42 protein-coding genes are annotated in these 54,007 nt (G+C 39.8%); 36 read left to right on the top strand and 6 right to left on the bottom strand.

The genetic code is table 11. The features are described 5' to 3' along the window. Positions 1-281: 281 nt before the first annotated feature. A complete protein-coding gene (locus GNE10_RS02350) occupies positions 282-632 on the bottom strand; it encodes a histidine triad nucleotide-binding protein (RefSeq protein ID WP_099069523.1) in 351 nt (116 codons plus the stop codon). Positions 633-932: 300 nt separating this feature from the next. Here GNE10_RS02350 and GNE10_RS02355 point away from each other — a divergent pair, with 300 nt between their 5' ends. From GNE10_RS02355 to GNE10_RS02365, 3 genes are all read left to right on the top strand, one after another. Further along, positions 933-2,483 (top strand): glycosyltransferase family 39 protein, encoded by a 1,551-nt coding sequence (locus GNE10_RS02355; RefSeq protein ID WP_185563483.1) that lies wholly within the window; start codon positions 933-935, stop codon positions 2,481-2,483. A 17-nt stretch (positions 2,484-2,500) separates the two neighbouring features. Next, on the top strand, positions 2,501-3,538 hold the full coding sequence (locus GNE10_RS02360; protein ID WP_185563484.1) for a glycerophosphodiester phosphodiesterase: 1,038 nt from the start codon (positions 2,501-2,503) through the stop codon (positions 3,536-3,538). A gap of 65 nt (positions 3,539-3,603) precedes the next feature. Then, entirely contained in the window at positions 3,604-3,963 is a 360-nt protein-coding gene (locus tag GNE10_RS02365; RefSeq protein WP_185563485.1) for a Rieske (2Fe-2S) protein, read from the top strand. Between the two features lie 250 nt (positions 3,964-4,213). On the opposite strand, the gene GNE10_RS02370 is transcribed toward GNE10_RS02365, so the two are convergent. Next, positions 4,214-4,612: a DUF6335 family protein gene (locus GNE10_RS02370; RefSeq protein WP_099069527.1), complete on the bottom strand. Its 399-nt coding sequence runs from the start codon at positions 4,610-4,612 to the stop codon at positions 4,214-4,216. A gap of 451 nt (positions 4,613-5,063) precedes the next feature. Here GNE10_RS02370 and GNE10_RS02375 point away from each other — a divergent pair, with 451 nt between their 5' ends. The 4 genes from GNE10_RS02375 to GNE10_RS02390 all read left to right on the top strand — a co-directional run bounded on the left by GNE10_RS02375 (position 5,064) and on the right by GNE10_RS02390 (position 7,810). Then, a complete protein-coding gene (locus tag GNE10_RS02375) occupies positions 5,064-5,453 on the top strand; it encodes a DUF2267 domain-containing protein (RefSeq protein ID WP_185563486.1) in 390 nt (129 codons plus the stop codon). Positions 5,454-5,576: 123 nt separating this feature from the next. Next, positions 5,577-6,674: a DJ-1/PfpI/YhbO family deglycase/protease gene (locus GNE10_RS02380; RefSeq protein ID WP_185563487.1), complete on the top strand. Its 1,098-nt coding sequence runs from the start codon at positions 5,577-5,579 to the stop codon at positions 6,672-6,674. A 211-nt stretch (positions 6,675-6,885) separates the two neighbouring features. Beyond that, positions 6,886-7,284, top strand: coding sequence for a hypothetical protein (locus GNE10_RS02385; RefSeq protein ID WP_185563488.1), 399 nt, complete (start codon positions 6,886-6,888; stop codon positions 7,282-7,284). Between the two features lie 184 nt (positions 7,285-7,468). Then, the gene (locus GNE10_RS02390; protein WP_185563489.1) at positions 7,469-7,810 is read left to right on the top strand and encodes a cupin domain-containing protein; all 342 of its coding nucleotides are present in this window, start codon (positions 7,469-7,471) and stop codon (positions 7,808-7,810) included. A gap of 227 nt (positions 7,811-8,037) precedes the next feature. Here the strand turns inward: GNE10_RS02390 and GNE10_RS02395 are convergent, their stop codons facing one another. Beyond that, positions 8,038-10,185 carry a polysaccharide biosynthesis tyrosine autokinase gene (locus GNE10_RS02395; protein WP_185563490.1) on the bottom strand — a complete coding sequence of 716 codons (2,148 nt, stop codon included), beginning with the start codon at positions 10,183-10,185 and terminating at the stop codon, positions 8,038-8,040. Between the two features lie 1,377 nt (positions 10,186-11,562). Between GNE10_RS02395 and GNE10_RS02400 the strand changes: the two genes are divergently transcribed. The 26 genes from GNE10_RS02400 (at position 11,563) to GNE10_RS02525 (ending at position 42,858) form a co-directional block, all read left to right on the top strand. After that, complete coding sequence (locus GNE10_RS02400) at positions 11,563-12,915, top strand: glycosyltransferase family 4 protein (RefSeq protein WP_099069533.1); 1,353 nt, start codon at positions 11,563-11,565, stop codon at positions 12,913-12,915. Between the two features lie 1,076 nt (positions 12,916-13,991). Beyond that, complete coding sequence (locus GNE10_RS02405) at positions 13,992-14,420, top strand: hypothetical protein (protein WP_185563491.1); 429 nt, start codon at positions 13,992-13,994, stop codon at positions 14,418-14,420. 34 nt (positions 14,421-14,454) lie between these two features. After that, the gene (locus GNE10_RS02410; RefSeq protein ID WP_185563492.1) at positions 14,455-15,300 is read left to right on the top strand and encodes an ABC transporter permease; all 846 of its coding nucleotides are present in this window, start codon (positions 14,455-14,457) and stop codon (positions 15,298-15,300) included. 16 nt (positions 15,301-15,316) lie between these two features. Beyond that, on the top strand, positions 15,317-16,597 hold the full coding sequence (locus GNE10_RS02415) for a polysaccharide ABC transporter ATP-binding protein (RefSeq protein WP_260446724.1): 1,281 nt from the start codon (positions 15,317-15,319) through the stop codon (positions 16,595-16,597). A 19-nt stretch (positions 16,598-16,616) separates the two neighbouring features. Beyond that, on the top strand, positions 16,617-17,123 hold the full coding sequence (locus GNE10_RS02420) for an acyltransferase (RefSeq protein WP_185563493.1): 507 nt from the start codon (positions 16,617-16,619) through the stop codon (positions 17,121-17,123). A gap of 162 nt (positions 17,124-17,285) precedes the next feature. Continuing rightward, positions 17,286-18,314: a Gfo/Idh/MocA family protein gene (locus GNE10_RS02425; RefSeq protein ID WP_185563494.1), complete on the top strand. Its 1,029-nt coding sequence runs from the start codon at positions 17,286-17,288 to the stop codon at positions 18,312-18,314. Next, the gene (locus GNE10_RS02430) at positions 18,311-19,414 is read left to right on the top strand and encodes a DegT/DnrJ/EryC1/StrS aminotransferase family protein (RefSeq protein WP_185563495.1); all 1,104 of its coding nucleotides are present in this window, start codon (positions 18,311-18,313) and stop codon (positions 19,412-19,414) included. Before GNE10_RS02425 ends, GNE10_RS02430 begins: the two co-directional genes overlap by 4 nt. 133 nt (positions 19,415-19,547) lie before the next feature. Then, entirely contained in the window at positions 19,548-20,948 is a 1,401-nt protein-coding gene (locus GNE10_RS02435) for a flavin reductase (protein WP_185563496.1), read from the top strand. 293 nt (positions 20,949-21,241) lie between these two features. Then, on the top strand, positions 21,242-21,946 hold the full coding sequence (locus tag GNE10_RS02440; protein WP_185563497.1) for a DapH/DapD/GlmU-related protein: 705 nt from the start codon (positions 21,242-21,244) through the stop codon (positions 21,944-21,946). A 5-nt stretch (positions 21,947-21,951) separates the two neighbouring features. After that, positions 21,952-22,971 (top strand): GDP-mannose 4,6-dehydratase, encoded by a 1,020-nt coding sequence (locus tag GNE10_RS02445; protein WP_099069542.1) that lies wholly within the window; start codon positions 21,952-21,954, stop codon positions 22,969-22,971. 34 nt (positions 22,972-23,005) lie between these two features. Beyond that, positions 23,006-24,166 carry a DegT/DnrJ/EryC1/StrS aminotransferase family protein gene (locus GNE10_RS02450; protein WP_185563519.1) on the top strand — a complete coding sequence of 387 codons (1,161 nt, stop codon included), beginning with the start codon at positions 23,006-23,008 and terminating at the stop codon, positions 24,164-24,166. A gap of 163 nt (positions 24,167-24,329) precedes the next feature. Next, a complete protein-coding gene (locus GNE10_RS02455) occupies positions 24,330-27,353 on the top strand; it encodes a N,N-dimethylformamidase beta subunit family domain-containing protein (RefSeq protein WP_185563498.1) in 3,024 nt (1,007 codons plus the stop codon). Between the two features lie 23 nt (positions 27,354-27,376). After that, a complete protein-coding gene (locus GNE10_RS02460) occupies positions 27,377-28,339 on the top strand; it encodes a hypothetical protein (RefSeq protein ID WP_185563499.1) in 963 nt (320 codons plus the stop codon). Between the two features lie 478 nt (positions 28,340-28,817). Continuing rightward, on the top strand, positions 28,818-31,115 hold the full coding sequence (locus tag GNE10_RS02465) for a glycosyltransferase (RefSeq protein ID WP_185563500.1): 2,298 nt from the start codon (positions 28,818-28,820) through the stop codon (positions 31,113-31,115). 109 nt (positions 31,116-31,224) lie between these two features. Next, a complete protein-coding gene (locus tag GNE10_RS02470; protein WP_099069546.1) occupies positions 31,225-31,923 on the top strand; it encodes a class I SAM-dependent methyltransferase in 699 nt (232 codons plus the stop codon). A gap of 22 nt (positions 31,924-31,945) precedes the next feature. After that, a complete protein-coding gene (locus GNE10_RS02475) occupies positions 31,946-32,863 on the top strand; it encodes a glycosyltransferase (protein WP_185563501.1) in 918 nt (305 codons plus the stop codon). A 79-nt stretch (positions 32,864-32,942) separates the two neighbouring features. Beyond that, the gene (locus GNE10_RS02480) at positions 32,943-33,947 is read left to right on the top strand and encodes a hypothetical protein (protein WP_185563502.1); all 1,005 of its coding nucleotides are present in this window, start codon (positions 32,943-32,945) and stop codon (positions 33,945-33,947) included. A 40-nt stretch (positions 33,948-33,987) separates the two neighbouring features. Beyond that, positions 33,988-34,839: a glycosyltransferase family 2 protein gene (locus GNE10_RS02485; protein ID WP_185563503.1), complete on the top strand. Its 852-nt coding sequence runs from the start codon at positions 33,988-33,990 to the stop codon at positions 34,837-34,839. A 5-nt stretch (positions 34,840-34,844) separates the two neighbouring features. Next, positions 34,845-35,813, top strand: coding sequence for a hypothetical protein (locus GNE10_RS02490; protein WP_185563504.1), 969 nt, complete (start codon positions 34,845-34,847; stop codon positions 35,811-35,813). Positions 35,814-35,815: 2 nt separating this feature from the next. Then, positions 35,816-36,943, top strand: a complete 1,128-nt coding sequence (locus GNE10_RS02495; RefSeq protein WP_185563505.1) for a glycosyltransferase family 1 protein — start codon at positions 35,816-35,818, stop codon at positions 36,941-36,943. A gap of 13 nt (positions 36,944-36,956) precedes the next feature. After that, complete coding sequence (locus tag GNE10_RS02500; protein WP_185563506.1) at positions 36,957-38,072, top strand: glycosyltransferase family 4 protein; 1,116 nt, start codon at positions 36,957-36,959, stop codon at positions 38,070-38,072. A 10-nt stretch (positions 38,073-38,082) separates the two neighbouring features. Continuing rightward, positions 38,083-39,423: an O-antigen ligase gene (locus tag GNE10_RS02505; RefSeq protein ID WP_185563507.1), complete on the top strand. Its 1,341-nt coding sequence runs from the start codon at positions 38,083-38,085 to the stop codon at positions 39,421-39,423. A 59-nt stretch (positions 39,424-39,482) separates the two neighbouring features. After that, complete coding sequence (locus GNE10_RS02510; RefSeq protein WP_185563508.1) at positions 39,483-40,676, top strand: glycosyltransferase; 1,194 nt, start codon at positions 39,483-39,485, stop codon at positions 40,674-40,676. An 82-nt stretch (positions 40,677-40,758) separates the two neighbouring features. Then, positions 40,759-41,532, top strand: coding sequence for a glycosyltransferase family 2 protein (locus tag GNE10_RS02515; RefSeq protein ID WP_185563509.1), 774 nt, complete (start codon positions 40,759-40,761; stop codon positions 41,530-41,532). Positions 41,533-41,693: 161 nt separating this feature from the next. After that, entirely contained in the window at positions 41,694-42,293 is a 600-nt protein-coding gene (locus GNE10_RS02520) for a YdcF family protein (RefSeq protein WP_185563510.1), read from the top strand. A 1-nt stretch (position 42,294) separates the two neighbouring features. Further along, positions 42,295-42,858 carry a WcaF family extracellular polysaccharide biosynthesis acetyltransferase gene (locus GNE10_RS02525; protein ID WP_185563511.1) on the top strand — a complete coding sequence of 188 codons (564 nt, stop codon included), beginning with the start codon at positions 42,295-42,297 and terminating at the stop codon, positions 42,856-42,858. A 132-nt stretch (positions 42,859-42,990) separates the two neighbouring features. On the opposite strand, the gene GNE10_RS02530 is transcribed toward GNE10_RS02525, so the two are convergent. Further along, positions 42,991-44,634, bottom strand: a complete 1,644-nt coding sequence (locus tag GNE10_RS02530; protein ID WP_185563512.1) for a hypothetical protein — start codon at positions 44,632-44,634, stop codon at positions 42,991-42,993. Between the two features lie 1,416 nt (positions 44,635-46,050). Here GNE10_RS02530 and GNE10_RS02535 point away from each other — a divergent pair. The 3 genes from GNE10_RS02535 (at position 46,051) to GNE10_RS02545 (ending at position 51,088) form a co-directional block, all read left to right on the top strand. Further along, positions 46,051-48,642: a PAS domain S-box protein gene (locus GNE10_RS02535; protein WP_185563513.1), complete on the top strand. Its 2,592-nt coding sequence runs from the start codon at positions 46,051-46,053 to the stop codon at positions 48,640-48,642. 75 nt (positions 48,643-48,717) lie between these two features. Next, entirely contained in the window at positions 48,718-50,595 is a 1,878-nt protein-coding gene (locus tag GNE10_RS02540; protein WP_185563514.1) for an ATP-binding protein, read from the top strand. A 37-nt stretch (positions 50,596-50,632) separates the two neighbouring features. Next, positions 50,633-51,088, top strand: coding sequence for a DUF2141 domain-containing protein (locus GNE10_RS02545; protein WP_185563515.1), 456 nt, complete (start codon positions 50,633-50,635; stop codon positions 51,086-51,088). A gap of 295 nt (positions 51,089-51,383) precedes the next feature. Here the strand turns inward: GNE10_RS02545 and GNE10_RS02550 are convergent, their stop codons facing one another. Next, a complete protein-coding gene (locus tag GNE10_RS02550; RefSeq protein WP_185563516.1) occupies positions 51,384-52,526 on the bottom strand; it encodes a peptidoglycan-binding protein in 1,143 nt (380 codons plus the stop codon). A 210-nt stretch (positions 52,527-52,736) separates the two neighbouring features. Then, complete coding sequence (locus tag GNE10_RS02555) at positions 52,737-53,774, bottom strand: DMT family transporter (RefSeq protein ID WP_185563517.1); 1,038 nt, start codon at positions 53,772-53,774, stop codon at positions 52,737-52,739. Positions 53,775-54,007 lie beyond the last annotated feature (233 nt).

Raw genomic sequence — 54,007 nt, forward strand, 5'->3', positions numbered from 1 at the left:
GCCGAACCAACCTATGTATAAGCGGTTGTTGGTGCTGGTTATCCAGTTGGCGAAGCGACCCCATACGTTGGCGCTTTCGCGACGTTGAATGGTTGCTGTCATTGTTTTATGATTGCGGTTAATGGTTTTATGATTTCAGTAAGCAAACTTACTTACCTATGTTTACTACAGTAAGCTGAAAATTAAGATTTGTAAAGAACGTTTAAATAAGTATTAATTATAAAACTGATTTGTTTAGAAGATGAATTGCACTTGCAAGTGCAATTCATCTAATAGTTATGTCAACCAGGAGGCCAATCTAACTGCCGTCCTCCCAAGATATGTAAATGTAGGTGGTAAACCGTTTGCCCGCCATCATCACCAGTATTGATGACAACTCGATAACCATTTTTCAGTCCAGCCTGTTCCGCAACGCGTTTGGCAGTTAATAAAAGATGCCCCAACAGTGCATGATCCTGAGATTCAGTATCGGCTAACGTGGCAATGGGTTTTTTGGGAATCACGAGGATGTGAGTAGGCGCTTGGGGATGAATGTCTTTAAATGCCAACGCCAAATTATCCTCGTAAACAATATCAGCGGGAATTTCTCGACTAATGATTTTACTGAAAATTGTTTCTGTATTTTCACTCATGGCAATATACCTAGTTATCTGCTAAAGATTTTAAAGGTTTAGGGCCATCTAAGAAATGCTTACAATAGTCTAAATTAAAGCAATTTTGAGTTTCATTTGATGATCGGTAATTTTATTTCACAAAAGAATTAACACAGAATTAACACAAAAAAGTACTCCTTAGTGTGATAAGGTTTTCCATAGTTCAAATAACTCTTTTCCAAATTAGAGATATTTGTTTTAATGTCTTAGGCAAGTCTAGATGGAATTTTGATAGTTGTAAAATTAGATTTTGGGTATATTAATGTTTTGGAGATAAACATGAAACAGTACAAATATTATTTAATATTTTTTACGGTTATTACAATTAGTATTTTTAGCCGTTTCTTTTTATTACAGAATCAAAGTCTTTGGTTTGATGAAGGTTGGAGTTTAGCGTTATCTGATGCCACAAGCTTACAAGAAAATTTTTATAAAATCCAAAATCGAGAAGCTGGTGATAAATACCAAACTCTTTACTACTTACTATTGTTTCTTTGGCGTTCACTATTTGGTGAAAGTGAATTTGCCATTAGATCCCTATCAGCTTTATTTGGAGTAGGTTCAGTAATTATTGTATACTTTACTTGCCTAAATATTTATGGCAAAAAACATGCATTTTGGTCTTCTTTAATTTTAGCTGTGAGTTCTTTCAGCGTATTTTATAGCCAAGATGCTAGACCATATTCATTGTTAATATTTATTGCTGCTTTTCAGATATATTTTTTTAGTAAATCTCTCAACACTGAGACAAATAACAAGATTATTTTCCAAGTGCTTTTCGGGATTTTTTCTGCCATAGCAACCTTTGGCAGTGTCTTAACATTAATGTTCACATCAGCACTTTATATAGCTCATGCTATCGTTTATAGAAATTTCAAAGAATGGTTGAGATGGTTGATCCCTTCAGTGATTTTTTCCTCACCAATGCTTTGGTTTTATTTATTTTCCCCTGCTGCATCAGATCCAACAGCTACAGCAGTAACTCGTACTGGATTACCAATAATTCAGAATATTATGTTTGTGATCTACGGTACGTTAGTTGGGACATCCTATGCAGCGCCACTGGAAGAATTACGCGGTGATAATAAAATAGAAATTTTACTTGGTTACTGGCCGCATTTACTAATCTTTTTTATTGTGATTACTGTAATTTTTACAGCTTTAGTCAAAAGTTTATTGAGTCAGTTAAAAACTAGAAAACATCAACGTGCTGATTATTTATTTGCATGGATTTTAGTCATATCATTTTTACTGAATTTAGTATTTGCTCTAGTAACTAAAATTAACTGGCTACCACGTCATTCTTTTTACCTATGTCTTCCACTTTTTATTTTGATACCGTCAGCATTTTTACATAACTACCAAGCAGATACTCAAGGTCAAAGTCAACTTGATGTGTTATCGAAATTTGCCAAAATAGCTACTGTTTTTTTGGTAGTTATGAATATTTATTCTAATTTTAATTACTATTTCAATCCTATATATGGAAAAGATGACTATCGCGGGGCAGTTGAGTATTTAGTAAAAAACCGAGATGCATCTGCAAAATCTGTATTACTTTTGGGGCAGATTAGATTATTCAAATATTATGGAGATTCATCGACTTTATATATACCGCAATATATTCTCGAAACAGTTAAAGGAAAAAATTTAGGAGAGAAAATTCAGACTGCTACCAATAATGCCAAGACAGTATTTTTAATAGTGAATCGCGAATTTTATTGGAAATTGAAGGATGAATTTAAAAAGGAAATGAGCGAATTGTATACTTTAGAAGATGAAAAAAATTGGCGATATGTGAAAATTTATCGATTTGTTAGTAAAAAATAAATTTTGCGTTTCCAGATGTGACTAAAAAATTCACAGGTAAAACCCCGATTATTATTGCACACCGAGGTGCTAGTGGCTATCGTCCAGAACATACTTTAGCTGCTTATGAATTAGCGATCGCACTGGGCGCTGACTATATTGAACCAGATTTAGTTTCGACAAAAGACGGTGTTTTAATTGCTCGTCACGAAAATGAAATTTCTCAAACTACTGATGTTGCTAGACACAGAGAATTTGCAGGCCGTCAAACCAGCAAAATAATAGATGGAGAATTAAAAACAGGTTGGTTTACCGAAGACTTTACCCTTGCAGAACTGAAAACTCTACGGGCTAAAGAACGAATTCCCCAACTTCGTCCACAAAATATTCTTTATGATGGATTGTTTGAAATTCCCACCTTCCAAGAAATCATTGATTTAGCTAAAAATAAAAGCTGTGAAATTAATCGTCACATTGGAATTTATCCGGAAACTAAGCACCCGACATATTTTAAATCCATTGGGTTACCCTTAGAAAAATCCTTATTAGCAACGTTAACAGCAAATGGTTATCAAGGAGCTAATGCCCCTGTTTTCATTCAATCTTTTGAAGTAAGTAATTTACAAAATTTATCTACAAAAACTGATTTACCTTTGGTGCAATTGCTGAATAATACTGGTAAACCCTATGATTTTGTAATTAGTGGCAATAATAGTACCTATATAGATTTAGTCACGACTTCAGGTTTAGAAGAAATTGCTAAATATGCACAGGCCATCGGAATTCATAAAAATCTCTTAGTTTCTAGAGATAGCACTGGTAAATTGCTCTCACCAACATCTTTAAACATTGATGCTCATGCATGTGGTTTACTAGTTCATGCCTGGACTTTCCGTAACGAAGACTACTTTTTGCCATTGGATTTTCTAGGAAATCCCCAAGGAGAATATGAGCTATTTTTAAAATTAGGTATTGATGGCGTATTTAGCGATTATCCAGATACAGCTTATGCTGTGAATGAAAACCTTGGGTTTAAGTTTTGTTCTGACTCTCCACTCCTGCCTCCTCAACCCTAAAAAGCGATCGCACTGGTCACAATTGCGAGAAACTAAAAGCAGATCTGTTAGGAAAGGAGAACCTAATGAGTTGGACTAAAGTACTTGCTGTGGAAGAACTATCGCCAGGTGCGCGACAAGTGGTAAAAGTTGGTAACCGAAAAATCCTACTTTTAAATCACGAAAATCAACTTTATGCTGTAGAAAACACCTGCCCTCACTTAAAATTGCCTTTGAAAAATGCAAAAATCACTGAAGATAAAGCGATCGTTTGCTCTTTCCATCGCAGTAGTTTTGACCTAAATACCGGTGAAGTGAAAAATTGGTGTCCCTGGCCACCTGGCGTAGGTAAAGTACTATCGTTGGTTTCCCAAGAAAAACCACTGCCAATTTTCCCAATTCGTGTGGAAGAAGGTAGTATCTGGATTGATGTGCAACAAGAATAAGCCAAACAGGCCCTTAGAAACCGCGTCTACACAGGCAAAACCCGCCTGCGCGGGTTAAATTCTCTTAGCCTACGTCCGCGTAGCGTTCCGTAGGAAAGGTGCGCTTTGTTTGTGTAGCTGCGATTTTATTCACCAAGGCTTAAGTTGACACCTATGGGGACAGGGGGACAAAGGGAAAGAATTGTTAGAATTTCTCTCCTTGTCTCCCTTGTCTACGCCAGTCACCAGTCAACACTCAACACTCAACAACCTATTCCCGCCGTTGTTGATAATCTTCCGAAGACATGGGATCTAACTCCCAACGACGGTCGTCACGTTCCTCTAAAATGTCGTTGGTACGCAGAAAAGCGAAATCGTCCATTTCCAAACCCACTGCTGCTTCTATATCTTCAGTGACATTTTGATCGGGAGTGGCAACAGTACCGCCAACAGCTTCATCTCCCACTGCATCTGCATCTTCCCAATAAGCGTCAACATCGCCACCTGTGAGTTCGGGGCTAGTTTCTGTGTACTGGCGTCTTTCATCTCGCAGCGATCGCCCACCAATATTGTATCCTGGCAAGTCCTTCACACCAGTACCGTAAGATTCAGTAATTTCTTGCGGTAAATCATCAGTTTTGATTTCGTCATTGTGATTTTTTTCTGCCATATTTAGTAGCTATTTTCTGCATTCTTACAGTAACGTTTTCTGCTGACAAACTTCTCTTACTAAAGATGTATGGCTTTAGTCATAAAATAATCTATCCCCTTGGTACGAAGCTAAACTAGCGATCGCAGCGTAAATTAGAAGTATCAATTCATGGTCAAGCAACTTGTAGTTGAAGTTATTAGTTATGAGTTAGGAGTTATCAAACCGAAATTATTCGATAGTCAACTTCTCGCTCGTAACTATTTTTTATTAGCCAAAAATAGAATTTTATTTACTCATTTTAATGTTGTTAAGTAGCTCAACTTAATTAAACGTGAAATGTCACTAGAAATGAAACGCAGTGAAGCTTAGTAATTGCTAAGCCTATATTTTACGTCTTTCTATGTTGACCTACTTGACTTCCTGAATGTTAAATAATGCATTCAATGATTTTGCACAGCGGAGGTAGAAGGTGGAGTACAACGAGTTTATTACACACGTGCAAACCCTGGCTCAATCAGATTCTCGCGAAGAAGCAGAACGCGCTACCCGTGCCACATTAGAAACTATTAAAGAACGGATAGCTAGTGATGAAGCGGAAAAGTTAGCAGCAAACTTACCTCAACAATTAGGCGATTATTTGCGGGGACAGAAAGCAAATGGCGATCGTTCTTTTAATTTGCAAGAATTTATTGTTCGTGCGAGTCAAAAAGAAAATATAGAACCAACTACCACTGCAATTCATGTCCGTGCTGTATTTGCAGTGTTGCAAAATACAATTGAACCAGAAACATTTGCTGCTTTTCATGCCCATTTGTCTCACGATTATGAAGAATTGTTTGCTACTTCACCAACAGGGTAAGTCCCTGCATAACAGACAATTTCAAGCAATTTTTGATGAGAAAAAAACCTAATTTTTTAATTGTTCTTCTCAATGAAAACACTAGCTAGTTAAATGCTAGAAATAAACAGTTAATACCATACTATGACTCAAAATAACAATCATTTTGGTAATAAAAAAGTTGCTATCCTCATTGAACAAGGAGTAGAGGATGTAGAATTTTCGGTTCCTTATAATGGACTAAAACAAGCCGGAATGGATGTAGTAGTCCTTGGTTCCCGGATGAATGAAAAATACAAAGGTAAACGCGGTAAACTCAGCGTCCAAGCTGATGGTACAACAACAGAGGCGATCGCAGGCGAATTCGATGCAGTAGTGATTCCCGGCGGTATGGCTCCTGATAGAATGCGACGCAACCCGAATACAGTACGCTTTGTACAAGAAGCTGTACAACAAGGAAAATTAGTTGCTGCGGTTTGCCACGGGCCACAAGTTTTGATTGAAGGCGACTTAATAAAAGGTAAACAAATTACTGGTTTTACTGCTATTAGCAAAGACATCGCTAATGCAGGGGCAAATTATTCAGATGAACCTTTAATAGTCGATGGAAATTTAATTACATCTCGCGAACCTGGAGACTTGGCAATTTTCACCACAGCTATTTTGAGTCGCTTGGGTTATGGTGGCAAAGATGTGGCATTGCCAGAGGAAAAAGATACAACTGCCCAATGGTGGAAACTAGCTGATGCTTGGGGCGGCTCCACAAAAGGTGAAATTGGTAGAGGTTTAAATACTGCCCTTGCAGGAGAACGTTATTCCTTAGAAGCATTAGAAAAATATACAGAAAAAGAATCTGATGCTGAAATAAAACTAGTTTTTCAAGATATTATTGGCAACAAACAACGCCATATTCAAAAACTAGAAACATATCTTCAAGCATTAGGTGAAAAAACTTCTTTAGGAGCAAATGTCGCCAATCAGTATGCAAAAGTCAAAAGTGCCCTCACAGGCAGTGACGACATCTATCAATTACGTTCTGCTTTGGGAGATGTGCAAACAGGTATTGGCGATATTGGCAATTTGTGTGCAATGTTCACCGACCCAGTAGCAACTGCTATTTTTAAAGAAATTTACCAAGATTTATTGAAATACGAACAGCGACTAATAGAGTTGTATCGGGTGCGGACAGCCTCTCAAATTCAGCCTCCGAAACCAACTACGGGTGCTGCTGTATCGATGTAAATAATTTTTAGTAGAGAAGCATCTCTGTGCTTTTCTAGTAAAACAGATGTTCTGGAAATTATCGTTCTCGGAATAATCTGCAAATACAGAAATAGAGGTTCGACCTCTTTAAAGCAAGCTAACTCAATGCAAGTTGCTGCCAAATATTGAATGGGAAATAAGCATTCAATTTTGTGAATTTACTCCAACATCAATGTAATTGAGGATTATTATGAATAGACTGATTTCTGTGGTCAAAAATTTTCGTATCCGTCAGATAATTGTGGTTTTTCTGGTAGGATTTATGTTTTTATTTGGCCAAGCTTTTAGTTACGATAATGCAGCCCGCGCTGATGTGGTAACCCCAGAGGGCACTTATTATAAAGGCATACCAGACAATCGAGGTGAACTTAGAAACGATACCCAAATCAGAAATGCCCAAAACAATTTAAAAGGTGCTGTTGATAATGTCCGTCAAAAGTTAAACTTGGATGAACAAACTCCTAGAGCTACAAGAGAGTTTTTTGATGGCACAAAAAATAGAGCCGCAGACAAAACTAACCGATTAGAGAGAGATACAGAAGGTTATTATCAATATCCTCCTAACACGCCAGTCAGAAACAGAGATTAGAATTTTAGCAAGTTTGGATTCTAATTTTTGATTCTCATATCAATCTGATTTGATTGTGCCAACAAATTATCTATACCTCAGGTAACAGGCAAAATAGGCAATAGGCAATAAAAAATTGTCTATTGCCTAATTAATAAATTCACAAATCAAATAGAAAAACCATACATTATTGAAAGGAGAAAACATGCCTGATAAAACAGTTACAAAAATAGATTCTGCTTATTCTCCTAAAGGTCAACTTGGTCAAAAATATCTAGCATCTGGTAAAAATATTTCCATGCGTTTGTGGGAAAATGAACAACCCAATGAACCTAAAGAACCAACAGCACGCGAATATGAAACTGTTGGTTATGTAATCAATGGACGTGCAGAATTGCACATTGAAGGGCAAAATATCTTACTAGAGCCGGGGAATTCTTGGGTAGTACCAAAAGGAGCTACCCACACATACAAAATTCTAGAACCATTCACTGCTGTTGAGGCAACAAGCCCTCCTGCTCAAGTTCACGGACGGGATGAAAATTAGAAATTAAAAATTCAGCTTAGAATAAACACAGATGAGAAATCCTCTGTGTTTATTTATATGTATCTATAGTTGTAAATTTGCTGAAATTAAGTCACATTTTTATCAAACTACAGACTGATGAACATTAAAGATTTACTTAGTTTTCTATAGCAATCCCAAATAATTTTTGAAATATTTATTATGTGTTAACTGTTAACGGTTGACAGTCAACAGTCAACAGTCAACAATTAACACCGATTATTGCTCTTGTTACCGTTACTAACCATACCTAAAACATTCATCCGGTAAGTCTTGAGATGCTCTAAAGTTCGCTGGAGCATTGATGAGTCGGTTTTATCAATTCTCACCACTAATAATATGCCATCAGTATGGGGTGCAAGTAAGCTAACATCTGCTAGTTCTAACACAGGGGGAGCGTCATAAATTACCAAGTCAAAGGTATGATGGAAATTCATCATTAATCGCTTCATCTGTTCAGATGAAAGTAGTTTTGTCGGATCTGGCGGTATCGAACCAGCAGTGATTACAGATAGTTCATTCATAGAAGGTAACTGTCGAATCGCCTCGTTCATGGCGACGTTTGTCAAGATTAAATTGCTTAATCCCCGTGAGTTATTCAGATTTGATAAGTTGTGAATGTTGGGTTGGCGTAAATTAGCATCTACAAGTAGTACTCGTTGCCCCATTTCTGTAGCTACTTTAGCTAGATGGAAGGCGATAGTGGATTTCCCATCGCCTTCCATAGCTGAGGTAATAGTTAGAGAAGTAATGGAGCGATCACCACTAACCAATTGCACATTTGTATACAGCACCCGCAAAGCTTCTAAAAATTTTGCCGAATAACTGCTATCTTCCTGGTCTTTTTTTCTAAATATATTCAAGCCAGAAACACTTTTAAGAATGGGAACTTTCCATGTGGGTGGATAGTTTTGAGTGCTTTCGACTTGTTTTTCAAATGGAATATTTCCTAACAACGGTAGTTTAACTTCTTCCTTTAGTGTCTGAGAGCTATGGTATGTCTTATCCAGCTTTTCCAACAATATGGCGACACCAACTCCTAAAGCTATGCTCCCAACTATTCCTGGTATTAAATAACGTTTCAAACTCGAATCAGAGATTGGAAACTTTGGCTTACTTGGTGCTTCTAGTAACTGCCAACCAAGTTCTGTCTGAGATATCTGAATTTGCAGGTTTTCGCGAGTAGATAAAAAACGATTCAAACTCTCAGTTGCCACTTCTAAGTTTCGCTGTAGTTCGGTGTATTGTCGTGCCAAAATTGGCCATTGCTTGCGTTGTCGTTCGAGTTTCTGCTCTGCTTTAGCTAGCTCTTGGCTTTGCACTTCTAGAGTTTTGAGTTGAGTTGTTAACTCTGACACTTTTGTACTTAGAAAGCGTCGTGCTTCCTGATTGAGCAAAGGTACCAACCTTGATCGTTGCTGCTTCAATGTTTGGATGGTTGGGTTAGTATCTTGCAAACGAGTTGATTCGGTAGCAATTTTAACGTCTAATTCCTGTAATTGAGCTAGTAACTGTTGATACAACGCAGCATCCTTGAGGGTTGCCACCTGACCATCTTTTTTCTGTAGAACAGATAAATTGGCACGGGCTTGTGCCAATTGCTGATTCACCACTTGTCTTTCCTCAGACAAGCTACTGATGCGATTAACAACTTGTTCTGACTGAATTTGTGGGTCAAAAAAATCGTACTTTTGCCGGAAAGTTTGCAGTTCTTTCTGAAGCTCATCAACTCGATTTTGGATCGATGGTAGTTGTTTTTCAACAAACTGAATTCCTTGGCGTAGCTTGGTTTGCCGCCTTTCACGGCTGTATTCTATATAATCTTCAGCAATTTGGTCGAGTACAGTTTTAACTTGGTTTGCATTGTGACTTCGATAACGAACTTCAATGATCTTGGTTTGAGCTAACCGAGAAATCGTGAAATTTGCCATCAGGGAATTATAGTTGATATCTTGATAGATAGTTTTGAGGTTCTTGAGAATTTCTCCCATTAATTCAGGGCTTTTGAGAACCTCAATTTGACTGTCATAATCTAAACCAGATTTGGTTACATTGGGGTCTTTGACAATATCCACTACTTTAGAGTCATCATTTACAGGTTCCACTAACAAGCGAAAATTGCCTTCATATATCGGTAACTCGCGGTTTAGTATCAAGTTGATAACTACAACTGTCATCAGAGTAATACTTACTCCTGCAATTACCAGCGCTCGTCTCTGTAAAATACTGAGGAATTGTCCGGAACTCGAATCATTTCCTTGCTCTTGTGACCACGGCAAAGGTTGAGACTGAAGAAATGGTGGTAGAGAGTTCCGATTCTCGTCAGAATTTGACGATTGGGAAGAATGATTCTCCATCTATTTAAAAATACTTATTAATTACGCTACAAAAAATGTCTGTAATAACTTCAGTATTTACCGGTTAAGTAAATAACCATACAAAGGTTTATTACTAGCCACCAGATTAGCAAAGTTATTTAGTATGATGCATCAAGGGCGGCAAAAATCGAGATTTCGATGGTTTCTAAGTATTAATGTATCCTTTGAGTTAGCTTTTAACTTGTATGATGATAACTCTTACTTAGTGTGAACTGTTATGATTCTAGTCTGTTTACTCTCTGAAATTTTACCAGAGTCACTAAGGATGATAAAGTCTTTGTTTTTAAGTATACATTTTTTTATTCGATATCAATACTGAAAATCATAATCAATCTCTGATGACCTGAGACTTTTGTATCGGTCAGATGATAAATCTTTTACATCAATCGTAGCTAGAGTAATTTCAATATCACTAGGTGAATTCTCACTTCTCAAAACTTTTATTAACCGCTAATTAGGTAAAATTTAATACTTTATTAAGTTTTAAGATTGCTTCTGCGTAGAAAACTGATACTTGATTTATTACCAACATCACAAAAGTAGCTAATCACAACTTAATAGATATGAATTTTTTAGATATCAAAATTTGTTTACAAAAGAATGACTATTGTATGAAGTTTTCGTTTATCTACATTCGGAAAAAATAAATTTTTCGTGAAGTGGAAGGACGAATTTTAAACATTGTTTTCTCATGGTATTGTTGTAGGAAATTCCATGTAAAATATGATATTGAATTAGAAACAATACCCAAAGACTACTTATGTAAAAAATATTGCTCATTCCATCTCAAATATTAAGTAAATTAAAATGTCCGAACTTCAATGACCATAGACTCCCAATATTTCAGTCAACACCATTTTTCAGCCGACACTAGTGGATAGTGGCTGTGAGAATTTTTTAGACATCAAATAAAGTTGGTTTAAAAGCCTGTAAATGTCTAAAATGATGGTAGCTCTTTAGACTTTCGCTTTTAGTTGTGTTCCCTTGTCCCGAAAAGTCGCGTATACAAATTAAAAGAGTATAAATATCCACTTATATGCTGAAGTGGCATAGTTAGGAACTTTCAAGTAAAAAAATATTCGATTGCTACTGTTGACTATCGATCGTTAACAGTTCACAGTCAACGGTCAATGACCCGAAGCTATTGTTTATTTTTTGGAGTTACCTTATGCTTCTATCTAGCATATATACTATGTGTGCGATTTTTAAAAGACTCTATGTATACCAGTAAATTAATTAACTTGCTTTAGGCAAACATAAAATATTTGTGAAAATAGACAAGTCTTTGTTGTGTAATTAATGGCTTGAGCAGTTCAATAGCGTATTGAAGAAAATTTGTATAACAGGAAACAACAGATGAGACTAAATAAATGGATTAATGAAAAGTTTTTGCAATCCATTTCTACACGGATAGATGTTAAAAATGACTATTCTTTAAACACTCAACAATCAATCAAATTGTCTGCTATAACGCAGTTTTTTCCACCAGACTATGCACCTACAGGACAGCTAATTGAGGAATTAGTAAAACAGTTAGGACAGCAAGGAGTGGATGTTGAGGTTTTTACGAGTCAGCCAGGATATGCCTTTGATTCCCATACACCAGCTTTACCAGTTGAACGTCTAGGTAGAATCCGAGTCCAGCGATCGCGCACAGCCCAACTTTGGCCTGGGCGAATTCGTGGTAAAGCTATTAATGGTGTCTTATATACCTTACGTGCTGTGCTGTATCTACTGAGGGCTTGGCGGCGGAGTAATGTATTGTTGGTAACTACAGCTCCTCCATTTTTGCCGATAGTGGGATATCTGGCTCACTTGTTGTTTCGACTTCCCTATGTTTGCATTATCTACGATCTGTATCCCGATATTGCCATCGCTCTAGGAGTGATCTCAAAGCATCACTGGCTAGCAAAGTTATGGCGTGCCACTAACAGATTGGTTTGGCAAAACGCCAAGGGAATTGTGGTTCTCAGTCCAGCCATGAAAGAGAAAGTATTGGCAAACTGCCCGCAAGTAGCTGATAAAATTTCAGTCATCCACAGTTGGGCAAACCCGGAATTAATTGTGCCAATTCCCAAAGAAGACAATTGGTTTGCCCTGAAGCACAACTTAGTAGATAAATTTACCGTACTCTACTCTGGAAATATGGGACGCTGCCATGATATGGCAACTATCCTCCAAGCCGCTCAAGAACTGCAAGATGAACCAATTCAGTTTGTCTGCATTGGTGGTGGAGCTAAACGCGATGAATTGATTCAACAAGTGCATGAATTAGGACTGTTGAATTTTACATTTCTGCCATATCAAGACAAGCAGGTACTTCCTTATTCATTAACTGCTTGCGATCTCTCATTGGTGAGTGTGGATGCATCGAGCGAGAGTTTAGTGGTTCCGAGCAAGCTTTACTCAGCTTTAGCATCAGGAAGACCGATAGCGGTGATTTGTTCGCAGTATTCATACTTGAGAGAATTTATTGCCGAAGCTGAGTGTGGTGGCACATTTGAGAATGGAGACAGCCATGCTTTAGCTCAATTCATTCGCTTACTCAGTCGCGATCGCCAGTTGGGAGAGCGTATGGGCAAAGCAGGTCGTCAGTATCTGCGATCCCATTTCACACCTAAAATTATTTCTCAACAATACCTTGATGTCCTGCGGCAAGCAATTTCATCAGATGATGCGATCGCTATGTCTCAAAGCCCTACAAAATAGTTCTTTGAAAAATTATCAACACAGATTGGTGTAGGCTCTAAAGACTTTTAGCCTTATACCAATCCGGAAACATATAGGATACAAAGTATTCTCCTTGGCTCCTGCCTCTGCTGAGAGTGAAATCCTATGAACAGGGTGATACGAATTTGGGATTTGAGATACTTCGACAGGCTCAGTACAAGTTTGGAATTTTGGATTACAAAGCTGCGGCCAAAATTTCAAACAATACATCATAACCAAATTTAGTATCAGTCTAAGTTTGCCCTTGGATGATAAATACTTGCTGCCATCTTTTGAGTTCGGCAAGACTTGATTGAGATTCAAACCTTGGCACCATCAAATGTTATTCAAGACGGTTAACACTCAACAGTCAACACATTAACTGGAATAATTTATTTTTTGGAGTTCCCTGATTTGTCAACTCAAGTAAAGTCTTTATCTTCTAAAGTTTTCATGAATTTGAGCCAATCAATCGTTTATTCTTTAAGGTGATACCCAGCTATTAATTGTGCTTAATTAAAATTTTCTTGAAGAATAAGTTCTCAAACTCTGACATATTTCAGCAAAATTTAGTTTTTGGAGGGTTGGATTAATTAATGCGTCAATTAGCAGGGAATAAGCAAGGTATCGAGCTAACTAGCAAATGCAATGGCAGAGCTATAAAACATAGTTAGCAGTTAGGCTTATATATGATAGAAAATTTATTAGTCTTACTTATTTTCATGCTGATACTGCTAAAAATCATGCCAAAAAATGTTTTATGTTCCAATTGTAATGAAGTTGATTAAGATAATATAAAGGCACGATACTATGTTATGCTTTAAGACAGATTGACAAGCCATTAATAACCAATTGGATAAAAAATTTAGGTGATATGCTATTTCACAAGTTTAACTTGTCATCACATAGCAAAAAATAAACTCCTGATTTCACAATCTTGGTCAATCAGCATACTTCAATTAAATAGTATTTAGTTTTTAACTATAGGAGATGAGCTTCGATGGTCTTTTTGATCTCAGTTCCTCCAACGAAACCTTCCAGAATTTTTTGTCTATTTATTTAAGTGGGAGGTCGAATTGCAGAGAAGGTGTGACCGAAATCGGAAACGTTCAAAACGACGAGCAATCTATTGTCCAATTCATAACAGCTACCTGGAAAGTAGGAGTCAAAAATATCAATTGTTTGCTGACCGAGCAGGACAGTTGCAGCAGCGGGGTATGAGTCGCCGCAGCGCATTGTTGCTAGTAGCAAATAAAACCACAGTCTCTCTGGAAGGAGAGTGGTTAGAAGCCTTTTGGTGCGAAGAATGCCAACAAACAAAATGGTATCACGTCTGCAAGTTGGAGGAACGCACCTATAGAGTTTCAGTAGCGCCACAAGAACTTTGGCAGCAAGTAACAGGAGCGATCGATCCTCAAGGCAACCCCTCCGTGGGAGAATTTACTCGCAGACAGGCAAAGGTACTCAATTATCACAGTATCAAAGATTTTCAGTTTGTCCATTAATGCTTAAAAGCAATGGTTTTTAATCAAAATTATTATGAGTAGTCAGAAAATTACGTCAAAGCCAGAGTTAATCATTGAAGCTGGACAAACAGAGCAGCAGTATTGGAAAGACCTATGGCGCTACCGAGAGCTATTTTATTTTCTATCCTGGCGTGATATTTTAGTACGCTACAAGCAAACAATAATTGGTATGCTCTGGGCACTGATTCGACCATTTTTAACAATGGTGGTGTTCAGCGTCATCTTTGGAAATTTGGCGAAATTACCTTCAGAAGGCACAGCACCCTATCCAATACTGGTATTTGCTGCCTTGTTACCTTGGCAATTTTTCGCCAGTGCTTTAACTGAGTGTAGTAATAGCTTAATTATTAATGCCAACTTGATTTCTAAAGTTTATTTTCCTCGGTTGATTGTACCTGCGAGTTCTGTCATTGTTAGCTTTGTGGACTTTCTCGTTTCTGGGATGATCCTTGTAGGGCTAATGGCTTGGTATAATTTTATTCCCAGTTGGCAGATATTATCCTTACCGTTATTTATTGCCATTGCCTTTGCGGCTTCACTAGGAGTGGGGCTGTGGTTGGCAGCTTTAAATGTGGAATATCGAGACTTCCGTTATATTGTGCCGTTTATTGTGCAGTTTGGTTTATATATTTCACCCGTGGGTTTTAGTAGCAGCATTGTGCCAGAACAATGGCGCTTGCTTTACTATTTAAACCCAATGGTGGGCGTGATTGATGGTTTTCGCTGGGCTATTTTAGGGGGAGAGTCCAAACTTTATTGGACTGGATTTTCCTTATCTTTGGGACTAGTTGCTCTGTTGCTGGTAAGTAGCATTTGGTACTTCCGCAAAGTGGAACGGACATTTGCTGATGTAATTTAGCAAGGATTCTGTGCAGATGTCTGAGAACATGATTAGTGTAGAAAATTTAAGCAAAAAATATATCATCGCTCACCAGCAAGAGGGAAGAAGTCGTTACAAAGCGCTGCGGGATGTGATTGCTGATGGTGCTAAATCTTTTGCCAAAACATTTATCAAACCCAGTGGCAAAAAAATGCCCAACCCCGCACGGGAAGAATTTTGGGCTTTGAAAGATATTTCCTTTGAAATTCAACAAGGGGAAGCTATTGGTGTCATTGGACGCAATGGTGCTGGTAAATCTACTTTGTTAAAAGTTCTCAGCCGGATTACCGAACCGACGCGGGGACGTATTGCCATTAAAGGGCGGGTAGCGAGTTTATTAGAAGTAGGAACGGGATTTCACCCAGAACTGACGGGACGCGAGAACATTTATCTCAACGGTTCCGTTTTGGGGATGAGTAAAGCCGAAATTAAAAAGAAATTTGATGAAATAGTAGCTTTTGCTGAGGTTGAGAAGTTTTTAGATACCCCAGTTAAGCGCTATTCTTCAGGAATGTACGTGCGTCTTGCTTTTTCCGTGGCCGCCCATTTAGAGCCAGAAATTTTAATTGTCGATGAAGTTTTGGCTGTAGGTGATTCGGCCTTTCAGAAAAAGTGCTTGGGGAAAATGGGTGATGTCGCCACCAGAGAAGGACGAACAGTTTTATTTGTGAGTCATAGTATGCAAGCGATCGCCCAACTCACCAAACGTTGCATACTACTTTCTAAGGGTAGTGTTCAATTTGATGGTGATACTGGCAAAGCAATGCAGTTATATATGGCTGGGCAGAAAGATAATTCTGTCTTACAAGCAGATTACCAAGCTCCTGTCAATAAAACTGGTAATTATGTGGCTTGGGCAAAGGCACACACCTCTGAAGCCCAAGGAATTCACTCTTGGGGAGAACCCATTACCTTTGAGTTTGCCCTACACGTGACGGAACCTCATGAAAGTCTGCGTTTCTCCTTTCAGATAGTTAATTTTTTACAACAACCGATTTGTATCTTCTGGTTTTTCAACTCTGATGCTCCCTTTTGCCGAGAGCCAGGAACATTTATTCTGCGATGTCAGATTCCCAAATTTAGATTGTATATGGGTTCATATACCTTAACAACATGGTTCTCTAACCGTCGTAGCGACACTCTACTAGAAAACTTGAGAGAAATTTGCCCGTTTGAAGTGACTATGTACAATATCGAGCGTGCAGATTATCAATGGCAAGCTGATGAGTGTACTTATTTAGAAGATGCTATTTGGCAAACAGTGGAAAAGCATTAATTTCAAGGCAGATTAAATAATGGCTGTAAATCATGATGTGAAGTTAGGCACAAACGTCAAGATTTTTCATCCCCATCTTGTAAACCTCTACGGTTGCATTGTGGGCGATGATACGAAAATCGGGACATTTGTGGAAATTCAGAAAGATGTCACCATTGGAAGTCGGTGTAAAATTTCATCCCACAGTTTTTTATGTGAAGGCGTTGTCTTGGAAGATGAAGTGTTTATCGGTCATGGAGTCATGTTTACTAATGACCTTTATCCCCGTGCAACCAATGAAGATGGTAGTTTAAAAACAGACGATGATTGGTATACAATCAAAACTTTAGTGAAGCGCTGTGCATCTATTGGTAGCAACGCCACCGTGCTACCAGGAGTAACGATTGGTGAAAAAGCCATTGTCGGTGCTGGAGCAGTAGTCACTGAAGACGTTCCTGATTATGCAATTGTAGTTGGAGTCCCGGCGCGTGTCATCGGAGATGTGCGCCAGCGCCAAAATTTGCAAATGTCGGCTAGCAGTTTGTAAGCACCTCTAATTTTTGTACATTAGTTAGCAGGTTTGTGAATTTTCACACCGAACAAAAATAAAACTTTTTCAGAGCAAATTATGAATTATTGCCACTCAAAATCGGCAATAATTCAATGCATAAAAAAAATCAACTCTCATTAATTAAAAAGAACAGCAAACATGATTAATATCGGTGTCATTGGCTATGGTTATTGGGGGCCAAATTTAGTCAGAAATTTTGTCGAAATGCCAGGAGTCAAGGTAAAAACAGTCAGCGATTTCAAAGCAGAATTACTGGCAAAAGTACAAGCTCGATATCCTACAATTCAAGTGACTCAAGATTGTCGAGATATATTTACAGATCCTCAGATTGATGCCGTAGCCATTGCCACACCAGTTTCCACTCACTTTGAATTAGCTTTAGCTGCATTGCAGGCTGGCAAACACGTGCTAGTGGAAAAGCCGATGACAACTACCTCCGAACAAGCAAAGCGGCTGATTGAAGAGGCAGAAAAACGCAACCTTGTATTAATGGTGGATCACACCTTTGTCTATACAGGTGCTGTCCGGAAAATGCACGATTTGATTGCCACTAATTCTTTGGGTGATATTTATTACTATGATTCTGTGCGCGTTAACTTGGGACTTTTTCAGCATGATGTGAATGTGGTCTGGGATTTGGCAGTCCATGATCTATCAATTATGAATTACGTATTGCCATCCCGTCCTTATGCAGTTTCAGCTACAGGCGTCAGTCATGTTCCTGGTGAACCAGAAAATCTTGCCTACTTGACCTTATTCTTTGAAAAGAATCTCATCGCTCATATTAATGTCAATTGGCTCGCACCAGTGAAAATCCGCCGCACATTGATTGGTGGTAGTCAACGGATGATTGTTTACGATGACTTAGAACCAAGTGAAAAACTCAAAATTTACGACAAGGGTATTACAGTCAACGGCAATACTGAAAGCGTCTACCAAATGATGATTGGTTATCGCACAGGAGATATGTGGTCGCCCAAATTGGATGTGACAGAGGCATTGAAAACAGAAGGATTACACTTCATTGATTGTATACAAAAAGGCGATCGCCCACTCACCGATGGCGAAGCAGGACTGCGGATAGTGAGAATTCTCGAAGCTGCAACCCAGTCTCTCAAAAAGCAAGGCCAATTAATTGAACTGAATCTGGCAGAGGTAGCAGTATGATTCCATTTGTAGATTTAAAAACTCAATATTTCAGTATTAAAGACGAAATTGATAGTGCCGTTTTAAAAGTTTTGGCAAGCACCCAATTCGTTTTGGGCAATGAAGTCAAAGCATTAGAAAAAGAATTTGCCGATTACTGCAATGCAGATTATGGCGTTGCTGTCAATACAGGTACTAGTGCCCTGCATTTAGCATTACTAGCAGCAGGCATTGGTGCTGGTGACGAAGTAATTACCGTACCTTTCACCTTCGTAGCCACCACAGCAGCAATTTGTTACACCGGAGCCACACCCGTTTTCGTAGATATCGATCCTGTTTCCTACACAATCGATGTCAGCCAAATTGAAGCAGCGATAACCGAGCGCACCAAAGCTATCCTCCCGGTGCATTTGTACGGTCAACCAGCAGATATGGAGCCAATTTTGGACATTGCCCGTCGTCACGGTTTGACTGTAATTGAAGATGCTGCCCAAGCTCACGGGGCTGAATATAAAGGACAGCGTGTGGGTAGCATTGGCGATATTGGTTGTTTCAGTTTTTACCCTGGCAAAAATTTAGGGGCTTACGGTGAAGGGGGCATGGTAGTCACCAACAATCCGCAATATGCCCGGACTATGGGAATGTTGCGCGACTGGGGTCAAGAAAGCAGGTATCACCATGTCCTCAAAGGTTACAACTATCGCATGGATGGCATCCAGGGAGCGATTTTACGAGTGAAATTACGCTACATCGAAGCCTGGACAGAAGCCAGAAGAAGCCACGCCGCATACTACGACGAACTTTTAAAAGACTCTGGTGTGAGTACGCCCACCGTGATGCCTTACAGTCGTCACGTTTACCATGTCTATGCAGTGCGATCGCCACAAAGAGACGCCCTGCAACAAAGCCTCCAAGAAATGGAAATTCAAACAGGCATTCATTACCCAATTCCAGTTCATCTCCAGCAAGCGTATGCTGAATTTGGTTATCAAGCTGGAGATTTTCCCCACTCAGAAGCCGCAGCCAAAGAAGTGTTATCTCTGCCCATGTATGCAGAACTCTCCCAAGCACAGATCGACACTGTAAGCCAAAGCGTCAAACAAGCTATGCAAGTTCTATAGGTTTTGCTCAAAAAGCGTCGGCAAAACCCATTTCTTCTAAGAATGAGATGAAAGACACCCCGACGGCATTGACGGTTAATAGTCAACAGTAAATTTTTGAGCAATGAATTTTTAGAAGTGATAGAGGCGTTTTATGCATGATGTTTTAGAAAAATACCGCTATTTTTGGCCGCATACCAGCTTAGAAACCGCTGCTAATTGGCGAGTGGTAAAAGACAAATCTATTTATGTCCACGATTTGCCAGAAACTCCAGAACAACTATCAAATGATAGTCGATGGCCAGCTTTTTTCCCTTCCCCAATTTGTTTAGTGACAACTGCTGATGGTTCGCAAATTGGCTTAGAAAAAGTTGTCGGAGCCTCAATAGTCAATAGGTTTCCTTATATTTTAGCTCTAAGCTTTTGTATTCAAGAGCTATCAGAACGACATCATGTCCGGGGCACCTTTACTGACATGCTAGAAAGCAGTGGTAGCGTTGCCGTACAATTTCTTCCTCCAGGGGAAGAACTTGACAAAGCGATGAATGCCATTACTACCGTACCCGAAGAAAAGACTCACTCACGCATTGCTTATTCAGGGTTATCAACACGCAAAGCCTTAACAAATGACACATTTGTGTTTGATTCTGCATACATGATTTACGAGGCAAAACTTGTGAAGCCTGGTAAAGATTTTGCAGGTCAACCAATTTATTCTCAACCTTGGGTTGACGTTGGTAGCCATAGAGTTTATTTTCTGGAAATTAATGCCATTCAGCTGCGAGAAGACATAGCACAAGGGCGTAGCCAAATCCTCTGGCGCAGCTTACCAGCTTGGGAACCACAAAACGAACTTCAAAAGCGTGTATCTGTAACTGAAGAAGTGATGGCAGATCCCAGTTACAAAAAAGGATATACACCCCACTATGCCTTTCCATCGCCAGGGACAATTGCCTTTGAAGCCGATGCTGTGGAAAATGGCATGGCAATTAAGTATCTTTCTCCTTTACCAGAAGATCAAGTACAAGTCGATAACGATAAAGCTCGTTGGCCTTGTTTCTTTCCATCATCAGCTGGTATGATTACCTGCTGGGCTGAAGATGGAACTCCCAACCTCATGCCTTGTGGTTCAACGACAATTGTCAGCCGACATCCATTAGTAATTACCCCTTGCATTTCTTACGCCAAAATTAATGAGCGTTATGCCCCGCGTGTAAGTTTGGACTTGATCCGCAAAACTGGCAAATTCGGCTGCGGTGTGCCGTTTATTAACGATGTTGTCATTGACGCCATCAAATATGCAGGCAACATTTCTCTTGCTAAAGATCCGCAAAAAGTCGCACGGGCGGGATTGCAGGTAGAAGCACATGACTGGGCACCTGTTTTACCCGCTTTACCCATACACTTTGACTGTCAAATTATAGGTGAAGTCACTTTAGGAACACATATTATGTTCCTGGGAGAAGTCCGCCAGATCAGAGTTCGTGCAGATGTAACACCAGAAAATCCAATAGAATGGTTTCCTTGGGCGAATGTATTACCATCAAACACTTAACCCCAATACTGCTCGGTTAACGATTTTTAACTCGGCATTGGGTCTGGGGAAAAGGTGAGCCAGCGCGGTCTTGGGGGTTTCCCCCATGAGCGACTGGCGAACCCCGAAGGGGTTAAAGGGTAAAGGTTAAAGGTTTTTTCTTTCCCCTTTCCCCTTCCCCTTTTCCCTTTAACCGACAAGTATTGCACTTAACCCCAGCTAAGAACTCCTCTATTTTTTTCATTGTACTAGAGACAAAAATTTCCAGGGTGGATTTATAGACGCTCAAAGCGTTGCAGTTTTGGAGGTGATGAATGTCTAATGTGCTGAATGGGAGAACACAGCTGATTAAGGCTGTCCACGGTTCCCAGGAACTTAAACTAGATCCTGACTTTGAAATCGGATTAGCAGAGCATTTACGTAGCAAATACGATCGCGGCGGCTTACTTGATTTGTACAGTCGCTTTGCAGTCGGTGATGGTGATTATGATATGTTAATGCGGCGAGTCATCTGGCGTGCAATGGCTCGCCAGTTTGGACATGGCGTGCAAATTAGTACTGGTGTTAGTTTTAAGCACTTAGAAACCTTTGAAATTGGTAACTCAGTATTCATCGGCGGACAAACCTGTATCCAGGGATGGTTTAAAGGTAGATGTATCATTGGTAACAATGTTTGGATTGGCCCCCAGAGCTATTTTGACGCTAGAGACTTGATCATTGAAGACTTTGTAGGCTGGGGGCCAGGAGCAAAAGTTTTATGCTCATCCCACACTGGATTACCGATAGAAACTCCCATCATCCAAACAGATTTTGAAGTCAATCCCGTAAGAATTGAATCAGGAGCTGACATTGGTGTGAACGCAATCATTTTACCAGGAGTCACCGTTGGTAAAGGTAGCATCGTTGGCGCTGGGGCAGTTGTCACCAAAGATGTACCACCTTATGCCATCGTCGCTGGTGTTCCTGCTAAGTTTTTGCGCTGGCGGCAAGGATATGAACCATCGGAGAATACAAAATAATAAATATGCAAAATCAGCGAATTTTAATTACAGGTGGTGCGGGTTTTATCGGCTCTGAACTAGTACATCAAATCATAACTAAAACAACAAATCAGGTTGTAGTTGTTGATAATTTGGTGAATGGAAAACGCCAAAACCTAGAGAATTTACCTAGCGATCGCTTGGAATTAGTTGTAGCAGACATTCGAGATAGCGATCGCATGACAAAATTAATGTCAGGCGTAGATATCGTATTTCATTTAGCCTGCTTGGGTGTCCGGCATTCCATCCACTCGCCACATGAAAATCATGAAGTGAATGCGACAGCGACTCTCCAACTATTAAGCGCCGCTAAAGCAACAGGAGTCAGTCGGTTTGTATATGTTTCCAGTTCCGAAGTTTATGGTACTGCCCGTTGGGTACCAATGACAGAAGAACACCCAACTTTTCCCATGACTGTTTATGGTGGTTCTAAGTTAGCTGGAGAATGTTATACCAGGGCATTCTACGAAACCTATGGCTACCCCACTGTTGTAGTGCGTCCTTTCAACGCCTACGGGCCCCGTTGTCACCATGAAGGAGATAGCGGAGAAGTCATACCCAAGTTTTTACTGCGTAGCATGGCTGGCAAACCAATGGTAATTTTTGGTGATGGTAGCCAGACTAGAGACTTCACTTATGTTGGCGATACAGCTAGGGGAATCATGTTGGCAGGATTTACAGACTCTGCCATCGGACAAACAATTAATTTGGGCAGTGGCTTTGAAATTGCCATTAACGATTTGGCAAAAGAAATAGCATCAATCATGGAACCAGCAAACACAAGCGTGATTCATGATGAATCTCGTCCTGGTGATGTGTTGCGTTTATATGCTGAAACTACAAAGGCGTACAAACTTTTGGGATTCAAGCCAGAAATATCGCTGTCTGAAGGTTTAATCAAACTCAGAGATTGGTATGTGAGTTTTGGCAAATCTCCAGAAGTCCTACTAGAAAATGAAATTGTCCGTAACTGGGATGTAGAGAGGAGCAAACAGCGTGTCTGAAGTCAAATCTTTTATCCCCATCGCCAAACCCTGGATGGGGGAGGCGGAGGCTGAAGCTGCTAAACGAGCGATTATGTCTGGCTGGGTAACACAAGGGCCAGAAGTCGCCGCTTTTGAACAAGAATTTGCCGCTTACGTCGGAGCAAACTACGCTTGTGCCGTCTCCAACTGTACCACAGCATTGCATTTAGCGCTTTTAGCTGTGGGAGTGCAACCAGGGGATGAAGTGATTACTGTGAGCCATTCTTATATTGCCACAGCCAACAGTATTCGCTACTGCGGGGGGATACCAGTATTTGTGGACATTGAACCACAAACATACAACATCAACCCGATGTTAATTGAAGATGTGATTAGCGATCGTACCCGTGCCATTCTCATAGTCCATCAAATCGGGATGCCTTGCGACCTCAAAGCCATCTTGGATGTTGCCCACCGCTATCAGTTACCAGTGGTTGAAGATGCGGCTTGTGCCATCGGCAGTGAAATTCTCTGGAATGGACAGTGGGAGAAAATTGGCAAACCGCATGGCGATATCGCTTGCTTTTCTTTTCACCCCCGAAAAGTGATCAGCACTGGCGATGGTGGCATGGTGACTACAAATAATCCCCAATGGGATAAGCAGTTTCGCCTCTGGCGACAACATGGCATGAGTGTCCCCGATACTGTGCGCCACGGTGCAAAACAGGTGATATTTGAGACATACCCAATAATGGGTTACAACTACCGCATGACTGATATTCAAGCAGCAGTGGGGCGAGAACAACTCAAACGCCTGCCAGAGATAGTGGAACGTCGGCGTTATTTGGCACAGCGATATCAAGAAAAACTAGCAAATCTGCCGGGATTAAAGTTACCCACCGAGCCAAGCTGGGCCAAGAGTAACTGGCAGAGTTTTTGTGTCCGGCTCCTAAATAAATGCGACCAGCTACAAGTAATGCAGCAAATGTTAGATGCTGGCATTGCCACACGACGCGGAGTGATGTGCGTTCACCGTGAAAGTGCTTATGAACAACAAGCTTGGTCGTGTGGAGTTGAGTCGAAAGCTTGTGAGTGTGAAGTTGGAAAGTGCGATCGCCTTTCTGAAAGTGAGCAAGCACAAGACCACACAGTTCTCCTACCCCTGTTTCATCAAATGACTGAACAGGAACAGGACTATGTGGTGGAAGTTTTGAAAGTAGCTTGTCAGGTTTAAGGGAGTTTTCAGAAATTAATTACCACTAGTTGTGGGGTGTACATATTGTCCCCCCTTGGCTTGGCCACCCCACAAGAAGTAGTTGATTATTTTTTTATTTGTAAGTCCCTAAGGAAGTTACTTTTTATCTTCCGTAATTATTAAACCTTATGGGAAACTAAGTATGGTTACCATCTTTAGCAATCAAGTTCCAAGCATTCCCAATAACAGCGATAGCTCTTACGAATTAGGGATGAAATTCCGCAGCACTGCGGCAGGAGAGATTTCCGCCGTTCGCTTTTGGAAAGCCCCCAGCGAAACAGGAACTCATATTGGCAAGATCTGGTCAGCAAGCGGAACTCTTTTAGCAAGCACCACTTTTACCAACGAAACGGCTTCTGGCTGGCAGCAACAAGCTCTGGACACACCACTGATCGTTCAAGCCGACACCACTTATGTAGTCTCTGTCAACGTCAACACCCATTACGTCGCCACTTCCGATCAACTAGCCACCCCCATCACCAATGGGCCTCTCAGCTCAGTGGCAGACGGTAACAACGGGGTTTTTAGTTTCACTCCGGGAGCTTTTCCAACTGGTTCTTACCAAAATACAAACTATTTTCGTGACATCGATTTTGTAGCTATTCCCCAACCGACAATCACAAAGATCGGCGGCGACAATCAGACTGGTGCAGCCGCAACTCCCTTACCCAACCCATTGGTTGTTCAGGTCAAAGATGCAGCTGGCAATCCCATATCAGGGACTACGGTGACCTTTGCTGTTACCAGTGGCGGGGGATCGGTATCGCCTGCAAATGTAGTCACTGATACAAATGGTCAGGCTAGTACCACCTTAACCCTTGGAGCTAATCCTGGTGCTACAAATCCTGTGGTTAATAATGTGACTGCCACAGCACAAAACGTAGGCAGCACTATCTTTTCTGCCAATGCCAGTCCTTCGGGAGAGAGCCAAACTCTGTTTACAAATCAAGTCCCAGATTTTGCAAATTCTAGTGATAATAACTCTCCCTATGAATTAGGCATGAAATTCCGCAGCGCTCAAGGTGGACGAATTACCACCATCCGCTACTGGAAAGCGGCTAGCGAGAAAGGAAGTCATGTCGGCAAAATCTGGACGGCAACGGGAACTTTATTAACAAGCGTCGTTTTTACTAACGAAACGGCTTCTGGCTGGCAGGAGCAGGTTCTAGAAACACCAATAAATATTCAAGCCAATACGACTTATGTCGTTTCTGTCAACATCAACACCCATTACGTTCTTACTCAAGATGCACTGGCTAACCCCATAGTCAATGGCGATCTTAGCTCAGTAGCAGACGGCAGCAACGGGTTATATAATGTAAATCCAAATTCTTTTCCAACCAGCTCTTTCCGGAATTCTAACTATTTTTGCGACATTGGCTTTATTGTTGGCAGTGCCTTAATTAAAGTCAGTGGAGACAATCAAAGTGCCACCACAGGAGCAGCTCTGCCCAACCCCCTAGTTGTACGAGTTGTAAACGCTCAAAACAGTCCTCAATCAGGGGTAACGGTGAACTTTGATATTATCAGTGGCGGCGGAGCGCTCTCGGTTACCAGTGCAGTCACTAATGCTAGTGGTCAAGCAAGTACTACTGTCACAGTGGGGCAAGCTCCTACCGCACCTGGAGGACTGACGGTCAGAGCGACGGCAATAGGTATTGGCACTACCAACTTTTCGGCTACAGCAATTCCCACAAACCCGAATCCCATCTATTTGGAAAATCTCAATCCAGGCACGACTAACTGGAAACTCGACAACCCTGGCAATGGAGAGATCGCGGGTTATGCCTCGGCCACCAGTGTTAATAAAGGGGGATCGCTAGATATTAAGGTTTCTCTTGCACAACCAGGACAGTATACCATCGATGTGTATCGCTTAGGCTACTACAGTGGGAAGGGAGGAAGGCTGATTGCCAGCAGTGGTTCCCTCACAGGCACGACCCAACCCGCCTGTAGTTTAGACCCTGATACCAGACTTGTTGAATGTAACTGGACAACTTCCTACGTTTTGCAAGTAGGTAACAACTGGACTAGTGGTCTTTATGTAGCGAAACTCACTGACCAGGCAACAGGCGTAGTAGCCCACGTGTGGTTTGTAGTCCGGGATGATAGCAGCACGGCTGATGTTTTATTCCAGAGTGCCGTTTCTACTGTCCTAGCCTATAGCTCCACGGGGGGTTACAGCTTGTACACTTCCGACAGCCTTGACGGTCAGCGGGCTTTCAAGGTTTCCTACGACCGGCCGTTCTTCCAAGCAACTTATCAAAATTCTAGCCAACCAGCCAAACCTTTGCAGTGGGAATACAACATGGTGCGTTGGCTAGAATCTCAAGCTTACGATGTTACCTACACCGACAACATGCAGGTTCACACCAGCCCACAAAAATTGCTCAATCACAAAGTATTTTTGTCTGTAGGCCACGATGAGTACTGGTCTAAAGAAATACGGGATCATGTGGAAGCTGCCCGCGATGCTGGAATTAATTTGGGAATTTTCTCCGCCAATAGTTGTTATTGGCGAGTGAGGTTTGAAAGTTCTACTACTGCTGCGGGACAAGTAAGACCTAACCGGGTGATGGCCTGTTACAAAGCGGATTGGGCATTAGATCCAGTTGTCCAACAGCAGGGGCCATCAGCTGCAACTAATAAATTCCGCAGCGCCCAGAACCAGCGACCAGAAAACGCTTTATTCGGAGTGATGTACGGTAGCGACCTAGATACCTTTGGTGGTTTTAACTTTACTGTCAGCAACGCTAGCGATCCTTACTACGCGAACACAGGACTCCAGAATGGAGATCAGCTGGCGATGTTAGTGGGTTATGAATGGGATTTTATCGTTAATAATGGGTCTGCTCCTGCTGGAGTCGTCAAATTGTCTGAGTCTACAACCATACCCTCCACTGTACTGCCTACCTTCGACGAACCAGTTGGAGAACAAGGACTTCCTGCCAACCAGGATTTTACCAAATCTCACTCAGTGCGCTACACAGCTAGTAGTGGAGCTAAAGTTTTTGCCTCCGGTACCATTCAGTGGGCATGGGGATTAGATAGTGACGGCATTAGCCCATTTCGGGAAGATATTCGCGCTAAGCAAATGACTGTCAACATCTTAGCAGACATGGGGGCGAAACCCCAGACACCAAATGCAAACCTGATTGTTCCTTAAAGCATCTCACAAGGAGTATCGTAATGCCATCATTAAAACGCCGACAATTTGGCCAGCTGGCTGCTGCTAGTTTGACTTCTACTGTTGTTGCTGGCCTGTCTAATAAGGCCGTTGCTCAAAAGATCCAACTCAAGCAGGAAATTCTTTATGGAGTCAAACCCCTTGCTACACCCAACAATGAAAACCGGGAAGACCAAACTCCGTCAATAGAGTTGAGTACTGCCGAATTCGCAACGGGAAAAGTTCTTTCTAGGCTCAATCGTCTATCTCTGTTCGTTGACAACCCCTTATCTGTACCGAAAAAAGCAAGAGCTTTCTATGTTGCTCAGTCTAATCGAGTTACAAAGGCGGTAGCACTTAAAGATGGAAGTCTGGTAATTTCTACTGTGTCTAGCACGAGAAATGGTTTTTTCAACCATCTGCTTTTCACTGTGGGTAATGCTGCTGTCCCTGTGTTTAGAGCGAAAAAAGTACTAGGCTTTAAGAAATCCAATCAAACTATTGAAAGTTTGCTGAGCCTTCCCAATAATCGACTTCTGTGTTTGGTAGGAACTGAGGGTGTCCCGCCTTTTAGTTTCAGAACCATCGATTTCACCACAGGTAAAGTTCTTGACCGCGACGATTTGGATCTACCTCCACTACCACTCAACCATCGATTCGCTAACCTGTGCCAAGATGCCAAGGGAAATATTTTTGCCACTGAGATCGGCTCAGAAGGTATCCCAATTTTAATTTCAATTAACTTGCAGGAGAAAGCCCTAGTTACTGGTAAGGTGATAATTAAGAGATTGGCTCCACTAAAATTTGAAGGACGCCCTCTTGGCAACGATCTTAAAGACTTGGGCTTCTCCCGTTCTGGTGAATTGTATGCCCTTGCTGCTGACACTAATAGAAAAAACACTGCCCTGTTTACAGTGGACGTGAAATCTGGCAGGATGGGGCGAATCAAGAACTTTGAATCTGAGAAATTTACATTCACTCTCTAGTATTACAATGACGTTTTGAATTATCTCTTGATGTTAATTTTCCATACATGAGTATGGAAAAAAATAAAATGTACAGATGTCAATGTTTTGATGAGAAGTTGCTTCAATTTAGCTGTAAATCATACTCATAAGCAAAGCAATTAGGAGCAAAACATTGACGGATTTCTGTTTTATACCAATTCGCAGTATCCACTGCATAGAAAATAAACTACACAGTTTATAAATTCAGATTGTATCTAGGTTTCAATGATTGAATGTGTTGCAGGATTTGAGAGAATTGGTATTAGTTATCAAAAAGCGATCGCATAAATCAAAATCTTTATGCGATTGTTTTGCTTGTTGTTTTTAATTCATAATAAATTAAAGTTAAAAAATAGAACTGCGGGTAGTTTTTTATTAAAATTTTGCAATACATAGAAAAGTAAAATTCAGCAATTGCACTTAATAAAACAAATAATTCTATATCAATAAAATATTTATGAATAACATTAAAAAACCAAGACTTGTTTTTTTTCAATGGAACAATCAAGGTTCAGCCAAGTTCTATAATGTTCATAAACAAGAACATGTTAAATGCCTATCCGAATTTTTTGAAGTAATTATAATTCGTGACGAAAGTGACTATCAACAAATTTGCGAACAATATCAACCAGATATATCTTTATTTGAAACTGGTAATGCTTCATCTGATAAAAGACGGATTAAAAATACTCATTATTATCCAGAAATACCAAAATTAGCTTTTTATAACGGAGATTCTTATTGTGGGTTTCATTCAGCTTTTCTTTCTGATATCGAACATTGGGGAATAGAGACAGTCTTTACAATATCCATTCCTTTTGCTGAATATCTTCCAGAGATTGCCGACAATTTATTTATCTGGCCAAATTTTATAGATTCCGACGTATTTAAAGACTATAATCAGCCTAAAAATATACCAGTGCTAATTACTGGCAGCCAAACATCACTATATCCTTGGCGGCAAAAAATTAATAGACTTGTTGCTAAGTATTATCCCAGTCTCATTTGCCCGCACTTAGGATATATGCAAAACCGAGAAACATCAAGAATGCTTTTTGGCGAGCAGTATGCCCGGATGCTCAATGCTTCTTTGTTTTCACCTACCTGCGGCACAATGGCAAGGGAATTTGTTCGTAAATTTTTGGAAATTCCCGGTTCAAAATCCTGCTTAATTACAGAAAAGAATCCAACTGTTGAAGCAGCAGGTTTTGTTGATATGCAAAATTGTGTATTTGCTGATGAAAATGACATATTAGATAAACTGGATTACCTGTTTCAAAACCGAGCAGAATTAGAGAAAATTACCGATGCTGGTTATCAATTAGCTCATTCCCAACATACATTTAAACAACGAGATCAAATTTTGCAATGGTTTCGTCTACACAAAGCCCTAAAACCAAATCAAAGGATTGTTCAAAAAAGTCCTTTTGAGCCTTTGACGATTGTAGACAAATCATCAGAAATTAAAAATTCACATATTGTTGTTAATCCATCGGATATACTGCTGCTGCGTCAAGGAGATCAAAAACTCTGGGCGGGTAAATATGATGAAGCAGAAACTTTATATCTCAAATGCTTAAATTTTGTAGATTCTCAAGCACAACCAAAACTAAGGTTGGCATTATGTAATCTCTACAAAGGAAATGCAGCAACGGCACATTATTGGATTATCCAGCCAATTGAATGGACTCTCGATTTACTAAAAGCTATAGATCCCGATCCATTAGAGTGGGCTTATTTAATTATTACTCTCCTTTGCCAAGGAAAATTAAATGATGCTGTCAACTACGCTAATAAATTTCCGTCTCTTTGCCATCCCGAACTAGACCGCACTCGTTGGATTGTTAATACTCTCACAAGTAGAGAAATTTTACCCTACACTGACCCATTAAAGTGCCGCTATAGTGCTCATCAATTGCCTACTCGCAACTTCCAAGACTGGCTCAATCAAATCTGTATAATGCTTAGAGCATGTCAACAATTTGATTTTGCTAAATTGTTGAGCGATCCGGCTGCTTTAAAATCTCAATCGTTAGACAAACAAACCAAAGCTTTTGCCAAATCATCTAATGTGGTTTCTAAATCAATTGAATTTTTAACTTTCAAATATTATCAAACAACGGTGAAGCAATGGCTGATTTTCAATTTAAAAACATTGCTACGTCAGCCATTGTCTCGTTTAGAAACTAGATTTGGTTACTTTCTTCCTTACGAATTTTCAACTATAAAATCTGATGAACTTTTTCAGACAATTCGCAAAATGGTGAAGGAAGAAGATATCAAAACAGCTTTAGTAATTGGAGCGTCTAGTGGAGAGGTGATTACCGAAGCACTTTTAACAGGCATTAGAGAAAATCCAAACAAGCCAACCGCCTTTTGTATCAATATCTCTACTGCTAAATTTAATAAATTGCAAAAGCGTTTCATAGGTGAATCTGTTGTTAAATTTTACGATATTTTGCCCAGTTCTTCAGAAGATTTAGCTGAAGAAACCAGTAAAGCTATCAGAAATATTAAAGAAGAAAACAATATTAAATTTTTTGATATTGTTTTAATCGATGGTTCTCAATTAAGCATAAGTATTGAAGAACTAGATAATGAGTTGGAAGATTATAAGTTTGTTTTACTGGATGATATAAATACATTTGAAAATTACAAAAATCATCAAAAATTACTTTTAAATTCCAATTATTTAGTATTCACTCAAAATCCGGAATTACGTAACGGTTATGCGATTTTTGAGCAACTTCCTTAAATAATCAACTGGTAAAATAGTGATTTTTGGGGAACCGAGAGTAGAGAATATAAATTTTCATTACTCGTTTAAGTGGTTGATAAAAACAGATTTTTGGAGATTTAAGAAAATGAAAATGCAAATGAAGGACTTTTCTTACAGGGCATCATATCACTTGATTTGGCGAGCAGAACAATTACTCACTGATTTTCAAAGTTCTTCAATTAATAGGGAACTTAGCAAACTAAGTTGCTTAAATAAGAAAAATATAAGCACACACATGACTGCTCGCGAACTAAATACGCTTTACATATTAGCTAAGGAACTTGGAGAATCTGCAAAAGCTTTAGAAATAGGCTCTTATTTAGGAGCATCTAGTTGTTATATTGCGGCTGCTTTGGCTCCAAAAAATGGACACTTATTTTGTGTTGATACTTGGGAAAATCAAACTATGCCTGAGGGAGAAAGAGATACATTCAAGGAGTTTAAAACTAATACCAAAGCAGTAGCTCATCACATCACCATGATTAGGAAGAATAGCCAGGAGCTTATACCTTCAGATTTTCTGGAAAATCCTCTAAATCTTGTTTTTATTGATGGCGACCATAGTTATAAAGGAGCCAAGAATGATTACGAAAAAGCAACTCCTTGGATTGTGGGAGGAGGTATTCTTGCATTCCATGATTGTATTGCTTTTGAAGGTGTAGCTAGAACAATTGGTGAAGCACTTGCTAGTGGTAAATGGAAATTTGGTGGACAAGTTGATAATCTCCTTTGGCTACGTAAAGTAGAAAAAGGTTGTTTAGAATTTGAACATTCAGCATTTTAAAACCAAGGCGAAGTCATTTTGTATGCAACTACCCCTTAGTATCATTATTTGTGCCCACAATCCTCGGCGGAATTATTTAGAGAGGGTTTTAGAAGCACTTAAATATCAAACATTATCCAAAGATTTTTGGGAAATTTTGTTAGTTGATAATGCTAGCGATCGCCCTTTAGTTGCGGAAATTGATTTAAGTTGGCATCCCCAAGCTCGTCATATTCGAGAAGAAGAACTAGGACTGACTGCTGCTAGACTCAGAGGAATTCGAGAGGCTACGGCTGGAGTAATAGTATTTGTTGACGATGATAACGTTTTAGATTCAGATTATTTAGAAACTACATGGCGAATTAGTAAAGATTTTCCATTTATTGGTGCTTGGGGCGGACAAATTAAACCTGAATTTGAAGTACCACCTCCATCTTGGGCAAAACCTTATTTAGGGAATTTGGCAATTCGAGAATTTGAGGGCGATCGCTGGTCTAATTTAACACAGCAATATGAGACAACCCCATGTGGAGCTGGGCTTTGTATTCGTAGGGTTGTTGCACAAAAGTATAGCGAGTTAGTTGGTGAAAATCCTCAACGAGCAAGTATGGATCGCAAGGGTAAAATGCTTACCTCCTGTGGAGATTCAGACTTAGCATTTACAGCCTGTGATATCGGTTTAGGTACTGGACTGTTTGCATCTTTAAAGCTGACTCACTTAATACCTGCTAATCGTTTGCAAGAAGATTATCTGTTACGTTTAGTTGAAGGACTCGCTTATTCACAAATTATCCTCGCATATTTTCGAGGTGTTGTCATGCCTCAATCTTTTTGGAAAACCTCGAAAATATATTCGCTATATTTATTTTTACGATATGGCTTCAAAACATACTCTTTCCATGAAGCAGAAAAAAAAGGTAAAAATTTAGCTCTCAAAGAAATTACAGCAATTGTCAGGTAAATAGACTAAGCGATAGGGGCGCACACCCCTACAATAGAATTCTGAATTCTTCTTTAATGAGTTAAATTCATTCATTTATATGAATCTGATAACTAATTCGTCTTTAAATATCAGTAGATATTTAGTTTCCCGCAGGAAACCAGGTATTTCTAACAAAAATTTAGAAAAATGCCAAATACATTTTGATATCCAAGGTCAAGAGGCAGGAGACTATATCAAAAATATCTTATCTCAAGATCGACCATGTATGATTAGTAGACTAGGTTCTACAGAACTCGATACTATATTGGTATATTTAAATATCATTGATAAATCAAGTTTTCTGCTCAAAAGCATTAGATATATAAATGGTGATTGTGGTTGGTTTTGGTGGGATGAATTAGTCAAGAAAAAAATTACAAATTTATCTGGTTTTTTTCCATCTGATGAAACTAACTTAAATCGATTTTGCGAATTAATGATTCGTGATATCAAAAATATTGATGTCCTTGGTTCTTGGTTAGAAGCAGAGCAACAATTTAGCCAAATATTACCGAATACAATCAATGCCACAAGAGTATCACTAACAGATTTAGAACCCTATCGCCATCAACGACCTTGGTCAGAAGTTTTAGAAGGAAAAACAGTTTTAGTGATACATCCTTTTGAAGAAAGTATAAAACAACAGTACAAGAAAAGACATTTGTTATTTGCAGATCGTCGAGTTTTACCAGAATTTGAGTTAAAAACAATGCCAGCAGTTCAATCGATAGCTGGAAATAGTGTAGATTTTCCAACATGGTTTGATGCTCTGAATTTTATGTGCGATCGCATCTCCAATATTGATTTTGATATAGCTATCATTGGCGCAGGAGCTTATGGTTTGCCTTTAGCTGCTTTTATCAAGAATATTGGTAAAAAGGCCATCCATCTAGGAGGAGGTACTCAAATATTATTTGGAATTCGTGGTGCAAGATGGGATGAAAGACCTTATTATCAAGAATTATTTAACGAACATTGGGTACATCCTCTTTCCTCGGAAAAGCCAGCAACAGTGAATAATTTTGTCCAATATCATGGAAGTGAAAATGGTTGCTACTGGTAGAAATTTATAAGTTAGTATTGAAGTCAAATAAAAGGTTGTAATGGTAAGTAAATATGAGGCATTCAAGGATTCTTCTTCTTTGAAAAATCAGCATCCAAAAATATCGGTAATTACAGTCAGTTTTAATCGGCTGGAGGAGTTACGTAAAACATTTTATAGTATCATTTCCCAAACATACAAAAATGTTGAATATATCATCATTGATGGCGGTTCTCAGGATGGTACAGTAGATTTCCTCCACAAAAATAGTGCAAATATATCCTATTGGGTGAGCGAAAAAGATGCTGGAATTTATGATGCCATGAACAAAGGAGCCTTGGCCGCCACTGGCGACTGGATAATTTTTATGAATTGCGGCGATCAATTTTTTGCAGAGGATACACTGGCTAAGGTTGCAGAATACCTTGATAATTCAGTGCATGTTGTTTATGGCAGAACTGAATATGTTGTTAATGATAAATACGGATATCATACCTATCAACGCCAGCCCTATGATTTATCTATAATCTGGCGTGAAATACCTAGTTGTCATCAAAGTATTTTTGTTAAAAAAGAACTACAAGTTAAATATCATTTTGATACATTGTTGACTTGGTGTGCAGATCACGATTTTATTGCCAAGGTTTATGTTGCTGGCTATCGCTTTCAAGAAGTTCCTGTAGTTATTTCTAGATTTGACACTTCAGGAGGAGCATCCAGAGATTTATTGAGCTTTACTAAAGAGCGTTGGTCTATTTGTAGAAAATACTTTGGCAAATCTTTTCAGCAAGAGTTGTATTTTATGAATGAATACAAAAGTTTTTGGTTGCAAAAAAACATTATTAGTAAAATACGCGAGATGGTTCCTAGTGAGTGGATTCTTACTTTACGTAAATATAGAAAAATATATTGATTAATATGGCTCATTCTAAAAATATTGGAGTCTATTTTTCAGCGAATGACGCAGTTTATGAATGGACGATCGCTTTTCTCAACAGCTTTAGAACCTTCAACCCAGATTTACGCCTGATTCTCATTCCTTTTAACGAGCAGTGCCATCGCTTGATAAAATTAAGTGATATTTATAAATTTGAAGTTTATACTGATGCATCTTTTTCGCGGTTAGAAGCCATCGGTGAAGCATTTGAACTAGGCTACACCCCTACTGGCCCTTATTGGTTCAGACGTTATGCAGCTTTTTGGGGGCCACTAGATTATTTTATGTACTTAGATGCTCGGCAAATTGTGTTAGCAGATATTCAACCGTTTATTGAAGCAATAGAAACTTTTGGGTTTGACTTTTTACATTATGACTGTGCCATCGACCAAGTTTACGAACAAGGAACATTTCGCCAACAATTATTAAAGGAAAGACGAGGACGTGGGTTTAATTCTGGTCGTTGGGCTTCCCGAAAGGGGATATTTTCAATAGAAGAATTTGAGCAACTAGCAGAGAACGCGTTGAAAATACGTAACCAACTCAACCCTAGAAATACAGATCAGGCTTTCATTAACTATTGCTGCGATATGAAACCCGTATGCTACGGGCATTTTGCAGAAGTAATTGGAGGTATCTGTCAGAACGGTTGGGCACGTAAATCAGGTAAAATTTTTGAGGATAGCGGTAAATACTTTCTGTGGAATTATGGCAGTTTAGACCATAAAAAACAAGTTATTCTGCTGCATTGGGCAGGATATAAACTTAATTCTTTGATGCCTTATAAAAATTTGTTCGATAAATTTTACTTAAAAAAACAACCTATTTTTCAATCATTGACATCTTATTTATACACAAGTTTAGATTATCTATGGAGAAATCCTGTAGAAATCTTACGACAAAATCGTTTGATTAATAATACGTATCATTCTTTGAGAAAAAATTATTAATTGTGAAATTAGTTTCTTACATTCATCCCATTCGCACATACTTACCTTGTACGGGAGTAGGGCGGCATATAAATCAAATTTTGCTTGGACTTGCAGAGGAAAGTGGCATTGAGTTAAATTTGCTTTTCTCACAACAGTGGTTGGAGAGTGATGGTAAACTTAACCCACGCTGTCCCCTGCGCGAACTACCCAAGCTGACTTTTCCTGGATTAGAAAATCCCACAGAACGGACATGGAAACTATTTGGCTATCCTCGCATGGATAAATATTTGCCAGAACAAACAGACTGGCTTTATGCGCCAATGGAAACTTATATCCCTGTGTCGAAATGTCCGGTTGCTGTTACAATTCATGACGTACAAGCATTTGAAATCAATTTGCCTTGGTCGCGTACTTGGCAGCATCAATGGTTTCGTTATAAGTGGGGGCGTTGGGTGCGTCGTGCTTTATCTGACTGTCGCGTGATTTTTACTGTCTCAGAATTTTCTAAGCAACGGATGGTGGAATTATTAGGAGCTAATCCCCAAAAGATTGTAGTAGTTGGAAATGGTGTTGAGCAGTCTTTCTTTGATATTGCGTCAGTTAATTCTTTAGATTTAAAGCCACCAGTGGAAGCACCCTACACTTTAGTAATTGGTGGTTTGCGTCAAAAAAAAGGAGGTGATTATGTTCTTGGTGTTGCAAAAGCTCTCCTTGAGCGCAAAAGTAATTTAAAAATTCTTGTGGCTGGTGAATTAGAAACTGATTACATTGAAGCAGCTAAAACTCACTCTAATATCAGCTTATTGGGTATGATTTCTGATGAAGATCTACCGAGATTATTACGCCAAGCATCATCGCTTTTATTTCTTTCTCTCTATGAAGGTTTTGGGATGCCGGCGCTAGAAGCAATGGCTGTAGGAACTCCAGCAATTGTTTCTAATAGAGCTTCTCTTGTTGAAGTTGTTGGCGATGCTGGCATTGTTGTTAATCCAGAAGAAACTGATGCGATCGCCGAAATAGTTATAGACTTAGAAGCAAATCCTAGTGTTGCCCAAGAATATGTTCGACGAGGCCGCAAACATGCAGCAGAACATACTTGGTTACGCTGTGTAAACAAAGTAGTAACTGCTTTACAGGAATTTGCTTAATAGAAAAATTTTTATGGCTTTAAAAGTTGTTTTTTGTTGGTCTGATATTTCTGGTTACATGGCAGCTTGCTGGCGAACTCTGCACCAAATACCAGAAATTGATGTATTTGTTGTTGCCTTTCAAGCTCGTACTGAAACTGCATTTGCCGATGAATTGATGCAGGGTATTCCTTGCCGACTTTTGGATATCAAAGAAAGACAAGATGCAAATTTAATCAAAGATTTGGTGTTGGCGGAATCTCCAGATGTAGTTGTCCTTTGCGGTTGGTTGCATAAACCTTATCGTCAGCTGGTCTTTGCTGGTGAATTATCTCAAACAGCCTTAGTAATGACAATGGATACCCCTTGGTGGGGTACGTGGAAACAACATTTAGCTCCTTTGTTTCTTCGTTCTTACTTGCGATGTATAAATAGTGTCGTTGTTGCTGGAGAACGCAGTTGGCAATATGCTTCCCGTTTAGGAATTGAAAGAGCAAATATAGCCCACGGGGTTTATGGTATTGATTATGATATTTGGTCTCCTTTGTGGGAACAACGCCTTGAGTCCCAATGGCCGCGTTCATTTTTATTTGTCGGGCGCTACGTTGCAGTGAAGGCAATTGATGTTCTGGTAGAAGCTTACCAAATATACCGTTCTCAAGTATCTCATCCTTGGACTTTGGTGTGTTGCGGACAAGGAGAATTGGCATCACATCTTGAGGGAAAACCGGGAATTGAGAACCAAGGATTTTTACAACCATCGCAAATGCAAGCTATATGGCGGAGGGCAGGAGCTTTTATTTTGCCCAGTCGATTCGATCCTTGGCCGCTAGCTTTAGTGGAAGCTGCTGCTGCTGGGTTACCGATTATTTGTACTGATGTTTGTGGTTCTGCGGTTGAGGTAATTCGACCTTGGTATAATGGTTTAACAGTACCCAAAGAAGACTCAAAAGCTTTAGCCAAGGCAATGTTGACTTTACACCATAACTATGCAGAGTTATCAACTTGGGGAAAGCGATCGCAACAACTAGCAGCCCCCTACGCTGCCAATATCTGGGCAACTCGTTGGCAGGAATTATTACAGAATGCACATAACATGAAAACAGTCAAGGATAATACAAATAATCTAGTTACTCAAAATTTGATATGAATTTTTTCGCATGAATTCAGATCCTATTAGCAAACTTATTGACCTCATCTTTAGTCCTTATGGAATATTTGGTATTATCATCGCTGTTTTCATTTTGGAGAAAGCTAGACAGTCCCGGCGTTTAGCTTGGCTATTATTTGCGTTTTGCTGTTATGCAACTTCCTTGGGAAAATTTCAGGATGAGTGGATAACTGAACCACCACCCTTAGTTTTTCCTTTACAACAAATACGCGATATGGGTCGCCCCTTGACAATAGTTCTCCTGGTTTTACTCATCTTACTGGGAATGCAAACACATAATGGATGGCGGCGGATAATTATTCCACAACCAGTCTATTACTTGATCGCATTTCAGGTGGCAGTTTTTTTCAAAATTGTAGTTTATGGTGACATAACTTTTGCCCTACTGGCGCTAATTACCTTTGGGGCAATTGTACTGATGTTTAAGTTAGGCCCTTCGCGTTGGTTGCAGGATGAATACAATTTTCGCTTGGGTGTTTGGTCGCTAGCAATGGTTGGTGTCATCTTCGCCATCGCCTGCGCTTATCAAGGAAGATTTGATATGTATGCCATGACATTTGTACAGGGGAGATTCCTGGGAACTACAGGTAGTTCGCAACATGCGGCTGCTTTGTTAGCAGGTACTATTCCCTGCTTCATGTTTCTCATTGAAAGCCACAAAAAATGGGACTGGATAAAAGCTTTTTGGATAGCTGTTTTACTTCTTGTTGTATATTTTTTATTTCTTACAGCTTCTCGCACTGGCGCACTTATGGGAATCAGCTCTATTTTATTTTTCTATCGTAATCGAGCTGGTTCTTTAGTACGCTTAGGCTTATTTGCTGGTGTTGTCTTGGGTACAATCTTTTGGTTTATCAGTCCAGATAAAATTACTGAAAGCACACCCGCAAGCAATAGGTTCATTTCAGGTGGAAATACACGTGAAGAAGCTTGGATTGGAATGTGGAATGGCTTCATGAGTAATCCATTTTTTGGTTCCCCTTTGTACGGAGGACGTTTGGTTTTTGGAGAAAATTCTTGGTTAGCTGCTGGAGATACTACAGGATTGATCGGATTTATACCGATAGTCATGATGGGTCTGGGCTGTTTGAAGATGATATTTGAACTTCATAAATTTAGTAATGCAAAACCTACTTATTTTTTGCATAGTAGTACTGTGATAGCTGGTTTGTCAGGTCTTTTGGTAGGAAGTTTTTCAGAAGCTATTCTTTTAGGCAATCTGTCTTTTCCTGTATTTTCACTCCTAATGTATTTATCACTAGGAAAGTATTTACTTGATTTCGAGCGAGTTCAGAAGAAGTACTTATCATCGCAGATGGTACCAAATTAATTTTATCAAATAGCATTTATTTTTATATATAATTATTTTTTCATCATCATTTATTATTAATGAAAATTCTTCACGTTACTCCTTCGATCGCAAAAGTTCGTGGTGGCACTAGTCAAGCTATTTTAGATATAGTCAAGGCATTGCAAATAATTAATGTTGATACCGAAATTGCCACAACTAACGATGATGGTGATGACTTACTGGATGTTCCTCTCCATAAACGCATTAAATATAATGATGTTCCAGTTTGGTTTTTTCACCGCTTTTCACCGAATATTAAGCCAGTAAGAGAATATGCTTTTAGTGGTGGATTGACACAATGGCTTTGGCAAAATATTTCTCAGTACGATATTGTACACGTCCATGCTCTTTTCTCCTATGCATCAACGATGGCAATGTCCATTGCTCGTTGGCAAAATGTTCCTTACATAGTTACTCCACATGGCTTACTATGTGAATGGTCTTTACAACAAAGTACCCGTAAAAAACAAACCTACCTGAAACTTATAGAACAAGCAAATCTAGAGAACAGTCAGATGCTTCACTTTACCTCAGAGAAGGAACAACAAGAAGTATCTTTACTTGGACTACAAAAATCTAATTTTGTCTTACCCCTGGGAATATCTTTACCAACCAAAATTACTGATGCTCGTCAACATCTGCGGCAAAAATTTAACATACCTCAAGACGAACCTGTGATTTTGTTTTTGTCTCGGCTGCACTATAAAAAAGGTTTAGAATATCTCATTCCTGCTTTGGGCAAACTAACTCACCATCGGTTTACTTTTATACTTGCAGGTAATGGTACTCCAGATTACGAAGCTGAAATAGAATCTTTGCTGGTTAAGAGTGGATTGCGCGATCGCACTTTTGTTGTGGGATTTGTCGCAGGCCAAACCAAAGATATATTGATGCAAGGGTCTGACCTTTTTGTGCTGACTTCATATTCCGAAAACTTTGCTGTGTCAGTTTTAGAATCATTAGCTGTAGGCGTTCCTGTTCTTGTGACTCCTGGTGTGGCTCTAGCTTCTGTTGTCAAGCAAAACCAACTAGGTTATGTTCCTGAGTTGGATGTTACAGCCATCACCCAAGCTTTAGAAGATTATTTAAATAATACTCAAATTGCTCAAAACATGGGCGAACAAGCTCGTAAACTCATATCTGAAAAATACACTTTGGAAAAAACAGCCTTGCAAATGCAACAAATTTATCAAACTGTTCTTCAAAAAGAATTTCTAACTACTTCTGTGTAAAAACTCTGAATCAATTTATATTTACAAACCTACAACAATTAATGATTGGCTCTGCAAATTATTTGTATTTATTTTTATATTTATGCTAAATAAAATCACTCCATTAATTCTAACCTACAATGAAGCACCTAATATTCAGCGAACCCTAGAAAAACTAACTTGGGCCAATCAGATTGTTATTATTGATAGCTATAGTTCTGATGAAACTCTAGAAATCATTGCTTCTTACCCTCAAGTTAAATTATTTCAAAGAAAATTTGATACTCATGCTACACAGTGGAATTACGGCTTAGCTCAAATTAACTCCCAGTGGGTATTATCTCTAGACGCAGATTATGTTATTTCAGAAAAACTCGCTGAGGAAATCAAGGAATTACCTGAAAATTCACCAATAGATGGTTATTTTATTAAATTCAAATATTGTGTTTTCGGCAAACCTCTCAGGGGTACTATACTTCCTCCCCGACAGGCTCTTTTTAGAAAAGATAAATCTATTTACATTGATGATGGTCATACCCAACTGTTACAAGTTAAAGGTAAATCAGCAATGTTAGCTGGCTATATTTACCACGACGATCGCAAACCTCTAAATCGTTGGTTATGGGCGCAGGATCGTTATATGGTGATTGAAGTCCAGAAGCTATTGGATACGCCAACAAGGGAACTCAGTTTGGGCGATCGCATCCGCAAACAAAAACTTTTTGCTCCTTTCATCATCCTTTTTTACTGCCTGATTTTCAAAGGCGGCATTCTCGATGGCTGGCACGGTTGGTACTATGCATTTGAACGTGTACTAGCAGAAATTCTTCTGGCAATTCGTTTAATTGAAGCCGAGGAATTCAAAGAAAAAGCATGAGGGACTTCCAAGTAAAAAATATTCCATAGAAGACTCTTGACTGTTAACTGTTGACTATGAACCATCAACAGTCAAGGCTTCGACTCCCCTCAGGGTCAAGGTTGAGCGAAGTCGAAGGGTTAACACTTTAACCGGAATAATTTATTTTTTGGAGTTTCCTGATGAGAAAATTTCAATGGCTACGCAAAAAATATTTAATTTTAGCTTCAGCAAGTTTTTTCTTCTCATTACTGCTGATAATTCCTGTGCGTTTGGCCATAGCTTATTACCAAACACCCCAACCCCAAGCTATCCTTACTCTTGGCGCTTGGACAGATCGGGAACAGGCTACTGCGGAAATTGCCCGTTGGTATCCGTCTTTGGAAGTTTGGGTTTCCTCTGGTACTCCCCCCGAAATAGCACGACCGATTTTTCAAGCTGCTGGCATTTCAGACAATCGTCTTCACTTGGATTATCGCGCTGTTGATACCGTGACAAACTTTACTACAATTGTTCCTGAGTTTGAACATAAACGCATACAACATATTTATTTAATTACCTCAGATTTTCACATGCCCAGAGCCAAGGCGATCGCCACCATGATTCTTGGTATTAAAGGTATCGCTTTTACTCCAATTTCTGTACCATCAGATGCAGATCAATCAAAAAAAGCAAAAAAAGAAACTATCTCTCCCATTATTCGCGATCTAGGACGCTCTCTACTTTGGATTGTCACAGGTCGTACAGGAACCAGTCTTCAGTCTGTTATTGATTTCCCTTAGTATGCGTCTAGATTGTTATACAGTTGGTAATTATATTCCTGGGGCACCTTATTGGCAGCAACTTCTGTGGTACTTCGTAGGTTCACCTTTAGTACAAAGTCGCTTGCTTCCTATGTCAGGCTTAAAAGTTTTGCTACTTCGTACTTTTGGAGCAAAAATTGGTCAAGGTGTCCGCATCAAACCAGGAGTTCGCATCAAATTCCCCTGGCGATTGATAGTTGGCGATTATGTATGGATTGGAGAAGACGCCTGGATTGATAACCTGGCTTTAGTCACTATCGAAAGTCATGTATGCATATCTCAAGGCGTTTATTTATGTACCGGTAATCATGATTGGAACCATCATGATTTTCGACTAATTACTGCACCTATATATATTCAAGAAAGTAGTTGGATTGCAGCCAAAGCAGTCATTGGCCCTGGAGTTATTGTTGGTCGTGGAGCAGTGCTTACCTTAGGGGGAGTAGCTAGTAGTTCTTTGGAGTCAATGACAATCTATGCCGGTAATCCAGCTCAAGCCATAAAGCAACGGAAGTGTAAGTCGAGAGTGTTGACTGATGACTGATGACTGGGGCATTGGGCATGGGGTATGTAAAGAGGACAAGGTAGACAAGGAAGAAAGATTGCTACCTTGTCTCCCCCTCTCCCTTGTCTCCTCATCTCTCCACTCGCTACTCCCTACTCCCCATTTTCCTATTTAAGGAGACAAGAACTTAGTTGGATTCATCGCATCAGAGTCTATCAGAGTCAGTTGGGGCAGACCATTTACAAGTTTGACAACATACACAGACCCCGCTTTTCTAGCACGTAAAGTCAAAGTTCCCAGTCTGTTATCAATTTTCACCTTCACATCGCGGTCATTGCCCACATTCGCCCAAGCTGTAACTAACCAACGGTCTTCGCCGACTATTTTGCGTGCTAGCACACGAGCAGTGGGTACGGTAACAGGCCCCCATCTACCTTGTAATTGCTGTGTCTGACCTTCAGCAGGAAACTCCATTGCTGGCAATATGTTAGTCCAACTTTGATAGGGATGCAGTTTTGGCCCTGGTAAAAGGTCACCTTTACGCAAGTATTCTTCTAAATGTGAGAACAATGCATGGGCATGACCTTGAATTGTTAATTGCCGAATCAGTGTGGGAGTTGTCGCGCCAATCGGCTTATTGTAGTTGAGTGCTTCCCACAATGGCCCACTGCATACAAAATATCCACCCACAGAGCCGACGGCTCCTGCTGTATAGTAAGCCTTCATCATACCCATAAAGGTATCTGGACTGGAAATTGGTTGACCGGCGTAACCTTCCCAACCCATACTTATCCAAGGATAAGTGTACTTCTGTCCCAAGCCGATCGCCCCAGAAATATTATTCAACGCTTGTGTCAATGCGTCCCACGGCACCCCTGTATTGTACTCAACACCAGTCCAGCCAGAGTTATGAAAATTGAAGTACATTTCTGGGGCTGTATAATTAGATACAATTGGCTTGCGATTAGAGTCTAGAAAATTTTCGTACTTGAACATATACCAGGGCCATCCAGCCCAGCGACCACGTTCAGTACCATATTGCTCCTGATACCAGAAGTACCCTGGTGTAGATTGCAAGTTACTAAACAATTTCTGTTTGAGTACTCCTTCCTGGCGTGCTTTGTTGCGAGATATGTAAGCGAACCAGTCATTCAAACCAGAATTATTGAAGTCAGCTTTTACTTGAGGATCTTGTCCAAACAAGACTTCAGGATCGTTGTCGAGAAGAAGCCACAAACCAGACTCACCTTGGTTGTTAATCACCTTCATCGGCTGACCAGCAGTTCTCTCTAATTGACCTATTAATTTTCCATAATAGTCACCAATGATTTGAAAAGCCTCATTTGGTGCAGCTGGACTGACTATTGGTCGGCCACCGTTGAGAATGATTTTTCCATTTTTGTCACGTAACCAAGTGTTCGGCGGTAGCTTGGGTAGATAGGAGTATCGCCCATCGTAGTTATCATAAAATCTATAAACTTCTCCTACTTCGGCCACCAGTTGGTATCGACCAGGATTAGCTTTGGCTACTTGTGCCAAATCAGCTGATTGTATTGGTAGTCCATATCCCCAATAGTTAGCTAATTCTATGTAAGTTTCTTTTGATAGCCCACAATGTGCTTGAGTCAAAGGTAACAGAGTATTGCCTTTTTTAAATACAGGCCGAGGTGCGGCTTTAAGGTGATCTAATGGAGTCGATTGTGAAGTGAGGGTTTGAGCATATATCGGCGTATTAACTACCATACCGAAAGTCATGGCAAAGCTGAGCGCCGAAGAAATGGTCGAGCGCATCGAACCTAGATGAAGTTTTTTCATGAAGTCTCCTTAGCACCACACAGGGAACAACAAATTACTGCATGGCAATATGTTTGCACGCGAATAATTAAGCGATTTCACCACTATTAAAGAGTAGTAAAATTCACTAACTTTTATAGAAGCGAGTACAGTTTATTAATTTTTGGTAAAAATAGTCAAGAGTAGTTTCTTTGACTAAAGATCTCCAAGAAAATCAAAACTACTCTGTGACTAGGTTAGAGCGTTTGATTTTTTTTTCTTATTAGCCAAATTTAGTCAAATTTCTGCTAATATCCATACAGTTAGTACTATAACAAGCTTTATCTTATAACCATTTACGTATAATCAAAGATAGCTTCAGTATATCTACTAGCTGAGCGCCACTTTTAACGTTAAGTTGCTAGATAGTATCTATCAAAAATGGTATCATATAGATACAGAAATCGATATTTGCAGTACTGCTAAATACCCAATAATTAAACTTTTTACTGAGAATCAGGCACTTGTCGATCGATAGTAATTTGGGTTATTAGATACTCAAGTTTGTAGTGTTAGGTAACTTTGTATTTGTTAACCTAAGAATTACTTTTACCAACCTTTCATATCATTAAAGGCATCAAAAAAATCTATTTTTTTAAAAAACACTATTTAGTTACTTATTTATATAGTTATAAATATCAATAGAGTAATCAAGTTTAATTTTTGAAATCATGGGACTAGGAAACAAGCAATCAGACTTTTGAATTGGAAAGTGAGTTTTTCATGCTAATTAATACCAATTGATATCAAATTCGTTAGCATCGAAATTATATATTTTTTAACGCAGAGGAACGCAAAGGGAAACGCAAAGGGGCGCAAAGTTTTTGGACTCACATATTGAGTGATTTCGATGCTGACGGAAACTATGTCAGGCAATTATAGAGACTATTTATAACGTAAATCTTCAGTAGGGTGTATTATGGCTTTGCTATCATCCACTGCTATCCCAATGATGGGTTAGGCGCTTTTAAGTATTTTTCATGAAAAATCATGTTGTTAATAGTTGACAGTTTACCGTCAGCGATCAACGAATCAAGCCAGGTGACTGTGCAGCTGGGGCTATTAATGCAATGAAATAGTTATTGGCGGTGGCATTATGTTGATCGCCAATGGTCTTGAGATAGTCTTATGTAGAGTTTTAAGAGCTAACTCAAGGCGAGGAGTGTGGTCAAAAAAGTATTGCCGATCGCTAATTATATTAACTTGTTAACAACTTTATCTTTTCTCTAACAAATGGTTCACCCGATTGGGTGAATGCGATCGCTTGCTCACCAATTACTCTGAGAGAAGGTGCAGTCTTAGTTCTGGGAGCATCACCGCTAACAGAATCAAAACTGCTCTGTTGGCTATCCTAGCTTTTAATTATACATCAATAACTTTTTTATAAAGGGTCAAAGAGTGGATGAAATTGTTGTACAGTCTGCCTATACACCGGATTGCCAGCAAGGGGTTATTAACCTGCTCTCCAAAATTGCTGTTAATCTCCCAGGCATAATTTTCCAAGTTCTGCAACGGCAGGATAATTCTGTTTGTGTACTGTATATAAGTTCTGGTTGTAAAAATTTGTATGAAATAGAACCAGAAATTATACAAGCAGACTTTCGCCTGTTGTGCAAACTAATTCATCCACTGGATATAAAAGCCTTTGCAGAATCCATAACTGCTTGTAGCACCACTGTTAGTCCTTGGCATTGGCAAGGTCGCATCATCACACCCAGTGGTAAACTCAAGTGGATTCAAGGTAGTTCTATCCCAGAACGGCAAGCTAACGGCGATTTGCTTTGGAATGGTCTAGTGATGGATATCACAGAGCAAAAACAAGTCCAAGAAAAATTGCAAGAAAGTGAAGCTCGCTATAAAGCAATTTTATCTGCTATTCCCGATTTGATGTTTCGCATTAGCCGCGACGGCGAATATCTCGATTTGAAAAGTGAGGGAGAAAATGTCACACTCCATCGCGAAGCAATAGTGGGAAAGAATTTGCAGGAATTATTGCCAAGTGATGTTGCTACCATTAGCCAAGAAGCCATCGCCAAAACTTTAGACACTGGAAGTTTACAAACTTGCGAATATCAGCTAGCAACACCTTTGGGAATCAGAGATTATGAAGCGCGGTTGGTGGTTAGTGGCGAAGATGAAATATTAGCAATCGTTCGAGACATCACAGAACGCAAACAAGCAGAAATCACTTTGCAAAATTTAGCCCAAAAATTTGCTAAAGCTTTTAGTTGCAGTCCGGATTCAATTACCATTAGTACCCTTAAAGAAGGACGTTTCATAGAAGTTAACGACACTTTTGTCAAACTTTCAGGTTATGAGCGACATGAAGCCATTGGTAAAACTTCCTTTGATTTAAATCTTTGGGTAAATACAGGCGATCGCCTGAAATTAATACAGGAATTACAAGCTACAGGAGTAATCCGCAATTTAGAAATAGAATTTAAGCAAAAATGTGGAAAAATAATTACAACCTTGCTGTCAGCTGAAGTCATTGATTTAGATGGTATTCCTTGCCTACTAGCAGTTCATCATGATATTACAGAACGCAAGCAAGTAGAAGCTAAATTACACCTGGCAGCCCAACGCGATCGCTTGTTAGCAGAAACCTTAGTGCGGATTAGGTCTTCACTGAACTTAGAGGAAATTCTGCAAACCACAGTTAATGAAGTCAGACAATTTCTGCAAGCCGACCGGGTTTTTATTGGTCTATATAATACTAATTCAGGAATCAAAACTCTTGCCGAATCAGTAGATACCAAATATCCATCAGTTTATGGCTGGTCTACTAACGATCAAGACTATATACAAGAATTAAAAAATTTTTTAAAAGATAATGTGGTGCGTGTTGTGGAAGATATGACGCAAATGCCGCAATCTTCTAAAGTCAGAGTACACTGTCACAAATTTCAAACAAAAGCTAGTTTAGCTGTGCCCATTATGCTCAATGAAGAATTATATGGTGCGTTAATTGCTAACCAATGCTCAGCACCGCGTCATTGGCAGCCAATAGAAATTGATTTGTTGCAACAAATGTCAGAACAAGTAGCCATCGCCATTCACCAAAGCCGAATTTACCAAGAGCTAGCAGAACTCAACATTAATTTAGAAAACCAAGTACGAGAACGTACAGCACAATTGCAGCAAAAAATCCAAGAAGTTGAAGAATTACATCGTGTTAAAGATGTAGTTTTACACACAGTTGCTCATGATTTACAAACTTCTGTGATGGGTAACTTAATGGTGTTAAAAAATTTGTTAAATCAGGGAGTGGAAAGCACGGGAGCAGATGAGCACAAGGGCAGAGGAGAAATGGAAGCAAGTTTTTCCCCTCCACTTACCATGAGATCTCTATCTCTTTCCCATGCCCCATCCCCAATGCCCCATGCCCAATCCCTAATTCCCGTATCTCGTTCAATAATTGAGCGAATGATTCAAGGTAACGATCGCCAATTGACGATGATTAACTCCTTGTTAGAAATTAATTCTTGTGAAAAAGACGGTCTGGGAATTAAACCAGAAGTTGTAAAATTTAGCACCTTACTGCAAGGAATTTTCGCTCAGTTGGAACCTACACTGATACAAAACCAAGCAACTCTCAAAAACTTGGTTCGCGCAGACTTACCATTAGTCATGGCAGATGCAACGCGCTTGCACAAAGTTGTGGCCCATTTAGTGACACATAGCTTGCGAAATAATCCACCAGGATTAAAATTGACCGTAAGTGCTACCGTTGAAGCTGGAATGATTCGCACTCAGATTCAAGATAACGGTGTAGGAATGAGTCAATTAGAGTGCGATCGCCTTTTCGATTTACATGTCCGCGATCCCCAAGATTGTTGTTCCACAAGCATTGGGTTAAAAATGTATCTTTGTCGGCAAGTTATGAAAGCACATGGCGGCGAAATTGGTGTAATTAATAACCGCAAGCGTGGGTTAACTTTTTGGTTTACATTACCTTTAGCAACTCCATCCGCAAGAAACCGCCCATAAATTACTGAAAAATGGGGCAGTAAATACTAGCTAATTATATGCTAAGTATTACTAAAGACTGCTAAGCAATGCCACATGGCTACCCCATTTACAAAAGTGCAAAGCTGGTGGAGAAAAACCTTTTCTACACCAAAAACAGATGAAATCCATATCCTTTACAAAGCTTGGCGCAACAAATTTTTGTGGCAAAGACTCCGTTTGTGGTTGTGGCTGGCACTGATTTGTCTGTTATCTTTTATTTTGCGAGATATCTATGGCTTGTTTTTCCCTTTCCAAGAGTTGAAAAAGCTGCCAGAATCAATTCAACCAACAAGCTTTGTAATTAATTTTGCAATGCTTCTAAATATACTTGTGTGTTTTGCTCTACATAAAACTCCACTCGGCCGCCATCGCCCAAATTTGTTATTTTTGGGTTCTTCTTGGTCAATTAGTTTAGCATCACAATTGTTTGCAACCCTCAGAGGTTTTGCACTACCAGATAGTATCGGTTGGTCGTTGCTATTCTTGAGTCAAGCTATATTAATGCCAGTGTGCTGGACTCTTCACTTGTTGTGTCAAGCAGCTGTGCTGATTTACTATTTTGGTGTAAACGCCATACTTGGATTAAAAACACCAATTCCAGACCACCCAGAAATATATAATGTAACGTTTATTTTATACATTTTTTGGTTTTGTACCATTTGTGATATTGGCGTTTATCTCTACGATCGCTTGCAACGTTCTGAGTTTTTCGCCCGTCAAGAACTGGAATCTGCTTATCAAAAACTCCAAGTTGCAGAAGCTAAATATCGTAGCATTTTTGAAAATGCCATTGAAGGTATCTTTCAAAGCACTCCCGATGGCCGTTACATCACTGCAAACCCAGCTTTAGCACGTATTTATGGCTACTCATTACCAGAAGAAGTCACAGCTAATTTCACAGATATCGAACATCAATTGTATGTCGATCCAAACCGCCGAGCAGAATTTGTGCGGTTAATGGAAAAATATGGCAGAGTTTCCGAGTTCGAGTCCCAAATTTATCGACGAGATGGCAGTATTGTCTGGATTTCTGAAAAAGCCTATGCAGTCCGTGACGAACAAGGAAAATTGTTATACTACGAAGGCTTAATAGAAGACATTACCCAACGCAAACAAACTGAAGAAGAACTCAGAGTATTTTTTCATGCAGTTTCCCACGACTTACGCAACCCAGTGCTGGGTACTTTAATGGTACTGAAGAATTTGTTAAATCAAAGAGTGGGGAATGGAGAGTGGGGAGTAAGGGACGCGGACACGGAGAAGTCTTTGTCCACCTCAGAGGATCTTCCCATTTTTGCGTCTTCTTCTTTCCCCGCGTCTCCCACTCCCCCTGTCCCCGCGTCTTCTTCAATCCCCGTACCACGCAGGGTTTTAGAGCGAATGATTCAAAGTAGCGATCGCCAACTTAACTTAATTAATTCTTTGATGGAAGCTCATGTCAGTGAATTACAAGGTATTATTTTACAACGTCAATCGGTAAAATTATTGTCAATTGTTGAAGCGGCGATCGCAGATTTAGAACCATTGCTATTACAAAACCAAGCTAATCTGACAAATTTGGTAACCGCAGATTTGCCATTAGTGAACGCCGATCCCACTCAATTATGGCGAGTGTTTTCTAATTTAATTGTGAATGCCCTCAAACACAATCCCCCTGGATTGGTTTTGACAATTAATGCTACTCCTGTTCATGACAAAATTTATTGTACTGTTAGCGATAACGGAGTAGGTATTAGTCAACAACAAACCCATCGGCTTTTTGAACTTTACTTTCGCGCCAGTAACATCCGCAATTCCGTAGGTTTGGGATTAGGATTATATCTATGCAAACAAATCATCAATGCTCATGGCGGGGAAATTGGTATTGATACCACTTCTGAAACAGGTGCGAGTTTCTGGTTTACATTACCCATTATTTCTAATCGTCATTAGTCATTGTTCATTAGTCATTGGTCAAAGGAAAAATTTTATGGTGAGAGGATTGAGAGTTAGTGTGCTGCTGTTGGCAGTATTGGGAAATTTAGCATGGTCATTTAGTGCTAAAGCAGGTTATAACGGCAAACTCACCGTGGAAATTGATGGACTTAAGAATAAAGAAGGAGAAGTTTGTGCGAGTATATATAATAGCAGCCAAGGATTTCCTAACCAACGCGATCGCGTTTTACAAAAACAGTGTGTTGCAATTACTGATACTCCCCTGCTGATGACTTTTGAAAACTTAAAAGCAGGTAATTATGCCGTTGCTGTAATCCACGATCGAAATAGCGATCGCACTCTCAATCGTAACAGTCTTGGTATCCCCATCGAAGGCTTTGGATTTTCCAGAAACCCAGAAATTAAAACCAGTGCGCCTAAATTTAGCGAAGCAGTATTTTTGGTAGCAGGGCCGAATACTAATATTCAAGTTCAGTTGAAATATCTTTAGAAGAATGGGGAGATGGGAAAAAGGCAGGGGAAAATAATAACTGCCCAGTCACCAGTCATATTATGTCCGCATAATTAGTTATGATTCCCACCGCCATTGCACCCCACCCCTTAATCCCCTCCCCTTAACAAGGGGAGGGGAGACAAAGCGTAGCTTTGTCGGGGTGGGGTTTTTCGGGTTTAATAAGTAATCAGAGGGACATGATATCACCAGTCAACAGTCAACACTCAACAGTCAACACTCAACATGCCCCATACCCCATTTTTTAATGACTAATTCTAAATTCTGCTGTAATTTAATCTTCTGATATATTCTGTTGTTCGGGCAAGGCACGTATTCTATTCATCTTACTTAACGCGTATCGTGCTGTTGCTTGCACTTCTGCATCCGGGTCTTCTAGTGCGTGGCACAATATCTGACTCATTTGGCTCATCATGTCATAGACACGAGTCAAGTCACGGATTGCATTTTGCCGCACCTGGGGATTTTCATCTTGCATCGACATAGCCAAAGCACGGTTCATTGGTTTGAGGGTGCGGGCACCAATTTCAGCTAAAGCTGCCAAAATTAAACTGCTTTCTTGAGAATCAGCATCAATCATCAGGTCAACCATTGGCTGAATTGCCCTAGAATCACCCTGTTGACCTAAATTCCAAATCGCCTTGTGCCGCTTAGTTGGGTCGGGATTGCGTAAGTCTTGAATTAATTCGTCAACGATATTAAGTTTAGCAAGACGGGAAGTTTTTTCTGGTAGCAGTAATTGTGTAGTCTGTGGTAACTTCGTTATCTGGGAACTAGTTACGTTTTCCGAGGAAACTGCTGTCACGGGATCTTGTTTGACTTGACTCAAACTTTTAGTATTTGATATTTCCGAATTTTGTACTCGTTTGACTTGACGAAACCACCTCATCAGAAAAATAAATGCCCCAAAACTTCCGAAAACACCAACAGCAAGTATTAACCACCAAATCAAATCCCTTTCTTTTTCCGTTGGTTGGGGTTTTGCAGTGGGCTTGGGAATTGCAGCAGTAGAATTAATAATTGGAGATTTCAAAACGGGAGAACGAGACAACTGGCTTTTAGCTGCTAAGGTTGCTTGCAGTCTTATCCTTGTTTCCAAACCAAAGATACCATCTACTTTTAAGCCCTTGACTTTTTGAAATTTAGCTACACCGATTTCGGTGGTAACGCTATACTTTCCATTTACTGCACCACTGTAGTATCCTAATTTTTTTAATTGGATTTGTAGTCTCTGTACATCCGACCCTTGGCTACCAGGTCTTAAAACAGCTGGAGTAGCAGCAACCCTCGAATTAGCTTGTGCAAATTCTAAAACCTGAGGTACTGAGTTAGATGTAGCTGCGCTTGGGGTATTTATATAAAAACCCAGGCAAGAAAAGTAAGTAAATACCAGGATTGAGGAACGGCATAGCCTCATATTGCAAGTTTCAGCCTAAACGTGCTTTTGAAGTCATCGATAATACAATAACTTTTGAGCGCCCAAATGTTAAGTATTGTTTGTTATTTGTTATGGGGTATTGGAAGTGTTGATAGTTGACTGTTGATTGTTGACTGGTGACTGGGGAGTTATTATTCTCCCATGCCCCCTGCCCCTGAAGCCTCTGCCTCTCCCTCATCTCCCTACTCTCTAGTCCCTACTGCCCACCGGATTCAACTTTTTAGCAGCTTCTAAAACTGATTGCTGTATGTTGGCTTGTTCGTCAGCATTAGCTGTGTTATTTTGCCCTGCTAAAGTATCGCGTTGGTTAATGAGGTAGATGCTAATTAGAGTGAGAAAAACACCAAGCCATTGTAATGGGCTGAGGACTTCTTGAAGGAAGAGGTTACCAAATAGTAAGGCAAAGATTGGTGTCAAAAAGGTCAGGGAACTCAAACTGGTGAGACTACCACTAGAAGCAAAGTAAAAGAATAATCCGTAGGCGATCGCACTGCCGAATACGGTAGCATAACCCAAGGCTGCTAAATCATATAATCCTAAGTTCTGCCATTGTTGGGATTCTACGACTGATGAAACTCCCCACAGTGGCAATCCTCCCAAAATCATGTGCCAGCCTGTAGCGATTACTGGGTCAGCATGTCGGCAAACAAATCTAATCAATACTGTTCCTACTGCCATTGATAAGGCTGCTAGCAACATCAACCACTCGCCACTAGCGAACAAATTTTGCCAGTTACTAATCGTAACATTTGCACCTGAGTCCAGAAGGTGAAAAATCCACTCGTCTGGTAAGCCAATCAAACTAATACCCGTAACTCCCAAAGCTAACCCCAGCCATCCCCAAAAACCAATCCGTTCCTGAAACAACCACAACGATAGCAATGCCACAGCTAAGGGTTGGGAATCAATCATCACAGACCCTAACCCAGCAGTGGTTTTGACTAATCCCTCTGCTAAAAATCCTTGAAAAAGTGTTCCATCTATCAAGCCAAATAAGGCAATCCATAGCCACGCAGTCCAAGTTTTCGGCTGGGGTCTACCCATAAATGCTGCTGCTATCAAAATCAATACCCCAGCTGGCAATAGACGTACACCCGCCATGAATAAAGGTGTTGTGTGGGGTATCACTCCCTTCATTGCCACCATTGCTGTTCCCCATAGGAAAAAGGGGGCAATTAAAAAAACAGGAGCAAATGTAGGTCGGAATGCACTGAGTTTCAGTTGCATGGGTTTGCAGGCGCGTTTGTTTAACAAGCGTAATAATTGCTTTACCCAATTCTACCGAATTATGTCGTTTTGTAAAGCAAAAATACTTATGGCAGGGAACGCAATACGGTTCGGATAAGCAGTATGAACTTACCTTGTGGTCTGGGAAAAGGTTAAGGGGCAAGGGGTAAAGGATGTATTTGAAACCTTTCCTCTTTCCCCTTTACCTTTCCCTTTCCCTTTCCCCTTTCCCC

It is taken from the genome of Nostoc sp. 2RC, assembly GCF_014222165.1.
Taxonomy (GTDB): Bacteria; Cyanobacteriota; Cyanobacteriia; order Cyanobacteriales; family Nostocaceae; genus Nostoc; species Nostoc linckia.

Bases quoted from the DNA above. Each gene is read 5' to 3' on its own strand.
- GNE10_RS02350 (WP_099069523.1), bottom strand. From the start codon at position 632: ATGAGTGAAAATACAGAAACAATTTTCAGTAAAATCATTAGTCGAGAA.
- GNE10_RS02355 (WP_185563483.1), top strand. From the start codon at position 933: ATGAAACAGTACAAATATTATTTAATATTTTTTACGGTTATTACAATT.
- GNE10_RS02365 (WP_185563485.1), top strand. From the start codon at position 3,604: ATGAGTTGGACTAAAGTACTTGCTGTGGAAGAACTATCGCCAGGTGCG.
- GNE10_RS02370 (WP_099069527.1), bottom strand. From the start codon at position 4,612: ATGGCAGAAAAAAATCACAATGACGAAATCAAAACTGATGATTTACCG.
- GNE10_RS02380 (WP_185563487.1), top strand. From the start codon at position 5,577: ATGACTCAAAATAACAATCATTTTGGTAATAAAAAAGTTGCTATCCTC.
- GNE10_RS02385 (WP_185563488.1), top strand. From the start codon at position 6,886: ATGAATAGACTGATTTCTGTGGTCAAAAATTTTCGTATCCGTCAGATA.
- GNE10_RS02390 (WP_185563489.1), top strand. From the start codon at position 7,469: ATGCCTGATAAAACAGTTACAAAAATAGATTCTGCTTATTCTCCTAAA.
- GNE10_RS02395 (WP_185563490.1), bottom strand. From the start codon at position 10,185: ATGGAGAATCATTCTTCCCAATCGTCAAATTCTGACGAGAATCGGAAC.
- GNE10_RS02400 (WP_099069533.1), top strand. From the start codon at position 11,563: ATGAGACTAAATAAATGGATTAATGAAAAGTTTTTGCAATCCATTTCT.
- GNE10_RS02410 (WP_185563492.1), top strand. From the start codon at position 14,455: ATGAGTAGTCAGAAAATTACGTCAAAGCCAGAGTTAATCATTGAAGCT.
- GNE10_RS02415 (WP_260446724.1), top strand. From the start codon at position 15,317: ATGTCTGAGAACATGATTAGTGTAGAAAATTTAAGCAAAAAATATATC.
- GNE10_RS02420 (WP_185563493.1), top strand. From the start codon at position 16,617: ATGGCTGTAAATCATGATGTGAAGTTAGGCACAAACGTCAAGATTTTT.
- GNE10_RS02425 (WP_185563494.1), top strand. From the start codon at position 17,286: ATGATTAATATCGGTGTCATTGGCTATGGTTATTGGGGGCCAAATTTA.
- GNE10_RS02430 (WP_185563495.1), top strand. From the start codon at position 18,311: ATGATTCCATTTGTAGATTTAAAAACTCAATATTTCAGTATTAAAGAC.
- GNE10_RS02435 (WP_185563496.1), top strand. From the start codon at position 19,548: ATGCATGATGTTTTAGAAAAATACCGCTATTTTTGGCCGCATACCAGC.
- GNE10_RS02440 (WP_185563497.1), top strand. From the start codon at position 21,242: ATGTCTAATGTGCTGAATGGGAGAACACAGCTGATTAAGGCTGTCCAC.
- GNE10_RS02445 (WP_099069542.1), top strand. From the start codon at position 21,952: ATGCAAAATCAGCGAATTTTAATTACAGGTGGTGCGGGTTTTATCGGC.
- GNE10_RS02450 (WP_185563519.1), top strand. From the start codon at position 23,006: ATGGGGGAGGCGGAGGCTGAAGCTGCTAAACGAGCGATTATGTCTGGC.
- GNE10_RS02455 (WP_185563498.1), top strand. From the start codon at position 24,330: ATGGTTACCATCTTTAGCAATCAAGTTCCAAGCATTCCCAATAACAGC.
- GNE10_RS02460 (WP_185563499.1), top strand. From the start codon at position 27,377: ATGCCATCATTAAAACGCCGACAATTTGGCCAGCTGGCTGCTGCTAGT.
- GNE10_RS02465 (WP_185563500.1), top strand. From the start codon at position 28,818: ATGAATAACATTAAAAAACCAAGACTTGTTTTTTTTCAATGGAACAAT.
- GNE10_RS02470 (WP_099069546.1), top strand. From the start codon at position 31,225: ATGAAAATGCAAATGAAGGACTTTTCTTACAGGGCATCATATCACTTG.
- GNE10_RS02475 (WP_185563501.1), top strand. From the start codon at position 31,946: ATGCAACTACCCCTTAGTATCATTATTTGTGCCCACAATCCTCGGCGG.
- GNE10_RS02480 (WP_185563502.1), top strand. From the start codon at position 32,943: ATGAATCTGATAACTAATTCGTCTTTAAATATCAGTAGATATTTAGTT.
- GNE10_RS02485 (WP_185563503.1), top strand. From the start codon at position 33,988: ATGGTAAGTAAATATGAGGCATTCAAGGATTCTTCTTCTTTGAAAAAT.
- GNE10_RS02490 (WP_185563504.1), top strand. From the start codon at position 34,845: ATGGCTCATTCTAAAAATATTGGAGTCTATTTTTCAGCGAATGACGCA.
- GNE10_RS02500 (WP_185563506.1), top strand. From the start codon at position 36,957: ATGGCTTTAAAAGTTGTTTTTTGTTGGTCTGATATTTCTGGTTACATG.
- GNE10_RS02505 (WP_185563507.1), top strand. From the start codon at position 38,083: ATGAATTCAGATCCTATTAGCAAACTTATTGACCTCATCTTTAGTCCT.
- GNE10_RS02510 (WP_185563508.1), top strand. From the start codon at position 39,483: ATGAAAATTCTTCACGTTACTCCTTCGATCGCAAAAGTTCGTGGTGGC.
- GNE10_RS02515 (WP_185563509.1), top strand. From the start codon at position 40,759: ATGCTAAATAAAATCACTCCATTAATTCTAACCTACAATGAAGCACCT.
- GNE10_RS02520 (WP_185563510.1), top strand. From the start codon at position 41,694: ATGAGAAAATTTCAATGGCTACGCAAAAAATATTTAATTTTAGCTTCA.
- GNE10_RS02525 (WP_185563511.1), top strand. From the start codon at position 42,295: ATGCGTCTAGATTGTTATACAGTTGGTAATTATATTCCTGGGGCACCT.
- GNE10_RS02530 (WP_185563512.1), bottom strand. From the start codon at position 44,634: ATGAAAAAACTTCATCTAGGTTCGATGCGCTCGACCATTTCTTCGGCG.
- GNE10_RS02540 (WP_185563514.1), top strand. From the start codon at position 48,718: ATGGCTACCCCATTTACAAAAGTGCAAAGCTGGTGGAGAAAAACCTTT.
- GNE10_RS02545 (WP_185563515.1), top strand. From the start codon at position 50,633: ATGGTGAGAGGATTGAGAGTTAGTGTGCTGCTGTTGGCAGTATTGGGA.
- GNE10_RS02550 (WP_185563516.1), bottom strand. From the start codon at position 52,526: ATGAGGCTATGCCGTTCCTCAATCCTGGTATTTACTTACTTTTCTTGC.
- GNE10_RS02555 (WP_185563517.1), bottom strand. From the start codon at position 53,774: ATGCAACTGAAACTCAGTGCATTCCGACCTACATTTGCTCCTGTTTTT.